The organism is Rhodospirillales bacterium (assembly GCA_028824295.1).
Lineage (GTDB): Bacteria > Pseudomonadota > Alphaproteobacteria > TMED109 > TMED109 > VXPW01.
This window is the reverse complement of the sequence record JAPPED010000003.1, coordinates 57,672-115,342: the sequence shown is the minus strand read 5'-3', so window position 1 is coordinate 115,342 and position 57,671 is coordinate 57,672. Positions and strand designations below refer to the sequence as shown.

Annotated in this window: 50 protein-coding genes, 1 tRNA gene and 2 pseudogenes (1 of these 53 only partly in view); 13 read left to right on the top strand and 40 right to left on the bottom strand. The window is 64.1% G+C overall.

Annotation, left to right across the window (positions count from 1 at the left end; translation table 11 throughout):
• Positions 1–2: 2 nt before the first annotated feature.
• The 27 genes and pseudogenes from rplR to OXH60_01765 form a co-directional block, all read right to left on the bottom strand.
• Positions 3–344 (bottom strand): 50S ribosomal protein L18, encoded by a 342-nt coding sequence (rplR, locus tag OXH60_01895; GenBank protein MDE0710868.1) that lies wholly within the window; start codon positions 342–344, stop codon positions 3–5.
• Positions 345–371: 27 nt separating this feature from the next.
• Positions 372–905 carry a 50S ribosomal protein L6 gene (gene rplF / locus OXH60_01890; GenBank protein MDE0710867.1) on the bottom strand — a complete coding sequence of 178 codons (534 nt, stop codon included), beginning with the start codon at positions 903–905 and terminating at the stop codon, positions 372–374.
• A 2-nt stretch (positions 906–907) separates the two neighbouring features.
• Positions 908–1,306: a 30S ribosomal protein S8 gene (rpsH, locus tag OXH60_01885; GenBank protein MDE0710866.1), complete on the bottom strand. Its 399-nt coding sequence runs from the start codon at positions 1,304–1,306 to the stop codon at positions 908–910.
• Between the two features lie 13 nt (positions 1,307–1,319).
• A complete protein-coding gene (rpsN, locus tag OXH60_01880) occupies positions 1,320–1,625 on the bottom strand; it encodes a 30S ribosomal protein S14 (GenBank protein MDE0710865.1) in 306 nt (101 codons plus the stop codon).
• A 5-nt stretch (positions 1,626–1,630) separates the two neighbouring features.
• Positions 1,631–2,212: a 50S ribosomal protein L5 gene (gene rplE / locus OXH60_01875; GenBank protein MDE0710864.1), complete on the bottom strand. Its 582-nt coding sequence runs from the start codon at positions 2,210–2,212 to the stop codon at positions 1,631–1,633.
• 7 nt (positions 2,213–2,219) lie between these two features.
• Positions 2,220–2,543, bottom strand: a complete 324-nt coding sequence (rplX, locus tag OXH60_01870; protein MDE0710863.1) for a 50S ribosomal protein L24 — start codon at positions 2,541–2,543, stop codon at positions 2,220–2,222.
• On the bottom strand, positions 2,543–2,911 hold the full coding sequence (rplN, locus tag OXH60_01865) for a 50S ribosomal protein L14 (GenBank protein MDE0710862.1): 369 nt from the start codon (positions 2,909–2,911) through the stop codon (positions 2,543–2,545). The genes rplX and rplN overlap by 1 nt, the downstream gene beginning before the upstream one ends.
• Positions 2,912–2,923: 12 nt before the next feature.
• A complete protein-coding gene (gene rpsQ, locus OXH60_01860; GenBank protein MDE0710861.1) occupies positions 2,924–3,163 on the bottom strand; it encodes a 30S ribosomal protein S17 in 240 nt (79 codons plus the stop codon).
• 3 nt (positions 3,164–3,166) lie between these two features.
• Complete coding sequence (gene rpmC, locus OXH60_01855; protein MDE0710860.1) at positions 3,167–3,367, bottom strand: 50S ribosomal protein L29; 201 nt, start codon at positions 3,365–3,367, stop codon at positions 3,167–3,169.
• Between the two features lie 2 nt (positions 3,368–3,369).
• Entirely contained in the window at positions 3,370–3,783 is a 414-nt protein-coding gene (gene rplP / locus OXH60_01850) for a 50S ribosomal protein L16 (GenBank protein ID MDE0710859.1), read from the bottom strand.
• A 509-nt stretch (positions 3,784–4,292) separates the two neighbouring features.
• Positions 4,293–4,925 (bottom strand): annotated as a pseudogene (gene rpsC, locus OXH60_01845) (30S ribosomal protein S3).
• Positions 4,926–4,931: 6 nt separating this feature from the next.
• On the bottom strand, positions 4,932–5,300 hold the full coding sequence (rplV, locus tag OXH60_01840; GenBank protein MDE0710858.1) for a 50S ribosomal protein L22: 369 nt from the start codon (positions 5,298–5,300) through the stop codon (positions 4,932–4,934).
• A 6-nt stretch (positions 5,301–5,306) separates the two neighbouring features.
• Positions 5,307–5,585 carry a 30S ribosomal protein S19 gene (gene rpsS, locus OXH60_01835; GenBank protein MDE0710857.1) on the bottom strand — a complete coding sequence of 93 codons (279 nt, stop codon included), beginning with the start codon at positions 5,583–5,585 and terminating at the stop codon, positions 5,307–5,309.
• Between the two features lie 11 nt (positions 5,586–5,596).
• Complete coding sequence (gene rplB / locus OXH60_01830; GenBank protein ID MDE0710856.1) at positions 5,597–6,424, bottom strand: 50S ribosomal protein L2; 828 nt, start codon at positions 6,422–6,424, stop codon at positions 5,597–5,599.
• A 2-nt stretch (positions 6,425–6,426) separates the two neighbouring features.
• Complete coding sequence (locus OXH60_01825; protein MDE0710855.1) at positions 6,427–6,720, bottom strand: 50S ribosomal protein L23; 294 nt, start codon at positions 6,718–6,720, stop codon at positions 6,427–6,429.
• The gene (gene rplD / locus OXH60_01820) at positions 6,717–7,337 is read right to left on the bottom strand and encodes a 50S ribosomal protein L4 (protein ID MDE0710854.1); all 621 of its coding nucleotides are present in this window, start codon (positions 7,335–7,337) and stop codon (positions 6,717–6,719) included. Before rplD ends, OXH60_01825 begins: the two co-directional genes overlap by 4 nt.
• A 115-nt stretch (positions 7,338–7,452) precedes the next feature.
• A pseudogene (rplC, locus tag OXH60_01815) lies at positions 7,453–8,121 on the bottom strand (50S ribosomal protein L3).
• Between the two features lie 4 nt (positions 8,122–8,125).
• Entirely contained in the window at positions 8,126–8,437 is a 312-nt protein-coding gene (rpsJ, locus tag OXH60_01810; GenBank protein ID MDE0710853.1) for a 30S ribosomal protein S10, read from the bottom strand.
• A 24-nt stretch (positions 8,438–8,461) separates the two neighbouring features.
• Positions 8,462–9,646, bottom strand: coding sequence for an elongation factor Tu (tuf, locus tag OXH60_01805; GenBank protein ID MDE0710852.1), 1,185 nt, complete (start codon positions 9,644–9,646; stop codon positions 8,462–8,464).
• Between the two features lie 26 nt (positions 9,647–9,672).
• A complete protein-coding gene (gene fusA / locus OXH60_01800) occupies positions 9,673–11,742 on the bottom strand; it encodes an elongation factor G (GenBank protein MDE0710851.1) in 2,070 nt (689 codons plus the stop codon).
• A gap of 22 nt (positions 11,743–11,764) precedes the next feature.
• Positions 11,765–12,235 (bottom strand): 30S ribosomal protein S7, encoded by a 471-nt coding sequence (rpsG, locus tag OXH60_01795; protein ID MDE0710850.1) that lies wholly within the window; start codon positions 12,233–12,235, stop codon positions 11,765–11,767.
• A gap of 18 nt (positions 12,236–12,253) precedes the next feature.
• On the bottom strand, positions 12,254–12,625 hold the full coding sequence (rpsL, locus tag OXH60_01790) for a 30S ribosomal protein S12 (protein MDE0710849.1): 372 nt from the start codon (positions 12,623–12,625) through the stop codon (positions 12,254–12,256).
• A 265-nt stretch (positions 12,626–12,890) separates the two neighbouring features.
• Positions 12,891–17,153 carry a DNA-directed RNA polymerase subunit beta' gene (rpoC, locus tag OXH60_01785; GenBank protein MDE0710848.1) on the bottom strand — a complete coding sequence of 1,421 codons (4,263 nt, stop codon included), beginning with the start codon at positions 17,151–17,153 and terminating at the stop codon, positions 12,891–12,893.
• Entirely contained in the window at positions 17,146–21,723 is a 4,578-nt protein-coding gene (gene rpoB, locus OXH60_01780) for a DNA-directed RNA polymerase subunit beta (GenBank protein ID MDE0710847.1), read from the bottom strand. Before rpoB ends, rpoC begins: the two co-directional genes overlap by 8 nt.
• A gap of 471 nt (positions 21,724–22,194) precedes the next feature.
• Positions 22,195–23,259, bottom strand: coding sequence for a tartrate dehydrogenase (locus OXH60_01775; GenBank protein ID MDE0710846.1), 1,065 nt, complete (start codon positions 23,257–23,259; stop codon positions 22,195–22,197).
• 46 nt (positions 23,260–23,305) lie between these two features.
• Entirely contained in the window at positions 23,306–23,455 is a 150-nt protein-coding gene (locus tag OXH60_01770) for a hypothetical protein (protein MDE0710845.1), read from the bottom strand.
• Positions 23,452–24,543 carry a gamma carbonic anhydrase family protein gene (locus OXH60_01765; protein MDE0710844.1) on the bottom strand — a complete coding sequence of 364 codons (1,092 nt, stop codon included), beginning with the start codon at positions 24,541–24,543 and terminating at the stop codon, positions 23,452–23,454. Before OXH60_01765 ends, OXH60_01770 begins: the two co-directional genes overlap by 4 nt.
• A gap of 129 nt (positions 24,544–24,672) precedes the next feature.
• Between OXH60_01765 and OXH60_01760 the strand changes: the two genes are divergently transcribed.
• The gene (locus OXH60_01760) at positions 24,673–25,221 is read left to right on the top strand and encodes a DUF3576 domain-containing protein (GenBank protein ID MDE0710843.1); all 549 of its coding nucleotides are present in this window, start codon (positions 24,673–24,675) and stop codon (positions 25,219–25,221) included.
• 127 nt (positions 25,222–25,348) lie between these two features.
• Positions 25,349–25,424 (top strand) — tRNA-His (locus OXH60_01755).
• Positions 25,425–25,563: 139 nt separating this feature from the next.
• On the opposite strand, the gene OXH60_01750 is transcribed toward OXH60_01755, so the two are convergent.
• Positions 25,564–26,748 (bottom strand): FAD-binding oxidoreductase, encoded by a 1,185-nt coding sequence (locus OXH60_01750; protein ID MDE0710842.1) that lies wholly within the window; start codon positions 26,746–26,748, stop codon positions 25,564–25,566.
• Between the two features lie 302 nt (positions 26,749–27,050).
• Between OXH60_01750 and OXH60_01745 the strand changes: the two genes are divergently transcribed.
• The 6 genes from OXH60_01745 to OXH60_01720 all read left to right on the top strand — a co-directional run bounded on the left by OXH60_01745 (position 27,051) and on the right by OXH60_01720 (position 35,181).
• A complete protein-coding gene (locus OXH60_01745) occupies positions 27,051–28,253 on the top strand; it encodes an acyl-CoA dehydrogenase family protein (GenBank protein ID MDE0710841.1) in 1,203 nt (400 codons plus the stop codon).
• A gap of 12 nt (positions 28,254–28,265) precedes the next feature.
• Positions 28,266–28,910 carry a hypothetical protein gene (locus OXH60_01740; protein ID MDE0710840.1) on the top strand — a complete coding sequence of 215 codons (645 nt, stop codon included), beginning with the start codon at positions 28,266–28,268 and terminating at the stop codon, positions 28,908–28,910.
• Positions 28,907–29,950, top strand: coding sequence for a phosphotransferase (locus OXH60_01735; GenBank protein ID MDE0710839.1), 1,044 nt, complete (start codon positions 28,907–28,909; stop codon positions 29,948–29,950). Before OXH60_01740 ends, OXH60_01735 begins: the two co-directional genes overlap by 4 nt.
• The gene (locus OXH60_01730; protein ID MDE0710838.1) at positions 29,947–31,566 is read left to right on the top strand and encodes a class I adenylate-forming enzyme family protein; all 1,620 of its coding nucleotides are present in this window, start codon (positions 29,947–29,949) and stop codon (positions 31,564–31,566) included. Before OXH60_01735 ends, OXH60_01730 begins: the two co-directional genes overlap by 4 nt.
• A gap of 87 nt (positions 31,567–31,653) precedes the next feature.
• Positions 31,654–32,751, top strand: coding sequence for an alpha/beta hydrolase (locus OXH60_01725; GenBank protein MDE0710837.1), 1,098 nt, complete (start codon positions 31,654–31,656; stop codon positions 32,749–32,751).
• A 393-nt stretch (positions 32,752–33,144) separates the two neighbouring features.
• Positions 33,145–35,181, top strand: a complete 2,037-nt coding sequence (locus tag OXH60_01720) for an elongation factor G (protein MDE0710836.1) — start codon at positions 33,145–33,147, stop codon at positions 35,179–35,181.
• A 176-nt stretch (positions 35,182–35,357) separates the two neighbouring features.
• On the opposite strand, the gene OXH60_01715 is transcribed toward OXH60_01720, so the two are convergent.
• Positions 35,358–36,452: a cysteine desulfurase family protein gene (locus tag OXH60_01715; GenBank protein ID MDE0710835.1), complete on the bottom strand. Its 1,095-nt coding sequence runs from the start codon at positions 36,450–36,452 to the stop codon at positions 35,358–35,360.
• A 46-nt stretch (positions 36,453–36,498) separates the two neighbouring features.
• On the bottom strand, positions 36,499–37,224 hold the full coding sequence (gene cysE, locus OXH60_01710) for a serine O-acetyltransferase (protein MDE0710834.1): 726 nt from the start codon (positions 37,222–37,224) through the stop codon (positions 36,499–36,501).
• A gap of 185 nt (positions 37,225–37,409) precedes the next feature.
• Here cysE and OXH60_01705 point away from each other — a divergent pair, with 185 nt between their 5' ends.
• Positions 37,410–38,057 (top strand): alpha/beta hydrolase, encoded by a 648-nt coding sequence (locus OXH60_01705; protein ID MDE0710833.1) that lies wholly within the window; start codon positions 37,410–37,412, stop codon positions 38,055–38,057.
• Here OXH60_01705 and OXH60_01700 read toward each other — a convergent pair whose 3' ends face one another.
• Complete coding sequence (locus tag OXH60_01700; GenBank protein MDE0710832.1) at positions 38,058–39,125, bottom strand: anhydro-N-acetylmuramic acid kinase; 1,068 nt, start codon at positions 39,123–39,125, stop codon at positions 38,058–38,060.
• 77 nt (positions 39,126–39,202) lie between these two features.
• Here OXH60_01700 and tyrS point away from each other — a divergent pair, with 77 nt between their 5' ends.
• Positions 39,203–40,492: a tyrosine--tRNA ligase gene (tyrS, locus tag OXH60_01695; GenBank protein MDE0710831.1), complete on the top strand. Its 1,290-nt coding sequence runs from the start codon at positions 39,203–39,205 to the stop codon at positions 40,490–40,492.
• Positions 40,493–40,526: 34 nt separating this feature from the next.
• Here tyrS and OXH60_01690 read toward each other — a convergent pair whose 3' ends face one another.
• Positions 40,527–43,805 carry a hypothetical protein gene (locus tag OXH60_01690; protein ID MDE0710830.1) on the bottom strand — a complete coding sequence of 1,093 codons (3,279 nt, stop codon included), beginning with the start codon at positions 43,803–43,805 and terminating at the stop codon, positions 40,527–40,529.
• A gap of 307 nt (positions 43,806–44,112) precedes the next feature.
• Here OXH60_01690 and OXH60_01685 point away from each other — a divergent pair, with 307 nt between their 5' ends.
• Together OXH60_01685 and OXH60_01680 are read left to right on the top strand one after the other, a co-directional pair.
• Positions 44,113–46,977: a bifunctional [glutamine synthetase] adenylyltransferase/[glutamine synthetase]-adenylyl-L-tyrosine phosphorylase gene (locus OXH60_01685; protein ID MDE0710829.1), complete on the top strand. Its 2,865-nt coding sequence runs from the start codon at positions 44,113–44,115 to the stop codon at positions 46,975–46,977.
• A 193-nt stretch (positions 46,978–47,170) separates the two neighbouring features.
• Positions 47,171–47,659 (top strand): peroxiredoxin, encoded by a 489-nt coding sequence (locus OXH60_01680; protein ID MDE0710828.1) that lies wholly within the window; start codon positions 47,171–47,173, stop codon positions 47,657–47,659.
• 138 nt (positions 47,660–47,797) lie between these two features.
• Here OXH60_01680 and prfB read toward each other — a convergent pair.
• Both prfB and OXH60_01670 read right to left on the bottom strand, forming a co-directional pair.
• Positions 47,798–48,917 (bottom strand): peptide chain release factor 2 gene (gene prfB, locus OXH60_01675; protein MDE0710827.1). Its coding sequence is split into 2 segments (ribosomal slippage): positions 47,798–48,847 and positions 48,849–48,917, totalling 1,119 coding nucleotides; the frame shifts between segments, so codons are not numbered across the junction.
• A gap of 582 nt (positions 48,918–49,499) precedes the next feature.
• Entirely contained in the window at positions 49,500–50,198 is a 699-nt protein-coding gene (locus OXH60_01670; GenBank protein ID MDE0710826.1) for a haloacid dehalogenase type II, read from the bottom strand.
• 391 nt (positions 50,199–50,589) lie between these two features.
• Between OXH60_01670 and OXH60_01665 the strand changes: the two genes are divergently transcribed.
• On the top strand, positions 50,590–51,300 hold the full coding sequence (locus tag OXH60_01665) for a pyridoxamine 5'-phosphate oxidase family protein (protein ID MDE0710825.1): 711 nt from the start codon (positions 50,590–50,592) through the stop codon (positions 51,298–51,300).
• 98 nt (positions 51,301–51,398) lie between these two features.
• On the opposite strand, the gene ftsZ is transcribed toward OXH60_01665, so the two are convergent.
• The 6 genes in view from ftsZ to murC are tightly spaced (at most 41 nt apart) and all read right to left on the bottom strand, a layout consistent with a single transcriptional unit that may run on beyond the window.
• Complete coding sequence (ftsZ, locus tag OXH60_01660; GenBank protein ID MDE0710824.1) at positions 51,399–53,432, bottom strand: cell division protein FtsZ; 2,034 nt, start codon at positions 53,430–53,432, stop codon at positions 51,399–51,401.
• Positions 53,433–53,473: 41 nt separating this feature from the next.
• Positions 53,474–54,691 carry a cell division protein FtsA gene (gene ftsA / locus OXH60_01655; protein ID MDE0710823.1) on the bottom strand — a complete coding sequence of 406 codons (1,218 nt, stop codon included), beginning with the start codon at positions 54,689–54,691 and terminating at the stop codon, positions 53,474–53,476.
• A 2-nt stretch (positions 54,692–54,693) separates the two neighbouring features.
• Positions 54,694–55,458 (bottom strand): cell division protein FtsQ/DivIB, encoded by a 765-nt coding sequence (locus OXH60_01650; protein MDE0710822.1) that lies wholly within the window; start codon positions 55,456–55,458, stop codon positions 54,694–54,696.
• Positions 55,446–56,363, bottom strand: a complete 918-nt coding sequence (locus OXH60_01645) for a D-alanine--D-alanine ligase (protein MDE0710821.1) — start codon at positions 56,361–56,363, stop codon at positions 55,446–55,448. The genes OXH60_01650 and OXH60_01645 overlap by 13 nt, the downstream gene beginning before the upstream one ends.
• A complete protein-coding gene (gene murB / locus OXH60_01640; GenBank protein ID MDE0710820.1) occupies positions 56,360–57,277 on the bottom strand; it encodes a UDP-N-acetylmuramate dehydrogenase in 918 nt (305 codons plus the stop codon). Before murB ends, OXH60_01645 begins: the two co-directional genes overlap by 4 nt.
• Positions 57,274–57,671, bottom strand: partial view of a UDP-N-acetylmuramate--L-alanine ligase gene (gene murC / locus OXH60_01635; GenBank protein MDE0710819.1) — the end only. Its footprint extends 1,045 nt past the window's final position; the window shows 398 of its 1,443 coding nt (coding positions 1,046–1,443); its start codon lies off the right edge, out of view; it ends in the stop codon at positions 57,274–57,276. Before murC ends, murB begins: the two co-directional genes overlap by 4 nt.

Genomic DNA, 57,671 nt, shown 5'->3' with positions numbered 1-57,671 from the left:
GCTCAGAACCCGAGACCGCCCTCCCGTGCCGCCTCGGCCAACGCCCGCACACGACCGTGATAAAGATAACTTCCGCGGTCAAAGACCACAGTGTCAACGCCAACTTCCTTCGAACGTTGGGCAACCAACGCGCCAACCGCGCGCGCGGCCTCGATCCCGCCACCACCTTTGCCTTCTGATCTCAGTGCGCGATCGAGTGTCGATGCGCTAGCCAGCGTCCGGCCCGCTTCGTCGTCAATGACCTGGGCATAAATGTGGCAATTCGAACGAAATACGGACAGTCGCGGCCGCCCATTGGCCGCGACGCGAACCCGGCGGCGATTGCGCCGCCGTCGCCGAAGCATGCGTTCCCGAGGAGAAACAGCCATGACCTACTTCCTCTTTCCTTCCTTGCGGCGGACGTACTCACCCCGATAACGGACACCCTTGCCCTTATAGGGTTCGGGCGGGCGAAATGCCCGGATTTCAGCCGCCAGCTGCCCCACACGCTGCCGGCTGGCCCCTGAAATCTCGATCTCCGTTGGCCTCGGGCAGGCTACCTGCAGATCGTCGGGCACGGCGATGTGGACGTCATGGCTGTAACCGAGCTGCAGGCTCAGAATGCCGTCCTTGAAGGCAGCACGGTAACCAACCCCTTCAATGTCGAGATATCTTCTGAATCCGGCGCTTACACCGGTCACCATGTTCGCGAGCAATGCCCGCGTCATGCCCCACGCAGCTTGCGAATTATCGCTCTTCGAACGCGGCGCCACTTCGATCAGCTGATCCGCCTGTCGAATCTCGACACTCGTCGGAAAGGACTGGCTAAGGACCCCGAGCTTTCCCTCGACCGTCACGCGAGGCCCCGCAATCGTGACGGTAACGCCATCCGGAACTGGAACGGGGTGCTTGCCGACTCGAGACACGGTCAGAACACCCGACACAGAACTTCGCCGCCAACATTGGCCTCGCGGGCGGCTCGATCAGACATGACCCCCGCTGGCGTCGACAACACGTGCACACCCAGGCCCCCATAGAAGCGCGGAATCTCGCGCGCCGGCGAATAGATACGCCGGCACGGACTGGAAACCCGTTTGATCTCCTTAATTGCAGGCGCGCCCTTGTGATACTTGAGCTCGATCACGAGCTCGCGTTTCGGGCCGCCGAGCTCCTCGACATTCCATGCGCGGATATAGCCCTCCTGCCGCAGCACCTCGAGAACGCTCCTTCGCAACCGCGAATCCGGGCAGCGAACCGTCTGCCGCTCAGCCATCAGGCCGTTGCGAATTCGAGTCAGCATGTCCGCCAGCGGGTCCGTCATGGTCATCGTCCGGAGTCTCCTACCAGCTCGCCTTGGTCATGCCGGGAATCTGGCCCATGGAAGCAAGCTCCCGGAGCGCGATCCGTGAAATCCGCATCTTCCGGTAGTACCCGCGCGGCCGCCCGGTCAGCTCGCAGCGGTTGCGGATCCGTACGGGCGAGGCGTTCCGCGGCAGCTTGGCCAGGGTCAGCACTGCCTGGAACCGCTCCTCAGGCGGAGCCTTGCGATCGCGCACTTTGGCTTTGAGAGCAAGTCGGACACCACGCCCACGCTCGGCCATCTGACGGCGTCGACGGTTCTTCATGATGGCGCTCACTTTGGCCATGGAAATCAGGCTCCCCGCCCACGGAAGGGCATATTGAATTTGAGCAGCAGCGCACGCGCCCAATCATCGTTGGTGGTGGTGGTGCCGATCACGACGTCGAGGCCCCGCACCTGGTCCACCGTGTCGTAATCGATTTCGGGAAAGACGATCTGCTCGCGCAGGCCAAGCGCAAAATTCCCGTTCCCGTCAAACGAGTTCGGATCGACCCCGCGGAAATCGCGTACGCGGGGAAGAGCGATGTTGATCAGCCGATCCAGGAACTCATACATCCGCGTGGATCGAAGCGTCACCTTGCAACCGATCTTCATGCCCTGGCGAATCTTGAAGCCGGCGATCGGCTTGCGCGCCTCCGTCGCTACGGGCTTCTGGCCGGCAATCGCCTCGAGGTCTCGAAGTGCGCCCTCGACCCCCTTGTCATCCTCCTTGGCCAAGCCACCTCGGATTGACGATTGGGTCGGTACCCCAACACCCATGTTGAGCACGATCTTCTCCAGCCGAGGCACGGCAAACAGGTTGGCGATTTCCAACTCCCGCTGCAGCTCCTCGCGGTAGCGGGTGTCGTACAATTCACGGAAACGTGCAGCCATGGTGACCTCAGTCGTCCAGTAGATCGCCAGATCGTTTCGCAATCCGCACCTTGCGGCCGTCATCCATCCGCCGGTAGCCGACCTTGGTAGGACGGCCATCGGAGGGGTCTCGCAGAGCAACATTCGAGACATGAATCGGTAGCTCCCGCTCCACGATTCCACCCGGATTGGCTGGCGAAGGTCGCATGTGGCGTCGCGCGATATTGACCCCGCGCACGACGACCCGCGACTGCTCGCGATCCACCCTGATCACCTCGCCGGTACGACCCCGGTCGCGACCGGTCCGCACCACGACCTCGTCACCCCGGCGGATGCGGAACTTGCCCGCCATCACAGAACCTCCGGCGCAAGACTGATGATCTTCATGAATCTCTTGGCGCGCAGCTCACGGGTCACAGGTCCGAAAATTCGGGTACCGATTGGCTCGTTTTCGCGGTCGATCAGTACTGCCGCATTGGAATCAAACCGGATCGAGGTACCGTCAGAACGGCGAATTTCCTTCGCGGTACGTACAATTACGGCGCGATGAATGTCACCCTTCTTCACGCGTCCGCGTGGAATGGCTTCCTTGACCGAGACCACAATCACATCGCCTACCCACGCATAGCGCCGCTTGGCGCCGCCCAACACCTTGATGCACTGGACACGCCGGGCACCGGAGTTGTCGGCAACCCCCAGATTCGTCTCGGCCTGTATCACTGTTCCAGCACCTCAGTTGGCGTCCGTGGGAAGGACTTCCCAGCACTTGAGCTTGGACATGGGTCGGCGCTCGCGGATACGCACCACGTCACCAGGCTGGCAGGCATTGTCCGGGTCATGAGCATGATACTTTGCCGACCGCCGGATGAACTTCTTGTACAGCGGGTGGCGGACCAGACGCTCCACCCGAACAACGACGGTCTGTTTCGGCGCAGCACTCACCACGACGCCACGCATCACGCGTTTCGGCATACCTCAGGAACCTTTCGCGCGTTCGTTCAGCACGGTCTTGATCCGCGCGATCTCGCGCCGCGCTTCGCGGGCCCGCGCCGTGTTTTCGAGCTCCCCGGTGGCCTGCCGGAATCGTAGGTTCAGGCGCTCACGGGCTCGTTCTTCCAACATGGTGGCGAGCTCATCGTCGGTTTTTTGCCGCACTTCCGCGATTCGTAATGCCACCGCTACTGCTCCAACCGAGTGACGAAACGCGTCCGCACCGGAAGTTTGGCGGATGCCAATTCAAATGCGCGTCGCGCCGTCTCAGCAGTGACGCCATCAAGCTCAAAGAGGACGCGGCCGGGTTTGACCCGACAAACCCAGTACTCGGGAGAACCCTTCCCCTTGCCCATTCGCACTTCCGTAGGTTTGGTCGAGACGGGAACGTCGGGAAAGATCCTGATCCAGACCCGTCCCTGTCGGCGGATGTGGCGCGTCACCGCACGCCGGGCCGCTTCGATCTGCCGCGCCGTGACTCGTTCAGCTTGCAGGCTCTTGATGCCGAAGGATCCGAAATTGAGCGTGGTTCCCCCCTTGGCGTTGCCGCGGATCCGCCCCTTGTGGGCTTTACGGAACTTGGTCCGCTTCGGGCTCATCATGACTGCGAATCTCCCTCTGCCTCGTCGGCCGCCGACTCTTCAGTTCCATCAGCAGGCGGAGATTCAGCATCGGCTGCAGGCTTGACGTCGGCTGCAGGTTCTGTGGTCACCTCCGCCTCCGATCCAGACTCCGGTTCCGGATCAGAAGCTGGCGCTGCGGCTACCTCGGACTCAGGCGCAGATGCCGGTTCCGGATCAGGCGCCGCGACTTCCTCGGATTCTGACGCAGATGCCGGCTTCGGATCGGGAGCAGGCGTCGCGACTTCCTCGGACTCAGGCGCAGATGCCGGTTCCGGATTGGGAGTAGCTGCCACGGCCGCATCCGATTCGACCGGAGGCGTGTCCGCAACCGCAGCAGCCGCGTCGGCGGGTGGGGTTTCAGCGGGCGCACGCTCCGCACCGGCCGCCCGTGATGAGCGGTTTCCACGTCCTGAACCGGAGCGGCCGCCCTGACCAGTGCCCGCGAGTGGTCGCTGCTGCTGCTCGCTCCGCGTGCGCTCCATCGCCGAAGGGTCGTGCGCCAAGATCTCGCCACGGAATACCCACACCTTGACGCCGCAGGTTCCGTAGGCGGTACGGGCGGTGGCGATGCCATAGTCGATGTCGGCGCGCAGCGTATGCAGCGGCACGCGGCCTTCGCGGTACCACTCCACCCGCGCAATCTCGGCCCCGCCCAACCGGCCACCAACCGTGATTCGAATTCCGAGCGCGCCAAGGCGCATTGACGCCTGGACCGCGCGTTTCATGGCACGACGGAAGGCAACCCGTCTTTCCAGCTGCTCGGCAACATTTTCGGCTACCAGCTGCGCCTCGATTTCCGGCTTGCGGATTTCGACGATGTTCAGCTGGATCTGGCTCTCGGTCATGGTGGCAAGCTTCTTGCGAATCCGCTCGATGTCGGCGCCCTTTTTGCCGATCACCATGCCTGGCCGGGCCGTATGGATGATGACCCGCGCCTTTTTGGGCGGGCGTTCGATCGTGATCCGGCTGATCCCGGCTCCCTTCAGGTCGGACTGGATGTAGCGGCGGATCTGCAGGTCTTCGTGCAGCAAGTCCGCGTAGTCGGCACTCGCATACCAGCGCGAGTCCCACGTTCGGTTGATGCCGAGTCGCAAACCGATCGGATTGACCTTGTGCCCCATGCCTGCCTATTCCTCTTCCCGCACGATTATCGTCAGGCGACTGAACGCTCGCCGGTAGCGCCCCATCCGGCCCCTGGCACGAGCCCGGAAGCGCCGCATCACCAGCGATTTCCCGACCGACGCGTCCGCGACGACCAGCTTGCCCGCATCCAACCGGTTGCCTTCCGCATTGGCCACAGCTGAAAGCAGGACCTTGCGAACGTCGTTCGCCACCCGCCTGCGGGAGAACTCGAGAGCCCGGGCCGCATCGCTGACGTTGAGCCCGCGAATGAGCCCGGCCACCAGATTCAGCTTCTGCGGGCTGACCCTGACAGCCCGTGCCATGGCCATCGCTTCATTGGGGCGAAGTCGGCTCGGAGCGGAACGTTTACCCATGGCCAATCAACGCCTGGTCGCCTTGCGGTCGCCGGCGTGCCCATAAAAGGTGCGGGTCGGAGCGAATTCGCCGAACTTGTGTCCGACCATATCCTCCGACACCAGCACTGGAATGAACTTTCGGCCGTTATGGACAGCAAAAGTGAGCCCGACAAACTGCGGCATGATCGTGGACCGACGCGACCACGTCCGGATCGGCGCGCGCGAACCGCTTTCGTTCGCTTGCTGCGCCTTACGAAGCAGGTAGCCATCCACGAATGGTCCCTTCCACACTGACCGCGCCATCGTATGGGCTCCTACTTTTTCCGCCGACGTCGGATGATCCAACGGTCGGTCGACTTGTTGCTACGGGTACGGTGACCTTTCGTGGAGACACCCCACGGAGTGACGGGATGCCGCCCCCCTGACGTACGACCCTCGCCGCCGCCATGCGGATGGTCCACCGGATTCATAACGACGCCGCGCACGTGAGGTCGCCGCCCCAACCAGCGACTTCTTCCCGCTTTCCCGAGCTTCGCATTCTGGTGGTCTGGGTTCGAAACCGACCCGACCGTCGCCCGGCAGTCGGCTCGCACCAGGCGTTGTTCCCCGGACACCAGTCGGATCACAACCCGGTCCGGGTCTTTGCCGAGCAGTTGCGCGTAACTCCCGGCCGACCGGGCCAATTGGCCACCTGCACCGGGCTTCAGCTCGATGTTGTGGATGATCGATCCGACCGGCATGTTGCGGAGCGGCATGCAGTTACCGGGCTTGATGTCGGTCCGGTCGCCGGAAACAACGGTGTCGCCCGGGGCCAGTCGCTGCGGCGCCAGGATGTAGGACAGTGTGCCGTCCGTGTACCGAATTAGCGCGATGAAGGCACTCCGGTTGGGGTCGTACTCGAGACGCTCGACGGTGGCAGGGTTGTCGTCGCGACGGCGCCGAAAGTCGATCAGTCGGTATCTCCGCTTGTGTCCGCCACCGCGGTGCCAAATCGTGATCCGGCCCTGGTTGTTGCGACCGCCAGTACTGGACAGTCCTTCCGTCAAGGCCTTCTCTGGTTTCCCGCGGTGCAGGGTCGACCGGTCGACCAGGACTAGCTGACGGCGACCAGGGGTCACGGGACGATGCTGCTTCAGAGCCATGGTCAGACCTCGCTCCCAAGATCGATTGACTGCCCTGCCTCCAGCGTCACAAACGCCTTCTTCACGTCGCTTCGTCGCCCCTTGATGCCCCGCAGCCGTTTGGTCTTGCCCTTGGCTACCAACGTGTTGACTGCGGTGACCTTGACCTTGAAAAGTCGCTCGACTGCTTCGCGAATTTGTGCCTTTGTCGCCTGTCGGCTAACCCGGAACACGACCTGATTGTGTTCCAGCGCGGCCGATGACTTCTCGGTCACCAGCGGGCGGAGCACGATCTCACAGGAGCGTTCGACGTTCATGACAGCCGTTCCTCCAGCGCGCGAATCGCCTCCGGAAGCAACACCAGCGTCTCATGGCGAAGAATGTCGTAGACGTTCGCTCCCTGCACCGGCAGGCAGTTGACGCCCGGGAGATTGGCGGCCGCCCGGCGGAAACCGGGATCCACTTCGCCACCTGCAACGAACAGGGCGCGCTTGACGTCCAGCACCCGGAGTTTTTCTGCCAGAACCTTGGTTTGCGGCGTGGGGAGCGACAACGATTCCAACACCACGACCTGCTGGTCCGCCACCTTTGCCGAAAGGGCGCAGCGAAGCGCCATGCGCCGTACTTTCTTCGGGAGCGAGTGAGCGTGGCTCCTCGGGCGTGGACCGTGCACCGCACCGCCGCCACGAAAGATCACTGCCTTCCGGGAGCTGTGGCGTGCCCGTCCAGTACCCTTCTGCCGCCAGATCTTCGCCGTCGAACCGGTCACCTCTCCACGCTCGCGGGCCTTGCGCGTGCCGCGACGACGGCGCGCCAACTGGTAGCTCACCATCCGGTGGAGGATGTCCTTCCGTACCTCCACCGCGAACACGGTATCCGCGAGCTCGGTCTCGCCAGTCTTCTCGTTGTCGAGCGTACGAACGTCGAGCTTCACCGGATCACTCCCCGTCCCCCGCCTCGACCGGGGCATCGTTGCCTTCTTCCGTCGATGCGGCGCTCTCCTCGATCTGATCCGGCGCATCGTCGGCAGCCGTCGGCGATAGCTTCTCTTCAATCCCTGCCGGGAATGGCACCCCGGGTGGCAGTGCCCGTTTTACTGCATCTGACAGGGCGAGCCAGCTCCCTGGCGCACCGGGAACGCCGCCCTTCACCAGAATCACGCCACGTTCCTCGTCGGTCGACACCACCTGAAGATTCTGGATGGTCCGTTGTCGGGCGCCCATTTGCCCTGCCATCTTCTTTCCCTTGAAGACGCGACCGGGATCTTGGCTGTTCCCCGTGGAACCATGACTTCGGTGCGAAATCGACACGCCGTGCGAGGCCCGGAGGCCGCCGAAGTTATGGCGCTTCATGGCGCCGGCAAAGCCTTTTCCAATGGTGACACCGCGGGCGTCAACGTACTGGCCAACCACAAAATGGCCGGGGCGGAAACGGCTTCCGGTCTCAAGCATGTTCTCCGGCGAAACCCGGAACTCCCGCACATGGCGCTTCAGCCCCACGCTGCTCTTCTCGGCGGCGGCTCGTTGCGGCTTGGCGACGTTCCGAGCCGCCACACTGCCCGAACCCACCTGGACGGCGCTGTACCCGTCACGTTCCGGAGTGCGCTGCCCGACCACTTCGCAACCTTCCAACGCGAGCACCGTGACGGGACAGTGCTGGCCGTCATCCAGGAAGAGGCGCGTCATGCCCAGCTTGCGTACGAGAACCCCGGATCGCATCCCGTCAGCCCAACTTGATCTCGACGTTGACGCCTGCCGCCAAGTCAAGCTTCATGAGTGCGTCCACGGTCTGCGGAGTCGGGTCCAAGATGTCCAACACACGCTTGTGTGTGCGAATCTCAAACTGCTCCCGCGACTTCTTGTCAATGTGCGGCGAGCGGTTGACCGTAAAGCGCTGTATCCGATTGGGAAGCGGGACGGGGCCACGAACCTGGGCTCCTGTGCGCATCGCGGTACCCACGATCTCGCGCGCGGATTCGTCGAGCAGCCGCCGATCAAACGCCTTGAGGCGGATCCGGATGCGCTGGTGTTCCATCGTCCACTCCGCCCCAGCTTCGCCTTAAGCGATGATCTTGGTAACGACGCCGGAGGCGACGGTTCGGCCGCCTTCACGGATCGCAAACCGGAGTCCCTCCTCCATCGCGATCGGCGCAATCAATTCGCCCTGGAGCTCCACGTTGTCGCCGGGCATGACCATTTCGGTCCCCTCCGGCAACGCGACGGTTCCAGTCACATCGGTAGTTCGGAAATAGAACTGCGGCCGATAATTCTTGAAGAACGGCGTGTGCCGTCCTCCCTCTTCCTTGGTCAGCACATAGGTCTCAGCGAGAAACTTGGTGTGCGGAGTGATCGACCCCGGTCTCGACAGCACCTGACCACGCTCCACGCCCGTGCGTTCGACACCCCGGAGGAGCACGCCGATGTTGTCGCCCGCCTGACCTTGGTCAAGCAGCTTGCGGAACATCTCGACGCCGGTGCATGTCGTCTTCTCGGTCTCTCTGACGCCAACAATTTCGACCTCGTCACCGACCTTGACGATGCCGCGTTCCACACGGCCCGTTACGACGGTCCCGCGGCCTGATATCGAGAACACATCCTCGATGGGCATCAGGAACGCACCGTCGATCGGACGATCAGGCTCCGGCACGTATTCGTCGACCGACTGCATCAACTCCAGGACCGACTCCTCGCCCGCCTGCTCCCCTTCCAACGCCTGAAGCGCCGAGCCTCGGAGTACAGGAATGTCATCACCGGGAAAGTCGTACTCGGAAAGGAGTTCGCGCACCTCGAGTTCAACCAGATCGAGGAGTTCCTCGTCATCCACCTGGTCGACCTTGTTGAGGTACACCACCAGCGCCGGCACGCCGACCTGCCTGGCAAGCAGAATGTGCTCGCGCGTCTGCGGCATCGGACCGTCGGCCGCGGACACGACGAGAATGGCCCCGTCCATCTGCGCCGCACCGGTGATCATGTTCTTCACGTAGTCGGCGTGTCCGGGACAGTCGACGTGGGCGTAGTGGCGAGCGTCGGTTTCATACTCAACGTGTGCCGTATTGATCGTGATGCCGCGCTCTTTTTCTTCCGGCGCCCGGTCGATTTCCTCGTATCCGACGAACTCCGCGCCGCCGCGCTCCGCCAGCACCCTTGTGATGGCCGCGGTCAGTGTGGTTTTGCCGTGGTCGACATGGCCGATGGTGCCCACGTTGACATGCGGCTTGGTCCGTTCGAATTTCTCTTTGGCCATTGCCTACTTCTCCTTCATTCGCGCACTCATGCGAGCTTGGAGCGCACTTCTTCGGCAACCATTTGCGGCACCTGATCGTACCGCTCAAAAAACATGGTGAACTGCGCCCGACCCTGCGAGAGAGAGCGGATTGCGTTGACATAGCCGAACATCGTTGCCAGTGGAACGTGAGCGCGGACCTGAGTGGCGTTGCCCTGTGGCTCCATGCCCTCAATCTGGCCGCGTCGGCCATTGAGATCACCAATGATGTCACCAACGAATTCTTCCGGCACGACGACCTCGACCCGCATCATCGGTTCGAGGAGGCGCGGCGCAGCCTTCTGCATGGCCTCGCGGAACGCGGCGCGGCCAGCGATCTCGAAAGCGACTGCACTCGAGTCCACCTCGTGGTAGGCGCCGTCCGTGAGCGTCACCCGCACGTCGATCACCGGGTAGCCAGCGACGATTCCGTTCTGCATGGCGCTGCTGATGCCCTTCTCGACCGCCGGTATGAACTCCTTGGGAACGTTTCCGCCCGCGACCTTGCTGACGAATTCGAGTCCCTCTCCGGACTCACCCGGCTCCACAGTCATGATCACGCGAGCAAACTGACCTGATCCGCCTGTCTGCTTCTTGTGCACGTAGTCGACCTCTGCCGCCCGCGTAATGGTTTCGCGATAAGCGACCTGCGGCGCGCCCACATTCGCGTCTACCTTGAACTCACGGCGCATTCGGTCAACCAGGATGTCGAGGTGCAACTCGCCCATGCCCTTAAGCACCGTCTGGCCCGTCTCTTCATCCACCGACACCTTGAAAGACGGGTCCTCGGCTGCCAACCGGCCCAGGGCCTGCCCCATGCGCTCCTGGTCGGTCTTGGTCTTGGGTTCGATCGCAAGCTCCATGACCGGATCGGGAAACTCCATCCGCTCGAGCACGACCGGGTGGTGAAGATCGCAGAGCGTATCGCCGGTGGTCACCGACTTGATTCCAGCCAGCGCCACGATGTCGCCCGCCGAGGCTTCCTTGATGTCCTCGCGCGAATTGGCGTGCATGAGCAGCATCCGGCCGATCCGTTCGCGCCGGTTCTTGGTCGAATTCTTGACGGTCGCGCCCGATTCCAGCACTCCCGAGTAGATTCGCACGAATGCCAGGGAACCGACAAACGGATCATTCATGATCTTGAAGACCAACCCTGCGAAGGGAGCATCTCGCGAACTGGCTCGCTCCGCTTCCGCGCCTGTATCCGGGTGGTGTCCGCGCGTTGCCGGCAAGTCTGCCGGCGCCGGAAGGTAGCTGATAACTCCATCAAGAAGCGGCTGGATACCTTTGTTCTTAAACGCAGATCCGCAAAAGACAGGGGTGAACGCCGACTTGACCGTACCTAGCCGGATACATCGGCGCAGCGTGTCATCGTCCGGAATCTCGCCGTCGAGGTAGCGTTCCAGAGCCGCATCGTCGTGCTCCACCGCCGTCTCGATCAGCGCGGTCCTGGCCGCTTCGGCTTTGCTAACCAGTTCCGCCGGTATGTCGCCGACCGCAAAGGTGGCGCCCAAGTCCTCTTCTTTCCAAACGATCGATGTCATCGAGACCAGGTCCACGACCCCCGCGAATTCGGCCTCGATGCCGATCGGCAATTGCAGAATCAGCGGCTCTGCCCCAAGGCGCTCACGGATCGACTCGACAGAGCCCTCAAAATTGGCGCCCACCCGATCGAGTTTGTTGATGAAGCAGATCCGGGGAACGCCGTAACGGTCCGCCTGGCGCCAGACTGTCTCTGACTGCGGCTCCACTCCCGCGACGCCGTCAAACACAGCCACGGCACCGTCCAGCACCCGAAGGCTGCGCTCCACCTCAATGGTGAAGTCGACGTGACCGGGCGTGTCGATGATGTTGACGCGGTGGTCGCGCCATGCGCAGGTCGTCGCCGCCGACGTGATGGTGATTCCGCGTTCCTGCTCCTGCTCCATCCAATCCATGGTGGCGGCCCCGTCATGGACCTCACCAATCTTGTGGGACCGACCGGTGTAGTAAAGAATCCGTTCGGTGGTCGTGGTCTTGCCGGCGTCAATATGCGCCATGATCCCGATATTGCGATATCGGTCGAGAGGAACGGTCATCGCCACGTTTCGACTCCGGGACCTACCAGCGGTAGTGCGAGAACGCGCGATTGGCGCGGGCCATGCTGTGGGTGTTCTCTCGCTTCTTGTAGGCCGCGCCTCTGGCGGAGGCGGCGTCGGTAAACTCTCCGGCCAAACGCTCGAGCATGGTTCGTTCTGACCGAGCCCGGGCCGCCTCGATCAGCCACCGTATGGCCAGCGCCTGCCGCCGTGCCGGGCGTACCTCGACCGGAATCTGGTAGGTCGAACCCCCGACCCGCCGCGAACGGGTCTCGACGTCCGGTTTAATGTTTTCAACCGCTTGACGAAACACCGTCAGCGGATCTTGATTGGTGCGTTCCGCGATTCGATCGAACGCACCATAAAGGACCCGCTCAGCCACAGACTTGGCTCCACCGCGCATGAGCGCGTGGGTGAACTTTGTGACCATTACGTCGCCGTAGCGCGGGTCTGCAAGAACCTCGCGTGGGTTCGCGCGATGCCGTCGTGACATGGAAAAGGCTCCGCTCGACTACTTCGGCCGTTTGGCGCCGTACTTGGAACGCCGCTGCCGGCGACCAGAGACGCCTTGGGTGTCATAGGTTCCGCGGATCACGTGATAGCGCACGCCCGGCAGGTCCTTGACCCGCCCGCCGCGAATCATGATGACCGAGTGCTCCTGCAGATTGTGGCTTTCGCCGGGGATGTAGCTGGTCACCTCGTAACCGTTGGTGAGACGCACACGCGCAACCTTGCGGAGAGCTGAGTTCGGCTTCTTCGGCGTGGTGGTGTAAACGCGCGTGCATACGCCCCGGCGCTGCGGGCACGACTGAAGAGCCGGGACCTTGCGCTGTTTCTCCGGCATCTTCCGCCCCTTGCGGACGAGCTGGCTGATCGTCGGCATAGACGCCTCAATTCCGAACCCCGGAGGAGTTCATGCGAAAACAGACCGATCCGGGTCACGCTGTCGGCGTGACGCGACGGTCCACCCAACGTTTGCTTCGACTGAACCACGGGACGTGGGCCGACGAAGGCATGCACCCCGCGTGGTGGGCCGCACCGTAAGCCGTTAGCCCCATCGCGTCAAGGGGTTTCTTGCAATGGGCGCCCGCGAAGGGAGCACCCTAGCGGCCCGGATTCGACCGCCAGGAAGTACTGTCTTGCTCCCCCTAGCTGGTGATCGGGAGCACCTCCGGCAACGCGACGCCGGACGCCGGTGACATCGCCCCGGCCGCCGCCAGACGACGGGCAGCCTGCTCGGACTGCCGCTCCTTCTGCTTCTCCAGCACGACGCGGTCTCGGGACGAAGCCCGCAAGGCGTACGTTGCCGTGCTGTTGCCCGTTCCAGCCGGAATCAGGCGCCCCACGATGACGTTCTCCTTGAGACCGCGGAGCTCGTCGGTCTTTCCGGCCAGCGCCGCGTCGGCGAGCGCCCGTGTCGTTTCCTGGAACGAAGCGGCCGAGATGAAGGACTGGGTCTCCCGGCTGGCCCGCGTAATGCCCTGCAGGACCGGCGTACCGGACGCGGGTTTGCCCCCGTCCGATCGGATCTCCTGATTGGTCTCGAGGAAGGTTCGCTTGTCCACCTCGTCGCCGCGCAGGAACTCGGAGTCGCCCGGGTCCTGCACCTGGACCTTCTGCAGCATCTGACCGACGATCACCTCAATGTGCTTGTCGTTGATGCGGACGCCCTCGAGCCGGTAAACATCCTGAATTTCTTCGACAAAATGGTGCGCGAGCGCATCGATCCCCTGGATCCTGAGAATGTCGTGCGGGACGGGATTGCCGTCTGTGAGCGGGTCCCCCTTGCGCACCTGGTCCCCTTCCTGCACCAAGATGTACCGGTCACGTGGGACCAAATGCGTCTCCACATCCCGCTTGGTCGCAATCGTGATCCGTGTTCGGCCCGCCGCTTCCTCGACGGACTGGATGGTCCCGTCCTTCTCGGCAAGGACTGCGGGCTTCTTCGGCTTGGGAGCGTCCAGCAAGGTAATCACCCGCGGAAGTCCACCGACGATGTCCCGGGACTTGCGGTCCTCTGTTTGGACGCGCGCAATCACGTCACCGGCTTCAATCGTGGCCTCATCCTTTACGACAAGAACGGTTCCCACCTGCAGCTCGTAACTGCGCTCTTCAGGTTCACCCGCTCCGTCCGCTGAACTGACCACGGTCACGCGGGGACGCAGGTTCTCCTGACTTTGCTTCACCCCCTGCCACTGCGCGACCTCGAGCGATGGCAGGCGGGTCGACTCGTCCATCCGCTCCACGAGCGAGACACCTATTCTCAGGTCGTCGAACCGAACCGTTCCGCTGATTTCGCTGAGAATTGGGCGGGTGTACGGATCCCATTCCGCAAGCCGCGCGCCGCGTGTCACAGCCATCCCGTCCTCGACCTTCAACTCCGCACCGTACGGAACGCGCGCCCGGCTCAACACTTGTGCTTTCGGACCCTCGACGACCAGTTCCAGGCCCCGCGTCATGACCATGCCTTTCGCCACCACGTTCTTCAGTTCGGATCCGTCGGTGGAACGGAAGTGCACAGTGCCGTCGGCGGTGCTGTCGACACCGAACTGGTCGGAGCCTGACTTCGCGACGCCACCGATATGGAAGGTGCGCATCGTCAGCTGCGTGCCCGGCTCACCGATCGACTGGGCAGCAATGACGCCAACGGCCTCGCCGACGTTCACGTCAGTGCCCCGGGCCAGATCCGTCCCGTAGCACTTCGCACACACGCCACTGATGGTCTCGCAGGTCAGTACGGAGCGCACCCGAACCACGGGGACACCCGCAGCATCGATTCGCCGACGCTCTTCTGGGCCGATGTGTCCGCCCGCCTTGACCAGAACCTCACCGGTTTCCGGATGTACGATCTTGCCGGCGGCATGCCGGCCCTCGATCCGATCGCCCAGCGTCTCAATGACCTCCGAACCACGCACCACAGCAGTCTTTTCGATGCCCTGCCGGGTTCCGCAGTCCAGGTCGGTGATGATCACGTCCTGGGCCACGTCCACCAGGCGGCGAGTGAAGTACCCCGAAATTGACGTCTTCCGGGCGGTATCCGCCAGCCCTTTTCGCGACCCGTGCGTGGAGTTAAAGAACTCCGCCGTCTCCAGTCCCTCGCGGAAGTTCGACGTAATGGGGGTCTCGATGATCTCGCCGGACGTATTGGTAATCAGCCCGCGCATACCGGCCAGCTGCTTCATCTGCATGACCGACCCGCGGGCGCCCGAGTCCACCATCATGTAGATTGAGTTCACGTGCCCGGCGCGCCCGGTTCCCTCCATCTTGTTCATCATGGCTTTTTCGACGCCGTCGGTGCACTTGCTCCAAGTGTCGATAATCCGGTTGTACCGGTCGAGCGCCGTCAGGGCCCCTGCCTGGTAACGCCGCTCCAGCAGCTTGACCCGATCGTGGGCCTCGTCGACCAAATGCTCCTTCTCGGCGGGCACGATCATGTCGTCCTTGCCGAATGAAATCCCCGCCGAGCAGGCCTCGGTAAAGCCAAGCTTCATCAGCCGGTCAGTGAAGATGACCGTCTCTTTCTGCCCGCAACAGCGGTATACCAGGCCGATCAGCTCACTGACCTCTCGCTTGGTGAGCTTGCGGTTGACCTGATCAAAACTGATCTCCGGATGCGACGGCAACAGCTCGCTGAGCAACGCGCGCCCGGGCGTGGTCTCTACCACCCGGCTCTCGCGGGAATGCGAGTCGACCAGCCGCACGCGCACCTTGGCGTGAAGGTCGACGACCCCCACCGCCAGCGCATGCCGAACCTCGCCCAGCCCGGCAAACGCCATGCCCTCGCCGAGCGCACTGTCCCGTTCCAGGCTGAGGTAGTAGATGCCCAACACGATGTCCTGCGTCGGCACGATCACCGGCTTGCCGTTGGCGGGACTGAGGATGTTGTTCGTGGACATCATCAGCACCCGGGCTTCCAGCTGCGCCTCGACCGACAGCGGGACGTGCACCGCCATCTGGTCGCCGTCGAAGTCCGCGTTGAACGCCGTGCAGACCAGCGGGTGAAGGTGGATGGCCTTGCCCTCCACCAGCACCGGCTCGAACGCCTGAATTCCCAGCCGGTGCAAGGTGGGTGCACGATTCAGCAGCACCGGATGCTCGCGAATCACCTGCTCCAGGATGTCCCACACCTCTGGCACCTCGAGTTCCACCATGCGCTTCGCGTTCTTGATCGCCGCCGCGTGGCCGTAGCGCTCAAGCTTCGAGTAAATGAATGGCTTGAACAGCTCGAGCGCCATCTTCTTGGGCAGGCCGCACTGGTGCAGGAGCAAGTCCGGCCCCACCACGATCACCGAACGGCCGGAGTAGTCGCACCGTTTGCCCAGCAAGTTCTGACGAAACCGGCCCTGTTTCCCAGTCACGATGTCGGACAGCGATTTCAGTTGTCGCTTGTTGGCGCCCTTGGCGGGACGACGTCGGCGGCTGTTGTCGAACAGCGCATCGACAGCCTCCTGCAGCATCCGCTTCTCATTGCGAATGATGATGTCGGGGGCCCGCAACTGCATCAGCCGCTTCAGCCGATTGTTCCGGTTGATCACTCGGCGGTAGAGATCATTCAGGTCGGAAGTTGCAAAACGACCTCCGTCGAGCGGCACCAGCGGGCGCAACTCGGGCGGGATCACAGGCACCACGGTCAGCACCATCCACTCCGGCCGGTTCTTCGACCGAATGAACGATTCGACGAGCCGCAGCCGCTTGGCCAGCTTCCGGCGCTTCATTTCCGACCGGGTTGCTTCCAGACTCTCGCGGATTTCGGCGCGCAAGGCATGCAGGTCGAGCTCGGCCAGGAGATCGCGCACCGCTTCGGCACCGATACTCACCGTGAACGTGTCAGCCCCATAGTCGGCCTGCAGCTGCTGGTACTGTTCCTCCGTCAGCAGCGCCCGCTTCGGCAGCGGTGTGATCCCGGGTTCCAGAACGACATACCGCTCGAAATAGAGGATCGACTCAATGTCCTTCAGCGTCATGTCCAGGAGGAGGCCCATGCGGGAGGACGGAGGCGCCTTCAGGAACCAAATGTGGGCAACCGGCGCGGCGAGCTCGATGTGCCCCATGCGTTCACGACGCACCTTCGACTGGATCACTTCGACCTGGCACTTCTCGCACAAAACACCTTTGTGCTTCATACGCTTGTACTTGCCGCACAAGCACTCGTAGTCCTTCACCGGGCCAAAGATGCGGGGGCAGAATAGGCCATCGCGCTCGGGCTTCAGAGTGCGGTAGTTGATGGTTTCGGGCTTGCGCACCTCGCCGTAGGACCACGACATCATCTTTTCCGGACTCGCGATGGAGATCCGGATTCCGGCAAACCGGACGGGTGTACCCGCGGAAGCCACTTCCGTGCGCGCGCCAGCCCCGGCGGGCACCAGATTTGCCATCGGGCCGTTCCTGCCGGCCAGCATCACTTCATTCATGGTGAACTTCCTGAACATCGAGGCCAAGCGCCTGCAGCTCCTTGACCAGCACATTGAATGACTCTGGCACGCCGGCTTCGAACGTGTCCTCGCCCCTGACGATCGCCTCGTACATCTTGGTCCGTCCGGACACATCGTCCGACTTGACGGTCAGGATCTCCTGCAAGGTGTACGCCGCCCCGTAGGCCTGCAGCGCCCATACCTCCATCTCGCCGAATCGCTGGCCCCCGAACCGCGCCTTACCGCCGAGCGGCTGCTGGGTCACGAGGCTGTACGGCCCGGTGGAACGGGCGTGCATCTTGTCGTCGACCAGATGGTGGAGCTTGAGCATGTAGATGTATCCGACGGTCACCGGCCGGGCGAAGCGTTCGCCGGTGCGGCCGTCGATCAGCGTTACCTGGCCTGATTCCGAACACCCGGCGGCCTTCAGCATCGCGCGGATGTCTGCCTCTGCCGCGCCGTCGAACACCGGAGTCGCCACCGGCACGCCTCCCACCAGATTGGTTCCAAGCTCGACCACGGCCGAATCGTCGAGCTCTCGGCGCACGTGCTTCCATGTGGACGCTCCGTAGATCTTCCGCATCACGGAAGCGGCCTTGCGCGCTCGTTCCGCGGCGCTCCGCGCGCCTTCCAGCGCGTCACCGATCTGGCGCCCCAAGCCCGCCGACGCCCAGCCCAGGTGAGTTTCCAGAATCTGGCCCACGTTCATGCGGGACGGCACGCCAAGCGGGTTGAGAACGATATCCACCGGGGTGCCGTCTTCGGTGTGCGGCATGTCCTCGATCGGGTTGATCTTGGAAATCACTCCCTTGTTGCCGTGACGGCCGGCCATCTTGTCGCCCGGCGACAACTTGCGCTTTACCGCGATGTAGACCTTCACAATCTTGAGTACACCTGGCAAAAGCTCGTCCCCTGCACGAACTTTCTCGACCTTGTCCAGGTAGCTCTGTTCAAGTTCCTTCTGCGCCCGCTTAAGGTCCCTGTGCAGCACCTCCACACGCTCGGTAACCTCGGAATTGTCGAGCCGGAAGCGCCACCAGCGCACCCGTGGCGTGCCGTCCAGATCTGCGGCCGCGATCACACCGGTCAACGGCCCGTCGTTCGCCGTCTGCCCGATGAGGAGGGTACGCAGGCGGTCATAGATGTTGCCCTCGATGATCGCCAGCTCGTCGTCGCGATCCTTGGTCAGGCGTGCGATCTCCTCGCGTTCCAGCGAGATGGCCCGCGCGTCCTTTTCCAATCCCCGGCGGGAGAAGATCCGGACATCCACTACCGTGCCGGATACCCCAGGCGGCACCCGCAGCGACGTGTCACGCACGTCGGCGGCCTTCTCACCGAACACCGCGCGCAGCAGCTTCTCCTCCGGCGTGGACGGCGTCTCCCCCTTCGGCGTCACCTTGCCCACCAGAATGTCACGCGGGCCCACTTCCGCCCCAATGTGAACGATGCCGGTCTCATCGAGGTGCCGGAGAGCTTCCTCTCCGACATTGAGAATGTCGCGGGTGATCTCCTCGGGCCACAGCTTGGTATCCCGGGCCATGACCTCGTATTCCTCGATGTGAATCGAGGTGAACACGTCGTCCCGTACCAATCGCTCGGACACCAGGATGGAGTCTTCGTAGTTGTAGCCCTGCCACGGCATGAACGCGACCAGCACGTTCCGCCCGAGGGCGAGTTCACCAAGGTCAGTACTCGACCCGTCGGCGATCACATCCCCTTCCTGAACCCGGTCGCCAACCTTGACCAGCGGGCGCTGATTGATGCACGTGCTCTGATTGGACCGTTCGAACTTTCTCAGGTTGTAAATGTCGACGCCGATTGTCCGTTCCTCGTCGCCGATCACCTGAATGGCCCGGACCACGATCCTGCGCGCATCAACCTGATCGACCACGCCGGTGCGACCGGCGGTCTGCACTGCCCTGGAATCACGGGCCACGTGGGCCTCCATACCGGTGCCCACGAGGGGCGCTTCCGCCTGCAGCAGCGGCACGGCCTGGCGCTGCATGTTCGAGCCCATGAGGGCCCGATTGGCGTCGTCGTTCTCCAGGAACGGGATCAGCGCTGCCGACACGGAAACCAGTTGCCGGGGCGAGACATCGACGTAGTCGATGGACTCGCGAGGGGCCAGAACGAAGTTGTCACCGCGCCGGCAGTTCACGATTTCCCGCTCGAACCGGCCATCCTTGGTAATCGGCGTGCTGGCCTGCGCAATCGTGTGCCCCTGCTCGTCCAGAGCGGTCATGTACTCGATTGCGTCCGTGACCCGTCCGCCCTCAACCTTCCGGTAAGGGGACTCGATGAACCCGTGCCGATTGATCCGGGCGAACGTGGCAAGCGAACTGATCAGGCCGATGTTCGGGCCTTCGGGCGTTTCCACGGGACAAAGACGGCCATAGTGCGTCGGATGCACATCCCGTGCCTCCAGGTTCGCCCATTCCCGTGTAAGTCCGCCCGGCCCCAGCGCCGACAGGCGGCGCTTGTGCGTGACCTCCGCCAGGGGATTGGTCTGGTCCATGAACTGGCTGAGTTGGGAACCGCCAAAGAACTCTCGGACCATCGCCGCGACAGGCCGGGCATTGATCAGATCGTTCGGCATCATCTTTTCGATGTCCGCCGACCCGATGCGTTCGCGCACCGCCCGCTCCATCCGCACCAGTCCCATGCGATACTGGTTTTCCATGAGCTCGCCGACAGAACGCACCCGCCGGTTGCCGAGATGATCGATGTCGTCAATGTGGCTTGCGCCCGGGCGGAACCCGACCAGCGTTCGCACCACTGACAGCACGTCACGGCGGCGCAGCGCACGGACCGAATCGTCGATGTCCAGACCAAGCCGCCCGTTAAGCTTGACTCGGCCCACGGCCGACAGGTCGTAGTTCTCGGACAGCCGCTCCTCGACGGCATTCGACTGCACCCAAATGGTGGCGGGTGCACCGGGAGGACGATGCGCCACTGACACCCCGAGGAACGTCCAGCCGTCCTGTTCATCGAGCACCCACGCACCGGCGTCACCCAGCGCAGTGCGGTCAAGGACGTAGGCTTGGCGGGCCGTCTCGCTTGGTGCCGAATACCCGGGAGTGAGTTCGTCAACCAGGGCTGCCGGCGCGAAGAACAGGTTATAGAAGAAGCGCTCTGCACCCTCCTCGCCCATCCAGACCCCACCTTCGCGGAGGGCACCCGAGGTGCGCTCCAAGATCCGGTCCCGGGACATGACGCCGCGATTACGGAGCGCGAACGTCATTCCGCTGGCGCGATGCGACGTCACACACGGGCTCTCTCGACGAAAGCCCCGACCGTCGCCCAGCACGCGGAGGACCCGTTCGCCCTCCTCCCACGACAGCATCCGCACCAGTGGTCCCTTGCCGCGGCTCAGCATTTCCTCTGCGCGGCGCGGCGTGATCTTGAGAATGCGGGCGACCGCTTCGGCGATCTCTTCCAAGCCTTCCCCGCTGCCGGGGTCGAGCACCATGAGGTCGACCGGACGGATTTTCCGGCATTCCTCTTCCAGTGCGTTGAGCACGAAAGGACCCTCGGTTTCCCGAACCGTTACCGCGGGAAGCTCCGTGATGCCGGCCTCGAGCAGGCGCGCCAGCGTGCCGGGCGCCATGTCCTCGACCTGACCGACGCATTCGCCGGCTTCGTAAAAGATCTCGCCGGTTGCCGTGTCCACGACATCGCGAGCCAGCCGGATGTCGAAGAGCTCTTCGGTCCCGATCCAGCGGCGGCGTTCCCCCTTGGCCGCAACCTCCTCCCACTCACCGGCAGAGAGATTTCGGTCCTTGGGCACAATGACCTTGCCGTCTGCGGCGTCCACCAAGTCCCATCGCGGCGCCCGGCCACGAAATTCGTCAACGTTCAGTAGGGTTGACCAACCCGATTCAGTGGATCCGTCTGGGGTTCCGACGGGGCCGTAGGTGTAAGTAGCCACGTCACAAAATTCGGTCAGCATGTCCTCCGACGTCATGCCCAAGATCCTCAGCAGGACCGTGACCGGGATCCTCTCAAGCGCCCGGCCGAACTGGACGCTCATCCGGTAGCCATCCTTCTTGCGGCCATCGATCTTGAACGCGAGCCACGAACCGCGCGCCGGGATCACCTGTGCCTGCGGCAGCAGTTCTTCGCCGCTCTGCGTGGTCTTCTTGTAATTGTCGAAGAACACGCCGTGGGCGCGGTGAATCTGGCTGACCACCACGCGCTCAGTACCGTTGATGATGAACGTGCCCTTGTCGGTCATGAGCGGCATGTCGCCCATGAACACATCCTGCTCCTTGATCTCCTTCGGCGCCCGCGCGGTTCCTCCGCGATCCTCGTCATAAATGATCAGCGACAGGGTCACCTTGAGTGGCGCCGCGTAGGTTTTGCCGCGACGGAGGCACTCGTCAACCTGGAACTTTGGCGGGTCAAATTCGTAGTGTTTGAACTCCAGCTTGGCCCGGCCGGAGGCATCAGTAATCGGAAAAACGGAGGTGAATGCGCGCTGCAGGCCGTCTTCCAGACGGGTGTCGGGGGCAATATTCCGCTGCAGGAACGCGTCGTAGCTGACTTTTTGGATCCCGATCAAATCGGGCATTTGCATCGGGTCGGAAGCTTGTCGGCCGAAACGGTGACGAAGGCGCTTGCGGCCAGTGAAGGAAAGGTCGTTGGAGTTCGTCAGCATCAAGGTCCCCTGGGCCCACACGCAAATGCCCGGACGAGGTGCACGGCGAACTCAACGCCCGTGCGCCGCCTAACGCGGTGACGCAGGCGCAAGCAACCACGCCGCGTCCTCAGGGGAAGACGGCGTGATCGTAGTTTCAATCCGTAGTTGCCCAGCGCGTCCGGGACCATCGCCTAGCGCGTAACCTAGCGCAATAGCACGCGATAAGCAAGCTCTGGAAGGGTCGCTTGGGGATTGACGCAGCCTATCGAACTCGCGATCCGTTGAGCGATTCGTCCATGCGTACGGCGTGGGCATCGTGCTGCTTCAAGGGGCACGAAATCGGCAGTCACCGTTGCCGCGAAGACAGCCTCCATTTGGACGGGACACTGCCGCGTTAGCGAGTCAGGCGACAGCCGCTGCTACGGCCTTGCCGACGTCCCTGGTGGTGGCATTACCTCCCATGTCCGGAGTTCTCGGTCCGTCCGCAACCACGGCCTCGATCGCGCGCACCACCGCCGTCGCAGCGGCCGACTGCCCAAGATGGTCCAGCATCATGGCGCCCGACCAGATCTGGCCGATTGGGTTGGCGATGCCGCGTCCCGCGATGTCGGGAGCAGAGCCATGCACCGGCTCGAACATGGAGGGCCATTCCTGTCGGGGGTTGAGATTCGCCGACGGTGCAATGCCGATGGTACCGGCCACTGCAGGCCCCAGATCGGAAAGGATGTCTCCGAAGAGGTTGGAGCCCACCACAACATCGAACCAGTCAGGATGCAGCACGAAATGGGCAGTGAGGATGTCGATGTGGAATTGCGCGGTACGGATGTCGGGGTGACGCCCCTTCGCGGCTGCGAACCGTTCGTCCCAATAGGGCATCGTGTGCACGATGCCATTGGACTTCGTGGCGGACGTGATGTGCCGGGCGGGGCGGGTCGCGGCAAGCTCGAAGGCCCAATCGAGCACCCGATCCACACCGCGTCGAGTGAATATGCTCTCCTGCATCGCCATCTCGTCGTCGGTACCCGCGTAGAGCCGTCCCCCGACTTCCGAGTACTCTCCTTCGACATTCTCCCGCACCACGACGAAATCGATGTCGTCGGGCCCGCGATCCCGCAACGGCGACTCCATCCCGTCCAGGACGCGTACCGGGCGCACGTTGACGTACTGGTCGAAGCGTCGGCGAATGGGGATGAGCAACCCCCACAGAGAGACGTGGTCGGGGACCCCCGGATAACCCACTGCTCCCAGGAAGATGGCGTCGTGATCAGCGATCTGATCCAAGCCGTCTTCCGGCATCATCCGGCCGGTCGCGTGGTAGGTCTCACAGCTCCAGGAGAACGAGTCCCACTCGAACGCGAACCCGTGTCGGCTCGCGGCGGCGTCCATCACGCGCATGCCTTCCGGCACCACCTCCTGCCCGATCCCGTCGCCGGGAATGACTGCGACCCGATATCGCTTCGACGTCATGTGGCTCTCCCATCGACAAACGGCCCGCAGCGAACCGAGCGGCACATTACCCGGCAGTGAGCCACACCACCGCCCCGAAGACCACGACGGCAATGGCCATTACCAGGAGGGTCCGGCGCACGCCCCGCACCAGCGCGGGAAATATGAGCCGCAACAGCAGCACCGCCAAGATCGCGACCGCGAACTTGAGGATCACTCTTCACATCCACCGGCCTGATAGTCGCGCGCGTACCCCTCGTAGACCTCCTTGCCCTGCCTGAAGTATTCCACCTCTTCGGGGCGAACTTCCCGGAACGGCTTGGCGGGCCGGCCGGCCCAAATCCAGCCTGCGCGCACGACCGTGCCCGGCGCCACCCACGCCCGGGCGCCAACCAGTGCATCATCTTCGATGGTCACGCCGGTGCAGACCGTGGCCCCCATGCCGACCAAGCACCGGTCGCCGATCCGGCAGGCTTCAAGCCGCACGTTGTGGCCGATCGTCACGTCGTTCCCGATCTCGGCCGACGCGCCGATCTCGGCTACGTCGACAAAGGAATTGTCCTGCACGTTGGTCCGGTCGCCAACCACAATGCGCCCCCGACCAGCACGCATGGCAGTGGAAAACCACACGCTCGCACTCTCGCCGAGACGCACGTCGCCCCACACCGCCGCCGTGGGCGCAACGTAGGCGCTGGCAGGAATCACCGGCGATGACCCGTTACTTCCATGCAATGGTCCGCTTGCCCTAGGTGGCCGAAATGCCGTGTCTTCCAGCGGCGGCAGCGGGTCATCGTCGGTGGCCGTCGCCGGCGAGGGCTCTGAGCGCCGCACCGCCACAGCCATCCGATCGACCTCACCGCTGGCCAGTGTCCGGACGGGACGGGCCGGACTCCCCGCGTACAGCCAACTGCCCGCCAGCTTCTTTCCAGGCGGCACCAAGGCACCGGCCGCAATGACCGCGCCGGTGCCGACCTCCGCCCGGTCCATCACCACCGCAGCGTCGCCGACCACGACGTGATCGGCCAGTGTGCAGCCGTGCACCAATGCATAGCGGCCCACGACGACGTCGGCTCCCACCACGCTGCCGTGTTCGTCATCGGCGATATGCACCGTGGCCCTGGCGCCCAACCAGCATCTGGGACCGATGGAGATTCGTTCGCCGTCGCCGCGCAACACAGCGAGCCGCCCGAGATCCACGGAGTCACCCACCTCGGTCCGACCAATGACGACAGCCCCCGGGCCGCATCGAAGCAGCGGCCTGACGGCGGGCCGGTACTCGCGATAGGGCAACATCATGGGATCCATGCGGCGACCTCCTTCGGACGAACTGACCCGCGAGCATACGGCTGACAGGTCGCAGTGTGCGGTCGTGTGATATAAGCGGATGACGATCTTGCCCTTCCGGGCCACCCATGCCGTGGAGCGCCGACCAACGTGTCCTGTCCCTCCTTCCGCGCCCTCGCCGCCACGCTTGTCCTGCCGCTGTTGTGTGCCGGGTTGGGCCCCATCGCGTTCACCGCCTGCAGTGGCCCGGTCGAAATCACTCCCCCTCCAGAGACGCCGGCCGATCGTGCGAGGCGTGAACAGCTGGAGGCACAGGGAATCACTCCCGGGTTCTCCCTTTCCGAACTCTTCGGTGGCGACGGCGAGTCGGCAGCGGGCGTGCAGATGGCGATCAATCCCCAGCTCTGGCAGGCCGCGCTCGAGATTCTCGATTTCGCGCCGCTGGATTCCGTCGATTCGGTTGGCGGGGTCATCATCACCGAATGGACGGAGCTAGCCGACGCCCCGAGTGAAGAGATGAAATTCGTGGCCCGGATTACCGGTCGCGAATTGGCAGTCAGCAATTTGCGCGTCCGCGTGTACCGGCGGTTGCGCGCCGACGACGGCACGACGCAAGCGGCGACTGTGGCCGCCGAGACCGAAACGGCGCTCGAAGACCGAATCTTCACCCGCGCCCGCGCGTTGCTGGTCGCCCAGTAGCGACGCGGCGGCGGCACGGGACCGTCGCCGCGCGAAGTCCGTGCCGCGGGGCCGGGTCGGGCTCCGACCGGTCGGAATCGCTTGACCTCGGGCCCCAGTCTTGCTTACACATCTGCCCAGCGCTCTGGCGAGTGTAGCTCAGTGGTTAGAGCACCGGTTTGTGGTACCGGGGGTCGTGGGTTCAAGTCCCATCACTCGCCCCAAGGCCGAGGCGCACCGGCTAGGACCCTCCCCTTTCGTCACGCTTGCCCGGCAGGAGCCGACGGGCACCAAGCGGGCGATGGTTGCATCACCCTGCGGTCGACCGTTGGGGGGGGCGGCGAAAGGCCCGACGGCCCGCGTCTACCAGATGTTTGCTTCTACGATCGGCATGTCCCGATAGATCCGGGCGACGCCGAATCGCGACAGGTCAAGGGTTCGGTATTCGCCGAACGTGACGAGTTCAGCGATGGCCCGGCCGGCAGCCGGCGCCTGCTGCAGGCCGTGGCCGCTGAAACCGTTGCAGAACAGCAAACCTTGTACCTCGGGATGCGGCCCCAGGATGGCGTTCTGATCGAAGACGTTGAAGTCATAGTGACCGGCCCACGAACCGGCTAGCTTGACCGCCTCAAACGCCGGAACCCGGGCCGCCAGCACTGGCCAGATGACCTCTTCCCACTCGGTGTATTCCATTTCGAAGTCGAGCGGGTCGCTGTCCGGGTCCAGTTCTCGTGCCGGCGACACGGTGGCGATGTACCGGCCGCTCTCCGGCCGAAATGTAACCCCTGACGGGTCGATGGTCAGGGGCGCGTGCTGTAGGTCGTCGCGGCAATCGAATACGTAGACGTAGCGCTTCTTCGGAAAGACGGGGAGATCGACCTCAATGGTCGCCGCCAGCGCACCAGCCCGGGAGCCAGCTGCCAGAATCGTGGTGCCCCCCCGAATCAATCCATGCGCAGCGGTCGCAACGCCAGTGACGCGATTCCCCTTCCGGACCAAGCGAGTGACTTCGCCGTGCAGGAAACGGACCCCGAGCGACTGTGCCTTGTGGCGGAACCCCATCAGCAGGGAATACGGATCAACCCAGCCTTCGTTGGCCGACCCGAAGACGGCCGCGTCGACACCTCGCCAACTGACCCAGGGGAAGCGCTCCGCGAGCGCGTTGCCGGCCAGCCACTCGACCGCAGCCTGGTGGCCGCGCTGCACCTCCCAGTTCCGCCGCAACTGGTCGACATCGCTTCCCGACGCCATCAGCAGGTAGCCTTGCTCCCTAAATGTCACATCACACGCGGTGCCATCGACTGCCAGCTTCCTGGCCGCCATCTTGGCGAACTCGGCGCCGAACATCGACATGCGGATGTTCTCAGGAGTGGTGAACTGCTGGCGAATGCCGCCCAACGAACGCGTCGCTGCCCCGGTCTGGTAGGTCGGATCACGCTCGATGACCACCACCGATCCGTCAAAGTCGTCGGCGGCAGCCAGGAAATAGGCTGCGGCACAGCCCATGATGCCGCCACCGGCAATGACCACGTCGTGGAACTTCGTCATTCCGCGCATCTCGGACAGCTGCCCTGCTCGGTCCTCGGCCGGAGCCAACCCGTTTGTCGCCGCAACCGGCTCCCCCGGGCGCCTTGCCGCCCCTGCCAGTCTAGCTATACGGCCCGTTGGGCTCTGCCCGCGCCAGGCCGCGCGACCGCCCCGCATCCGGTACCCGCGCTCGACCCCAGGGTGTCGTGATCCGGTGACGCTTCCGCGCCACTGGGTTACGATGGAAAATTCATCTCCATCGCTTGTCGCCATCCACGATCCAGCGTTCCGGCGACCACCAAATGCACAGGAAGTCCGACCCCATGCTGCAATTCTCCGACCGTACCAACGTACTGCTTGAACGCCTGAACATGTTCATGGATGCCAATGTCTATCCGAACGAAGAAGAGATCGACGCGCAGATCGCCGGGGGTGACCGGTGGGCCCATCCACCCTTGATGGAAAAACTCAAAGAGAAGGCCCGGTCGGAGGGCCTTTGGAACCTGTTTCTCCCCGAATCGGAACACGGAGCCGGTCTGTCGAACTTCGAATACGCGCCGCTGTGTGAAGTCATGGGGCGCTCCGAATACGCCCCGGAAGTCTTCAACTGCTCGGCGCCCGATACCGGCAACATGGAGGTGCTCGCCCGTTACGGCACCAAGGCCCAGAAAGACCAATGGCTTACGCCCCTGCTGGCAGGCGAGATCCGGTCAGCCTTCGCGATGACCGAACCCGAGGTGGCTTCCTCGGACGCCACGAACATCGAATGCCGGATCGAACGCACCGGGGACGAATACGTCATCAACGGCCGCAAATGGTGGACGTCGGGCGCAATGTCGCCACGATGCAAGATCCTCATCGTCATGGGCAAGACCGATCCGGCGAATCCGGACCGCCACAAGCAACAGTCGATGGTGCTGGTTCCCCTCGACACACCCGGCGTCGAAGTCGTCCGACACCTGCCGGTATTCGGATTCGACGATGCGCCGCACGGGCATGCCGAAGTCATCTTCAAGGACGTACGTGTGCCTGCCGACAACATGCTGCTGGGTGAAGGGCGCGGTTTCGAAATCGCGCAGGGGCGTCTCGGACCAGGCCGGATCCATCACTGCATGCGGCTGATCGGCCTGGCCGAGCGGGCGCTCGAAAAGATGTGCAAACGGGTGAAGTCCCGTGTCACCTTTGGCCGGCCGATCTCGGAACAGACCGTCACCCAGGAACGCATCGCCGAATCGCGGATTGCGATTGACCAGGCCCGACTGCTCGTGCTGCATGCGGCGTGGCGGATGGACACCGTGGGCAACAAGGAAGCCCGCAAGGACATCGCCATGATCAAGGTTGCCACGCCGCTCATGGCATGCAAGGTGGTCGATTGGGCGATCCAGGCGCACGGGGGCGGCGGTGTTACGACCGACTTCGGGCTCGCTGCAGCGTACGCCAATGCAAGGACCCTGCGGCTCGCCGACGGGCCGGACGAGGTGCACCGCAACCAGATCGCGAAGCTTGAACTGCGAAGCTACAACTGACGGCACCTGACCATGTGGCAACGTGTCGGCGCCCATCATCTTGCAGCTCTGGCGATCCTGACCCTGCTCGCCGCATTGGGGATCGCCAGCAATTCACTGACGCAGCTAGCCAAGGATGCTGCGCCCCAAAGCGAGGCGCGGCTCGGCCTGCTCAGCCGCGTCCATGGACTGTCGCTCGAGCGCGCCGACAGGGACGCCGCCTTCCATCGCGTTGCGAACCGGTTGCTGATGACGAATTCACGCGTCGATACGGGGGCGGCGCGTGAGATCGTCGACGGGGCTCGCGCCCTCGAACGGAAGAACCGAGCCATGAGCACCTACCTTGCGGAAGTAAGTCCGATCCTCCCCGAAGAGGAGCGGGAGTCCTTTGCTGGCGACTTCCAACTGGTAACGCAGGCCGTCGGCGAAGTCGTGGTCAGCGCCGAGGCGTTGGCCGAAGAGCCCGGCGACTCGGCTCGGCTGGAATCAGTCGGCGCATCGACACGTGCCCTCGACGAGGTCCTGCTGCAGGCCAAGTCGCGCGTGGAGGGAGCGCTCAGCCGCGGCCAACACCGGGCTGAAACTATCGCGGAACGAACCCGGATTTGGACCGGCTCACTGGGCGCGGCGGCATTGGTGCTTGCCGCATTTGCCGCGCGGAAACGGGCCTTGTCATGACGGTCGAGGGCTTGATCGAGGTGCGTGCGACACACCGGTTCGACGAAGACGCACTAGCCGGATACCTGGCGGGCCGGCTACCTGGGTTCACCGCGCTTGATCGAATACGACAGTTCCATGGCGGACAGTCCAACCCGACATTCGCGGTTGAGGCCGACGGGGCGATCTGGGTACTTCGGAAGAAGCCGCCGGGCGACCTGCTTCCGTCTGCGCACGCGGTCGACCGCGAATACCGTGTGCAAGCCGCACTCCGGGATCAGGGCGTGCCGGTGCCCGAGATGTACTTGTTCTGTGACGACGACTCCGTCATCGGTACCCCGTTCTATGTGATGGAATGCCTGCGCGGCCGGGTCTTCGATGACCCGTTGCTCCCGGATGTGGGGCCGGCGGACCGGACGGCGCTCTATGACGCGATGAATCGGACACTCGCAGCCATTCACCTGGTCGATCACGAGGTTGCTGGACTCGCTGACTTCGGCCGCCCGGGAAACTACTTCGCCAGACAGATCGCACGGTGGACCCGCCAGTGGGAGCTCAGCCGGACACGCGAGGTCCCGGAAATGGATCGGTTGATCGAGTGGCTCCCCGCCAACATTCCGCCGGGCGATGAGACCGGCGTGGTGCATGGTGATTACCGCCTGGGAAACCTGATCTTTGCGCCCGACCGGCCCGAGGTGATCGGGGTACTGGACTGGGAACTCTCAACCCTCGGCCATCCACTGGGCGATCTCGGCTACAACATCTCCGGCTTCCAGATTCCGCAGTCGATCCGCCACGGCATCATGGGGCTTCCAGCCGAGTACGGCATCCCCGATCAGGCAAGCTACGTCGCCGACTATTGCCGACGAACCAATCGGAAGCCCATCGATACCCATTTCTACGTGGCCTTCTCGATGTTTCGGTTCGCGGCCATCGCGGAAGGTGTCCTGGCCCGCGGGCTCAGCGGCAACGCTAGTTCTTCCAACGCCACGGAAGTGGGCGCCCAGACGGTTCCGTACGCGCGGACGGCCTGGTCGCTGGTTTGCGGCGAGACTTCGTGAACCGGCCGGGCTGGCGTACCCAGGATCCAGGTGGTCTGATCACCGAAACCCACTTCGGCCGCACGCTCACCTGTTTCGCCGACCGCCCGAGAAATATTGGCGCGATGCTCCGTGCCACGGCGACGCGGCATCCCGACGGTGACGCCGTCGTCGATGGCGTGCGGCGGCTCACTTACGCCGGGCTGCTGCGGTGCGCCGAAGGGATGGTCGTTGCCATGCACCGCATCGGTCTGGCGCGGGGTGACCGGGTCGGCATCTGGTCCGGCAATCGATGGGAGGCGATTGCCGCGGTCGTCGCCTGCCTCCGCGCCGATTTCGTCGCGGTCCCGCTCGGCCATCGGCTGCAGACCGACGAAGTCGACTACATGCTGAACGATAGCGGCGCTCGGGCGCTCATGGTGGATGACGCGCTCGCAGCACGGGTCCCCGGCAAACGGCGGCTGCCGGACCTGCGCCACGTATTTTCCTTGACCGACGAAGGCGATGATAGGACGTTCGCCACCACCACCAGTCAGCCGGTGCCGCCGCCGGCCGGCGACGAGGAAGCCCTTGCCTTCCTGATGTACACCTCGGGCACAACCGGTCGCCCCAAGGGCGCCATGATCACCCATTTCAACCTTGCGCACAGCGTACTCCACTACATCCGCGCAATGCGCCTCAGCGACCAGCGCGAACGCACGCTTCTGGCGGTCCCGTTTACCCACATTACGGGGCTCGTCGCCCAGATCCTGACCATGTTTACCTGTGCGGGCGCGGTCGTCGTGCAACGGGAATTCAAGGCAGACGCTGCCGTCTGCCTGCTCCGCGATGAACACGTGACCCACGCCGTCATGGTGCCCGCGATGTACAGCCTGATGCTGCGTTCCGGTGGACTGGATGCGACCCCGCTCCCCCATCTTCGGATCGGCGCCTATGGAGGTGCCCCCATGCCGCCCGCGCTGATCAAGGAGATCCACCGCCGGCTTCCGGGCCTGGAGTTGATGAACGCATACGGGTCTACCGAGACCACCTCCCCGGCAACGTTGCTGCCTGCCGCCGACGCGGTGCGCCGACGCGACAGCGTCGGGCTCCCGATGCATTGTGCCGAGATCCGCGTTTGCGACGACGAAGGCCGGGAACTGCCGCGGGGCAGCGTGGGCGAACTTCGGATCGGCGGTCCGATGGTAGTCCCGGGCTACTGGAATCTTCCTGAAGTCAACGAGGATACGTTCGGCGACGGCAGCTGGAGGTCGGGCGATATCGGCAGAATCGATGCCGACGGCTACGTCGAGGTGCTGGATCGCAGCAAGGACATGATCAACCGGGCCGGTTACAAGGTGTACTCGGCGGAGGTGGAGGGCCTGCTGGTCCAGCACTCCGGCGTGGTGGAGGCGGCGGTCGTCGCCCGCCCCTGCCCGGTTCTCGGCGAGCGGGTACATGCCTTCGTTACGGTCTCTTCGGACCAACCCACTGCCCGGGAACTGACGCGTTTCGTCGCGGCGCGGATTGCCGACTACAAGGTCCCGGAGACGTTCACGCTGCAAGCCGAACCGCTCCCGCGCAATGCGAACGGAAAGATCGTCAAGTCTTCCCTCCGCGCGCGCGCCATGGCCGAAATCCCGGAACCCGTGCGGTAATCGGCCCGGCATGCCGTACGGGCCCCGGCCGAGCGATCGCCAGGCGCCCCGCGACCGCGAATAGCCCGCAACCACGAAGGAATCCTCGTGACGTACCTCCACGCATCGCTTCCGGCGACGATCCGAGCCCGGGTCGTAGATAACGGCAACGATCTACAGATGCACTTCCTGGAAGCTGGAAAGGCCGGCAATCCCAGCCTGCTGCTGCTGCATGGTTTTCCGGAGCTTGCCTACAGCTGGCGGAAGGCGATGGTCCTGCTGGCCGATGCCGGCTATCACATCCTGGCGCCTGACCAGCGTGGCTACGGCCCTACCGCAGCCGCGCCGGCCCCCTACGACGACGACCTTGTCCCCTATCGCTTCCTGAACCTAGTCAGGGATGTCGTGGGGCTCCGCTCGGCGGTCGGAATCGAATCGTTCGAGGCCGTGATCGGCCACGATTTCGGAGCGATGGTGGCGTACTACAGCGCGCTCGCCCGCCCCGACCTGTTCCGCCGCCTGATCCTGATGAGCGCGCCCGTTGGGGGTCCTCCGGCGAGCCGGGAACCGCCTGCCGTGCTGGCGGTGGAACCTGCGCTCGAAGCGCTGGCTCGTCCGCGCAAGCATTACCAGTACTACTACACCACGCCTGCGGCCGACCGGGACATGCGGGAGGCACCGGCCGGCATTCACGCGTTCCTCCGCGCCTATTCGCACCACAAGAGCGCCGACTGGTTGGACAACCGTCCGCATCCCCTGCAGGAGTGGACGGCCGGGGAGCTGGCCAAGCTTCCCACCTACTACGTGATGGACTACCACGAAACCATGGCGACTACCGTCGCCCGCCACGCACCGCCTCGGGAAGCTGCCTGGCTCACCGACGATGAGCTTGCCGTGTATGCAGCCGAGTTCGCCCGAACCGGGTTTCAGGGGGGCCTGAACTGGTACCGGGTCATGCTGGACCCCGTTCATCTCGATGAGTTGAGGCTCTATGCCGGCGCCGCCGTGCAGGTGCCGGCCGCCTTCATCGCGGGCGCTGCGGACTGGGGCGTGCATCAGGCGCCGGGAGCGTTTGACCGGATGCAGACGACGGCGTGCGCTGACATGCGCGCCGTCCACCTCATCGAGGGCGCGGGCCACTGGGTCCAGCAGGAACGGCCCGACGCCACGGTGACAGCCCTGCAGCGATTCTTGGAAACTACTTGAAGGAAGCCCCGTGAGGCCCGCTCGGGGAGGATTTCGACTTCCCTCCCGCCTACGAGCACCACTGGATCAACGTGACGATGCTCTTCGGATACCAACGCGGGAGCACGCGCAGCGCACCGGCATCGCAGTGCCGGGATGCCACGAACGCGGTGACGTCGGCAACGCGCGCACCAGAGCCCGCCGACCTCCGGGAGTGCCTCTTCTGCAAGACCGGACCCTGAGGCGCGGCCCTTCCCGCCGAGGGGCCGCCGCTCCGACGTTTCGCAATCCATTGATTGCCAGTACCTATGCGGCAACAATGACCGAATTCGCGAAGCGCTGTCGGGCTGATCCTTGGGGCACCCACCAATGCCGCCGCGACAAAGGATGCAACCGCAGCACTGGAGAAACTGTATGGCGTCTGATCGAGCCCGTTGTGCCGCATTGGTCGGCCCTTATCTCAGCGGCAAAACGACCCTTCTCGAGAGCTTTCTCTTCGCAACGGGAGCGATCGACCGTCGGGGGTCAGTGAAGGACGGAACCTCGGTCGGCGATTCTTCTGAGGAGGCGCGGGCACGGAACATGAGTACCGAACTCACCCCGGCGCGCATGACCTACCTGGGCGACGACTGGACCGTGCTCGATTGCCCCGGTTCGATCGAGTTGGTGCAGGAGACCCTGAACGCTCTCCACGTTGCGGACGTCGCGGTGCTGGTAATCGAACCCTCGGTCAGTCGGGTCCTCACGCTGACACCCGTCATTCAAGCTCTGCGGGCTCGTGGAGTTCCTTACATGGTGTTCATCAACAAGGTCGACACCTTGACCGAATCGATTCCCGACGTGGTCGCCGCACTGAAAGATGCAGCGGGCACGCCAATGTTCCTTCGGGAGTACCCGATTGCGGACGGCGATACGGTTGTCGGTTACGTCGATCTCGCCAGTCGGCGGGCCTATTCGTATGTCGACGGGAAAGAGTCCGAAGAGATCGAGTTCCCGGAAGCGCTATCCGACGAGATCACGATTGCTCGCGAGGAAATGCTGGAGGTACTGGTCGATTTCGATGACGCCATACTTGAGAAAATGCTGGAGGAAGAGATCCCGGAAGCCGAAGAGGTTTACGAAAAGGCTGCCAAGATCATGCAGGACGGAGACATCGTTCCGGTGTTCTTCGGGTCTGCTGAACGGAGCCACGGCGTACGCAGGATGCTGAAGGCACTTCGCCACGACGCTCCCCCACCCGAAAAACGTGCCGCCGATCTCGGCTTTGAAGCTGACGGCGAAGCCGCGGTGCAGGTCTTCAAGACTTTTCATGCCCAGCACAGTGGAAAAATCTCGTTGGCGCGGGTGTGGAGCGGCGAGGTCTCTGACGGCCAGACCCTGGGCGGGACCAGGATCGGAAGCCTGCAGGTAATGGTTGGCAGTCAAGCAGAAAAGATCTCGCAGGCCTCCTTCGGCGATGTCGTCGGTCTCGGTCGCATGGAGACCGTGCGCACCGGACACGTCTTGAGCGCTGACGCCGACTCGGCCGACGCGTCGAATTGGCCCGAGCCGTTGTCGGCTGTTTACGGCCTCGCCATCACGCCGGAAAATCGAAGTGATGAAGTCAAGCTGACCGGTGGACTGCAACGCCTCAACGAAGAGGACCCCTCACTCACCTACCTGCAGAACGAAGACACCCACGAGCTGGTGCTCCTGGGTCAAGGGGACATTCATCTGCAAATCGCCCTAGACAAACTCCGGTCCAAGTACAACGTCACGGCAACGTCGAACCGACCGAGCGTTCCGTACAAGGAAACGATTCGGAAACCAGTGACCCAGCATGGTCGCTTCAAGCGCCAGACGGGCGGCCACGGCATGTTTGGCGATGTTGTCGTCGATATTGCTCCACGCCCCCGTGGAAGCGGATTCGAATTTGCGGACAAGATCGTTGGCGGCTCGGTACCCCGTCAGTACATCCCGGCCGTGGAAACCGGCATCAGGGAATTTGCAACCGAGGGGCCGCTGGGCTTCCCCGTGGTCGATTTCGCGGTGACGCTGACCGATGGCCAGTTCCACTCCGTTGACAGCAACGAAATGTCATTCAAGTTGGCTGCCCGTGTAGCGATGACCGAGGGCATGCCGAAGTGTGCGCCGGTGCTGCTAGAGCCCATTGCCAAGGTGACGATCGACGTCCCGTCGGAGTACACCAACAAGGTCCATGCATTGATCAGTGTCCGTCGCGGCCAGATTCTTGGATTCGAACCCAAGGAAGGTTGGAACGGCTGGGATTCGCTGCAGGCTCACATGCCCCAGTCGGAACTGCATGACCTGATCATCGAGCTTCGCTCGCTCAGCCAGGGAGTCGGGACCTACCGCGCGGACTTCGACCACCTGAACGAGCTGACCGGGAAAGTTGCGAACGACATTGTGCAGGCGCGCGCCGAGTCCCGTAAGGAGGAGCGGGAGCGCTGACTGCCGACTAATCGCGATCACCGTGCCAGCGCACTGGTCCGAATGCGGGCGCGGACTGTCTCGCACGCAGTGACAACAGCCCCATCCGCAGGCTTGGCGCTGTCCCGCATCATTTGCCGCGACCCAGGGTGCCGTCCCGACGCAGTGGGCCGGTCACTGCGGCTGCCGGGGGTCGATCAGCCGGCCGGCCGGCGCCCACAAACGGCCGCAGCCCGCCCCCAGGCAGACACAAATGCGTCCACGCCGGCGTCGGTCACCTCAGGTCCGAAACTGACCCGGATCGCGCCATGCAGGAGTTCCGGTGCGAGACCCATTGCCGCCAGCACGTGGCTCGGCCCGACCTTGCCCGAGGAACAAGCCGAGCCAGCGCTCACGGCGATTCCTTCGAGGTCCAGCCGGATCACGATGGCTTCGGCGTCGCAGCCGGGCAGCGCGAGCATGGAGGTATTTGGAAGCCGGGCACTATCCCGTGCGATGACGCAAGTCTTTGGCACGGCCTGGCAGACCGCGTACTCAAGTTTGTCGCGCATTGCCTGAAGTGCCGTCCACGCCGGCGGACGGGCAGCGGCCACGGCGCCAAACCCGGCTGCCGCCGCAATGTTTTCGGTCCCTGCACGCCAGCCACGTTCCTGTCCACCGCCACGCAGCAATGCCTGGCGGAGTAGCCCATTGCGGACGACTAGCGCCCCCGCTCCCTTGGGCCCGCCGGCCTTGTGTGCCGACAGGGCCAACGAATCGACTCCCAGGCCGTCCATGGAGAAGGGCATACGGCGCCACCCCTGCACCGCGTCACAGTGGACCGATACCCCGGCTGCATGCGCAAGTGATGCCGCTTCCGCCACGGGCTGGATCACCCCGGTCTCGTTGTTGGCCAGCATCACGGCCACCAGCTCCGGACGGGGTTCCTCCTCCAGCAGTACCTTCAGCCGGGCCAGATCGACCGTGCCATCAGCGAGTACCGGGATGCGCCGGCCGGGGGCGACCGCCGCGAGGACCGAGTCGTGCTCAATGGCGGTCGCCGCGATCCGGTGTGGAGCACGCCCAGCGCATGCCAGCGCGTTTGCCTCAGTCGCACCTGAGGTGAACACAACGTCCTGCGGGGCGGCCGCCACCGAGCTTGCGACTGCGGCGCGCGCATCTTCGAGCAGGCGGCGGGCAGCGCGTCCGCAGCCGTGAACCGATGAGGCATTGCCCGTGTACCCCATCGCCTCAATCGCTGCATCCCGGGCAATGTCCAGGAGGGGCGCCGAAGCGTTGTAGTCGAAATACACTCCCCTTCTAGGTGCTGCAGGGGGCATGACGATCGCCGGTCCGGGTTCAGTTCCCGGAGCGGGTCCCGTGACCGGACCCTTGGTCGGCAGCCCCCGTGTCGCCGGGTTCGTCGCTGTCGGACGGCGCCCGCTCTTCAAGGGCGGCCAACCGATCGCCCAGCGCCGATATCTCGGCCGCCATGCGCTCCATTGCGACCGCATTCGGATCCCGAGCGTCGAGAGGCGTGCCGTACGCCGTCAGTTGCCCCCGGTCTCGGTCCGACCTGCTGGTCTCGCGGGCCGGTATGCCAACAACCGTTGCCCCGGCGGGAACATCGCGCACCACCACTGCATTGGCTCCGACGCGAGCGTTCTTGCCGAGCGTAATCGGCCCGAGCACTTTTGCGCCCGCGCCGACGATCACGCCGTCATCAAGCGTCGGGTGGCGCTTGCCGGGTTTGAGAGACGTGCCGCCGAGCGTGACTCCCTGGTAGAGAAAGCAATCGTCCCCAATCTCCGCGGTTTCGCCAATAACGACGCCCATGCCGTGATCGACAAAGAACCGCCTGCCGATGGAGGCTCCCGGGTGAATCTCGATGCCCGTGACCCACCGCGCGAGATGCATCAACCATCGAGCAAGCAGCTTTAGTCCGCGCCGCCACATCCAGTGTGCCAGGCGGTACCCGGCGACCGCGTGAAAACCCGGATAGCAAAGGACGATTTCCAGCGCGCCCCGCGCCGCCGGGTCCCGGGTACGTATCGCCCTGAACTCGTCGCGCAGTGCCGTGAACATGGTTGCTCCGGAGGCGGGATCACAGAAGCGACGCACGGCGGCAAGGCTTCCGGCCAAGCCTGAGAGACTGAACATATTGGAACGCCAGCCGAATTTATATAGAATCGTAACAACCCACCGGATATCGCGAACTCGTCGTGGAGACGCTCTCCGCGCGTGAGACCTCATTCGCCACAAGAGCCGCTATGCCCGAAGTAATCATCAATGGGCCCGCCGGGCGTTTGGAAGGTCGGTACCACGCCGGGGTCGGGTCAAATCCCCCACTTGCCCTGGTATTGCATCCGGATCCGCAGGGTGGCGGAACCATGAACAACAAGGTCGTCTATGCCTTGTTTCACTCTTTTGCACATTTGGGCTTCTCGGTACTCCGCTTCAACTTCCGGGGGGTTGGTCGAAGTGAGGGAACCTACGACAACGGGGAAGGCGAACTCGTGGATTCCGCCGCGGCCTTGGATTGGCTGCAGGCGGCCCATGAGGACAGCCGCATCGTTTGGGTAAGCGGCTTTTCGTTCGGGGCGTGGCTCGCCTTCCACTTGCTGATGCGGCGACCCGAATTGGGCGGATTTGTTTCCGTCGCGCCGCCGGTGGATCAGTACGACTTCAACTTTCTGGCTCCGTGCCCGAGTTCGGGCATCGTCCTCCAGGGAGACCAAGACACCATCGTCCAAGAAGCGGCAGTGGCCAAGCTGGCGAAGGAGATGGAGGTTCAGAAGAACGTCTCAATTACCTACCAGATGATCCCCGGTGCCGATCATTTCTTCGAAGGCCGCCTAGACGTGCTTGCGCAGAGCGTGGTGCGTTATGTGTCCGGGCAGGTTCGGCCCACCAATTAGTCACGGACGTCCGGGATGCACCAGAATCCCGCCGCTCATGGGCCGTGCGACCCCAGTGGTCGCCGGAACAGCCAGCGGTAGCCCTTGCAGCGAACGTACCGCGAGCCAACCGAACGCCTGCGCTTCCAGGGCGTCGCCATCCAAACCAACACTTTCCACGGCTTCGACGGTGGTCGAGAGCCTTTGCCTGAGTTCACGCATCAGCACCGGATTGCGTCGGCCACCGCCAGTCACCAGCCACGTCGCCGGCCGCTCGGGCATCCACACCTGAGCGCGGACCACGGACGCTGCACAGAAAGCGGTCAGCAGCGCTGCCGCATCCGCGGGTGAATGAGCCTGGCTGATCCGCGCACAACGGTCAACGAAGTGATCGCGATCAAGCGATTTCGGAGGCGGTAAGCGAAAGTACGGGTCGGTCAACAGTTGTTCCAAGGTCTCTTCCGGCACCGTTCCCGGCGCAGCCAGTCGACCATCGCGATCGTACGCGGTTCCAAGCGCACGCCGTGCGTGATCGTCGATGGGGGCGCAACCGGGTCCGGTATCGAAGGCAGAAAGGGCTCCGTCACGGCCGAGCCAAGTGACATTGGCTACGCCGCCCAGATTGAGCATCGCCAGCGGCCGGGCCATCGAATGGGTCAGTGCCTCATGAAACAGCGGGACGAGCGGCGCTCCCTGGCCCCCATGCGCCACGTCGCGACTTCGAAAATCGGTCACCACGCGGATTCCCGTCGCCGTGGCCAGCCGCCAGGCGTCACCGACCTGCCAGGTCCAGCCCTCGCCCGGAGCATGGGCGACCGTTTGCCCGGGGAACCCGATGACGTGCACGTCAGCGGGGCTCAGGTCTGTTCGCCGCAGCAGCTCCTGCACGGCGGCAACATGGCGGTCGGTAAGCCGGCGAACGTTCGGTGGTTCCGCCAGGTTCCTCGCGGCCAGGCCCTGGAAAGCATCTCCGTACGACTGCGTGAACGCCGGCCCAAGCGTCACTCTGCTTCGGCCGTCCGTCCGAATGAGGGCCGCATCCACCCCGTCGAGCGAAGTACCGCTCATCAACCCGATCGCGGTCTGCATCGCCACAATTGCCCCGATCTCAACGCGTCCATGGTACTTTCCCCGGTCCCCAATGCAGCACCCGCCATAGTCGCCTCATGACCAACTTTCGCTCCCCCTTCCTGCAACTAGCGACCGAGCGGGGCTACGTGCACCAGTGCACCGACTTCGAGGGGCTAGACCGTCTGCTTGCCGATCACCCGCCGGTCAGCGCCTACATCGGGTTCGATTGCACTGCACCGGGCCTGCATGTCGGCAGCCTGCTGCAAATCATGCTGCTCCGGCATCTCCAACGATCAGGTCATCGACCGATCGTGCTGATTGGCGGCGGCACAACCCGCGTCGGCGATCCTTCGGGAAAGGATGAGTCCAGAAAACTTCTCGATGACGAGACCATTGCAGCGAACGCGGCCGGGATTCGGAGTGTCTTCGAACGTTTCCTCACCTTCGGGGATGGTCCTACGGACGCCATCATGGTCGACAATCAGGACTGGCTCGGCGATCTCAGGTATGTCGACTTCCTTCGGACCGTCGGACGACACTTCTCCGTGAACCGCATGCTGACCTTCGATTCGGTGCGTCTCCGACTCGAGCGCGAGCAGCCTCTGAGCTTTCTGGAATTCAACTACATGATCCTGCAGGCGTTCGACTTTACGGAGCTGGCGCACCGGGAGGGATGCGTCCTGCAGATGGGCGGATCGGACCAGTGGGGAAATATCGTGAACGGTGTGGAGCTGGCCCGCCGTCTGGACAGTGCGGGCTACACGCTGCCCCCGCTGTTCGGCCTGACATCCCCCCTCGTCACAACGGCGAGCGGGGAAAAAATGGGGAAGACGGCTCGCGGCGCCGTGTGGCTCAATGCCGCAATGCGAAGTCCCTACGACTACTGGCAGTTCTGGCGCAATGCTGCCGATGCCGACATCGGCCGCTTCCTCAGCCTCTTTACCGAACTTCCGCTCGACGAGATTCGTCGGCTGGAAGCACTTCGCGGCCAGGAGGCCAACATTGCCAAGATCCGACTGGCCAATGAAGCTACCCGGCTCGCCCATGGTGACCGGGAAACCGAGCGGGCGGAAGCGACCGCCCAAGCCACGTTCGAGCAGGGCGGCACCGGCGAAGCGCTACCCACGATCCTGGTGCCTGCGGAGGAATTCGACGCCGGGATGTCAGTCGTCAAGGTCTTCGCGCGCGGTTCGGTACTGGCCTCGACAAATGGCGAGGCGCGGCGGCTGATCCGGGGCGGCGGTGCGCGCGTCAACGATGTGAAGGTGATCGACGAACACCGGACACTGGGTCCGGCTGATCTGGTCAATGGAGAGGTGCGCTTGTCGGCCGGGCGAAAACGGCATGCCGTGCTGCGGCCCGTCCGAACCCCCAATGCGGATTGAGCGCCAGGGCGGGAAGTCGCTGAGATCCCGACGCCTACTCGTCCGGTGACGGCGGCGAGGCCGGGGCGCCCCCAAACCCTTGCAGCACATTGCGCAGAACCCCTGGCATCAGGAATTGCAGCGGGCTCGCAGCAATCTCTGGCTCGGCAGCCGGGCCGGACACGGCATAGTCAGCCGCCAGTACGCCCATGGAGTCCGTACCCGTTATCAGTTGATCAATGACCGGCACTCGCGTGAGAAGAAGGTTGATGGCGTAGGCCGGAATCAGCGAGCCTCGGAGGTCAACAAGCTGGTTCCGGGTATTAATGACGCCTTCAACTGTGACTCCTAGGGACAGGCCCTGGGCGATGCCGTTGCGAATATCGATCACGCCGTCCGAAAACGTGAAGTCCGCATCAAAACTGGAGAACGCTACGCCGCCGCCGCCGGCGATTTGTTCGAGCAGGCCGAGCACCGTGACAGTCTGCAGCAGCTGCAGGAACACCGGCGCATTCACCATGGTGAAATCGCCGACCTGGACCGTGCCGGTGATCCGGCCCTCTTTCCGGATGGCCTCGATCCGCACCGCCCCGTCGTTTGCGGCCACACCCAATCCGAGGGCATCAGCCATCGATCGCGCGTTTGTACCGGTGAGCTCCAATTCCAGGGCGCCCTCGGCTCCGACACCCCGCAGCTCCATCCGTTCCTCATCCGGAAGCCCGAGCGTCAGATGCAGATCCTGAACGCCGCGCTCATCGGCCTCCAGCGTGAACGCCAGCGGGCCCGCAAGTGCAGGCGCCATGGTGCGGGCAGACCGGGTGTCCACGCTGACCCGCAGCGGTCCTTGCCTGGCCAATGTTTCGGAATCGGCCGAGAGGAACGGGCGGACATCAACCTGGTCGCCCTGCAGCACCGCCCCGAGGTTCCCGTCCGTATGTTGTGTGACGGTGCCGCTCAGTCGATGTTCGCCTATCTGCAGCCGCGCGAACACAAGCCGGTCCAGAGCTCCGTCCGCGAACCATACGCGGCCATCCACGTCCGTCCCGCCGCCCACCAGTTGGAGCCGCAAAGGCTCTTCCTCGGCCAGCAGGCCTCGGACCTTGGCATGCAAAGGCGCATGCGCCGGCTTGGTCCATTCGAGGGCTGGGATTGTCACCTCGGCAGCGGACAATCCGGCCTCGATATCCACTTCCCACCCCCCTGATTCCGGGCGGCGCAGCGCACTTCCGGCGAGATCGAGGGGCCCGTCCATGTCAACGAACTGAATTCCGAGGGCGTTGCGGGCCTCAGGCCACAGCAAACCCCGAACGGCCAGCTCCTGATCGCCGGGAACATCAGGAAGGGGAGACCGCCAAGCAAATGACAGTTCCGAGTCAACCAGAGCGGCAGTGCCGGAGACAGTGACGGTCTCACCCTGCAGCGCCACGGCTCCTGTCACGTCCCGAAACTCGTGGCCCTCCCAGGGTCCGGACCCAAAGCCTCCGGCCGTGAACGACGGAACAGCGAAAACGCCCTCCAGCCGCCGGATACCTGAACCGACGCCTTCCTGACGTGGGACGTCCATGACGACACGAATTCGCGCCGTTCCGGCCAGCGTGTCGATGCGAGGTGGCGGGCGGCCTGTACCTTGCACCTTCACCCCAAGTCCGATGAGATCGGCGAGCGGTCCGTGCAGGGTCGCCGCAATCCGAAACGACGACGCTTCCGGGCCCGAGGCCGTGAGCACCGCGTCGTCGATCAGGATGGACTTGCCGAGTGTTCCCGCGAACTGGACGTCGATGCCGCCGGAACCGTAAGTCCAGGTTCCCGCAAGCCCGTGAAGGTCGAACTCCGAGTACCCGGCCGGAAAAGACTTCGGATCGACACGGATGTCCTGAAACTCTCCGCGTAGCGCGACTTCCGCCTCCCGGTCGTTCGCGAACGGGATCCGCACACGCAACTCGGCATCCCGGAGAGGGCCCCGCAACATGGGCTCTGCGGCGGAACCTCGATCCAGCCCGATCTGCTGCAGGAGCGAGCCGGAGTCACCCGACAACCGTGCGGTCAACTCCGCTGCACCGGCTTCGGTGAACAGGTCGGCGCTGTGCAGCCGTAGGTCGTCGAGCGTCGCGGCCCCGACCGTCGCGGTAGGTGCAACCACGGTCAGCTCAGATCCCGCCAGATCCAGGTCCACGACAGCCAGGTCGAGCGTTGGCTCTCCTTCCTCCCAGTGGATGGCGGTCTCCCGCACCACACCGCTGATGTCAAGGCGGCTCCCCGCGGCAAACCCGTCGGGAAGGTCCGCGGTCAACGTGAGGTTCGTCAGGCTTCCGCCGTCGATGCGCCTCCTTACCCAGGATTCGGTCGAAGGATCGAGCGTCGGTCCAAGCCAGACCGCAAGGTCGTCGATCGACAAGCTGCCGGCAAAGCTGGCATGGATTTCCGAAGGCCCCACTGGAGGGTCCTGAAAGCTCCCCTCGATGCGCAGGTCGCCGACCGGACCCGTCAAGGTCAATTCCTTGAGGTCGAGCGCGCTGCTCTCGACGGCATATTCGAGACTTACCTCCATTGAACCGATCGGGACGGAGGCTCTCCCCGCGTCGGTTCGGGCGTCAGGGACCTGCAGATGCCCGCCCCTTCCCGTAGCAGTCAGCGTCAGGACCACCGCTTCAAGCGGTCCGGTTACGGCAACGGAGCCGCTCAAGGGCACCTGCAGTACGGCCTGCGGCGCACTGAGGCCGATCAGTTCGGCGAGGGCCTTCGGTTCGACCCCGCGGAAGGCGAGTTCGGCCGAGATTTCTCCTTGGTCGGGCAAGAGCTGCGCCGCCAGCTTCAACGGCACTGCGGGATGCGCCGGAAGGGATGCCGCACCGGTTCCGTCGAACACGACCTGCCCGTCGACCTCCGCCACGCTCGCTTGGATATCGACAACCTGGATCATGGCCGGGGAGCGCTGCAGCTCCAACGAGATCGCCCCGTCCAACACCTCAATCATGGTTCCCGAAGCGATCGCAGCCAACGGATATTGGGAACCAGATTGAGCCACACCGTCGCCCAGGCTGAAGCCGTCGCCCTCACCCTGCTTCAACACAACGGTGGGGGCATAGAGCACCACACCGGCCACCGATGTTTGGCCTCTTACCAGATCGCGCAGGGGAACCCGGATGCCAATTCCCTCCGCCGTGAGTACATCGCTGGCACGGAAATCGGAGAAACGCACGTACAACCAAGGAGCCATGAATGGCCAGTGGACTGCCGCGGCATCCCAGCGTGCCTCAACCGGCAGGTCGGCGTGGTCCAGCTGGCCGGCGAGATATGCTGAAAGGAAGGGCACGGCCACCGGCCCCAGGGTCAACCGCCAGATCCCTGCAGCCGACAGACAAACCACTATAGTTCCGATCACTAGTGCCGATCGAATCAGCCGGTTCCGGTGGCGCCGATCCCGGTAACCGACCCCTGGCCCTAGACTAGAAGCCGTCACGCTAGAGTTCTCCGGTCCACGACCATCCACACAAGACCGAACACGGTGACGCAATCTCTCGCAGTGTACGAATTGCCTGTATCCGCCATGGCCGCTATGCCACGGTCCATGATTCCATCCGTCCGCAGACCCCGCACGGGCTGCCGCGTCCAGGGCTAGTCTAATGCAGAGCCGATCTCGAATGGCGACGGGATTTTGGAGCGGGGATCAGCACCAGCAGGATTTGTACTGGAAGAAGTGGTCTGAAGCCGGCCATCCGACACGGGCAGAACTGGGCAGTGAGGGAACGGACCTGCTCAACCGAGTGTTTGGTCATAGTCCGTTCCTAAGTGACAGTGCCGTTGCTGAACCGCGAATCATCCAAGCCTTTGTCGCCGACGGAGCCGATGGAGCGGTTGCCGCCGCCCGTAACGATCTCCCCGATCCGCAAACCGTCATCGCCATGGAGGCTCCCGATGCCGCCAAGCACTTGCGGATCGTGCGACGCCGCATGGCACTTGCGGTCGCGCTGGCCGACATCAGCGGCGCATGGAGCGTCCCGCGTGTGCTGGAAGAATGGAGCGCGTTCGCCGGCGACTTGTTGCAACTCGCGTCGTTCCATTTGCTCGGGCCCGAAGCCGCTCAATCCGGATACGCGATCATCGCGCTCGGAAAGCTCGGGGCCAGGGAGCTGAACTACTCCAGCGATGTCGATCTGGCGATCTTCTACGACCAGCAGAGTCCTGCCTTTCCGGCCGCCGCCCGCGACGGCCGCGCTTCCCGGCACTTCACGCGTATCACGCAACGCCTCGTGAACCTGTTTCAGGAGCGTACCGCTGATGGTTATCTCTTTCGGATGGACCTTCGACTACGCCCCGATCCAGGCTCGACGCCCCTTGCCGTCTCCATGGAGTCAGCAGAGCTCTACTACTCCGGGCTTGCCCAAAACTGGGAGCGCGCGGTGTTTATTCGTGCTCGACCCATCGCCGGAGACTGTGAGGCCGGCGAACGGTTCCTTCGTTGCATCGCGCCATTCGTCTGGCGACGGAGTCTTGACTTCAGCGCCGTCAGGGACATCCAAGCGATGCTGCGCCAGACCAGCCGCGGCGACAGTGACTTCAGCCCCGCCGGGTTTCACCTGAAGTTCGGCGGCGGCGGCATTCGCACCATCGAATTCCACCTGCAGACCGAGCAACTGGTATGGGGCGGGCGCAACCGGGCGCTCCGCTGCGGCGGTACCGCCGAAGGCCTGCGGGCGCTCGCCGCAGCAGGCCGCATGAAAGACACAGTCGCAGACGAGCTCATTGTCCACTACCGGTACCTGCGCAAGGTCGAAAACCGACTGCAGATGATCCGTGATGAGCAAACCCATGTGGTGCCCGAAGATGAAACCGATCGATCGCGCCTCGCATCGTTCCTAGGCCACGCCACTCTGGCCGAATTCGATGACGAGCTGACCGGACATGTCATGGCGGTCCAGACCCTCACGGCAGCAAGCGACGCGGCGGACGAAAGCCTCGTCCATCCGTTCGGAAGCCTCGTATTCACCGGTGTCGACCCGGACCCCGCAACCGTCGCCACGTTGACCCGCATGGGTTTCCGGAATCCCAAGCGCGTGATCGCACAAGTTGCCGACTGGCATCGCGGCCGGATACCCGCGACTCGCTCGGAACGCGGGCGCGCCCTGTTGACCGAGGTCACGCCACGAATGCTTGGCGCGATCGGCGAAGCACCGGACCCCGAGGTGGCGTTTGCCGGGTTCGCCCGGTTTCTCGAAAGCCTCAATGCGGGCGTAGAACTGCTGTCCATGTTTGCCAACTACCCGTCGCTGATGGCGGTGGTCGTGGAAATCATGGGCTCAGCGCCAGAATTGGGACAATCCCTCACAGCCAATCCGAGGCTGCTGGATCAACTGCTGGAGACCCCGCTCGAGGCGCCACTCCCGGGACCGGCGGTGATCGAAGCTGCTCTGGACGCCGAGCTCGGCTTGGGGCTCGGGGACTACCAGGATGACCTTGATGCATTCCGCCGCTGGGCCGGTGAACTGCGCTTCGCCGTTGCTCTGAAGCTCCTTTGTGGCGTCGAGACGTCCGGAGACGCAGCAGTCGCACTGACGCACGTTGCCGACATCGCCATTCGGCGCCTGATGGACCGGGTCGCCCGAGAATTCGAGCCCAAGCACGGGCGCGTGCCTGGCGGCGGAGCCGCGTTCCTGGCCCTGGGAAAGCTGGGCGGGCGCACGTTGTTACCGGGATCCGACCTCGACGGCATCTTCTTTTACGACGCTTCCGGTGTCAGCGCCCAGTCCGATGGTGCGGCCCCTCTGGCGGCCTCGGTGTACTTCACACGCTTTGCCAATCGCCTCATCACCGGCTTCACCGCGCATACAGTCGCTGGACGACTCTGGGAGTTCGATCTCCTGTTGCGACCGCACGGCCGTGCCGGTCCCCTTGCATCGGCGCTCAGCGGATATGAAACGTATCTGGCAAAGGACGCCTGGCCGGTCGAGAAGCTGGCGCTCGTCCGTAGTCGAGTCATTGCCGGTGCGCAGGAAACCGTCGATACGCTCAACGCCATCATTGACCGGACGCTTACCGCTGAAGGCGAGTTCGACGCCCTGGCCGCTGACCTTCTGACACTCCGTACCAAGATCAAGGACACCCATCGGCCGTCGGGCCCATTCGACGTGAAGCACTCGCCCGGCGGCCTGCTCGACCTTGAGTTGCTGGTGCAATTCCTCGCGGTGACGTCGGCTCAGCGGCTCGGTCGGGCTATCCGGGGGTCAACCGAGGAAGTGATCCGAACCCTCGGGACGGTCGGAGTACTGCCGGCAGCAGACCAACGTCGGCTGTCCGAAACCGCGAATTTGTACCAGGCTGTCCAGACCATGCTCCGGATCATGGTGGGCAGTCGCACGGATCCGGCGGCTCTGCAACCGGCCCTGGTTGAAAGGATCAGTCAGGCGACCGGCTTCGACCGTGGTGACGACTTGATGGACGCGCTCCTCGGAGCCCGGGCAAACGTCAGCGCCATGACCCAGGCGCACATCAGCAACGCGACAGCCTGAGGGGGCGGGTCGGCTGTGGGCATCTTCGGCCCGTCGCCACCGCATCTGGCGGGATACCCACACGCCGACGGGATCCCGATCCAGCGTGCCGCACGCCGGACCACGTCGCTATAATTTGCTGCGCCCATCCTGCATGCCGCGGGATCCCGCTCTCCGGCCCCAGGATTCCCACCAGGATCGTGACCAAAGCCGCATGCCAAACCGTTCGCCCAGCACCGGAGACCCGGTCCCCGCCTTCGATCTTCCGACGCTCGATGATCGCGTGTCGGATTCCACCCTCGCTGGCCGCGCCTACGTCGTCTACTTCTACCCGAAGGACGATACGCCCGGATGTACGAAGGAAGCCATTTCGTTCACCCAGCATGGATCGGCGTTCGACGCCCTTGGCGTCACTGTGATCGGGGTGTCAAAGGATTCGCTGGCAAAGCACGCAAAGTTTCGTGACAAGCATGAACTTGGCGTCGTCCTGGCCTCCGACGAGGATGGGGCCGCTTGCGAGGCGTTCGGAGTCTGGGTCGAGAAAAGCATGTACGGGCGGAAGTATATGGGGATCGAGCGCTCGACGTTTCTCGTCGATCAGGCCGGTCGAATTGCAGAGGCCTGGCGAAAGGTCAAGGTTCCCGGTCACGTCGAAGCTGTTCTTGCCGCCGCCGGCGAGCGATTGGGGAAAGCCGGCTCCTGAGCAAACCTCACTGCTTCTCCCGTGCCGGAACAGCGGAGCCCGCCCTGCGGCACGCTTCCATGTCGCCGCGTCCAAGGCCGCCCTGGTCGAAGGCCGCGCGCTCGTTCGTTGCGGGCTTCGGCCCCAGCCTGATAGGGCCTACGTCTCTGCCGCGCCCTGTCCACCCAAGCGGCCGGCAAGAGCGGCGGACAGGAACGCGTCCAGGTCTCCGTCGAGCACCGCCTGCGGATCGCTGGTCTGGACCCCGGTCCGGAGGTCCTTGACCATCTGGTGAGGCTGCAGCACGTATGAACGGATCTGGTGCCCCCACCCGATCTCTGTTTTCTCCGCTTCCATGGCCTGGCGTTCTTCTTCACGCTTTTGCAATTCCAGTTCGAAGAGGCGCGCCTTGAGCATCCGCAGCGCGGTTGCCCGGTTCTGGTGCTGTGATCGCTGGCTTTGGCACTGCACCACGATGCCGGTCGGCTTGTGCGTGATCCGCACCGCGGAATCTGACTTGTTGACGTGCTGGCCGCCAGCGCCGGACGCACGATAGGTATCGACCTTCAAGTCCTTGTCTTCCACTTCGACTTCGATGTCTTCATCGACCACCGGATAGATCCAGACGCTCGCAAAGCTTGTGTGGCGGCGCCCCTGAGCGTCAAACGGCGAAATCCTGACCAGGCGATGGACCCCGCTCTCCGTCTTCAGCCAGCCGTATGCATCCGCACCGCTAACCCGGACCGTCACTGATTTCAGGCCGGCTTCCTCGCCGTCGGTCCTAGACAGCTCCTCGGTTCCACACTCGTGGCGCACTGCCCAGCGCAGGTACATCCTGAGCATCATCTCGGCCCAATCCTGGCTCTCCGTGCCACCTGCTCCGGCGTGGATCTCCAAGAAGCAGTCGTTGCTGTCCGCTTCGCCGGACAGCAACGCTTCGGTGGCACGACGCTGGGCCTCGGCGGCGAGGTTCCGGAGGTCCTGTTCCGCGTCGGATACCGCGTTCTCGTCCTCCTCGGACTCGGCGAGTTCCAGCAGTTCGACGGTATCCGACAACTCTTGCTCAAGGCCGGTCAACGCCTTCAGCTGTGCTTCCAAGCTGGCCCGCTGCCGCATCACGCGACGGGCGTAGTCGGGATCGTCCCACAGTGTCCCGGCCTCGGCGGCGGCGTTCAGCTCTGCCAGGCGCGCCTCAGCTTCATCCTTGTCAAAGATGCCTCCCGAGCAGCGCTAGGGAGGTATGAATTTCATGCACAAGATCCTCGAACTCTGCTCGCATCGCCACGCTCCCATCTGGTAGTCAAACGGTCGTTACACGGAACCGCACCTTGCACACTCGCCCGGGGGTCAGCGGATTCGACGCTAGCGTGTGGAGGTGCCATTGCAAGAGGCTGTACCCGGAGGCCGACGGGCCGCCCCCGGATACGGCTGATCGTTGGACGGGACCACTGGCCGGCTGCAGCAGATTCTTCCGGCACCGGGGGGGGGGAGCCAAGAGCGCCAGTGGTGTCCGTGGACCAACCGGGAGCGGTCGCGGACCACGGCGGTTCAGACGTTCAGCCCGTGCGGCCGACGACGATCAAGGAATGGACACCGTGACGCGACGCCTGTTCGCCCGGATCCCGCCGGCAAAGATGTCCGGCCGTGGCGGCGGGGTTCCTGCTTCGGCGGTCCGTTTCCCCGCGATTTGAAGAAAATCACCAGCCGAAACGAAGCTCGGGAATCCGTCAGCCAGATTCTCGCGTCTGATCCCGCCCCTGGCACACCGGGATCTGCCGATGAGCACTCGTCAGCCAATCCAGCCCGATACGAGAAGAGCGACTCTCGCCACAACGCGCCGGACAGCGGCCGTCCCATCGGCTCAATGCTGTCGTGATGAAAACTTCCCGGGCAGCTCCGCGAGGCTGGCAATCGCAAGATGCGGCCCGAAACCCAGCAGCTCCGGCTGCGTTTCTTCCGTCCGGTTGACCCAGAGCGTCTGGAACCGGGCGAGCGTCGCTCCTGCCAAGTCCCACGGATGTGCCGAGATGAAGACGATCTCGTGCGGCTCCACCCCGAGGGCCTTTGGCGCCATCGCATACATCGCCGGATCGGGTTTGAACGTGCGTACATCGTCAGCACACATGACCTCCTCGATCCGGTCTCCCAAGCCGGATGAGGCCAGCGCGCTTTCGGTCATGTCGCGACTCCCATTGGTAAGGACCGTCGCGCGCACGCCCTGTTCCCCGAGGGCAGTCAGCGCCGGCTCCGAGTCCGGATACGGCTCAATGCGCAAGTACGCATCCAGCAGCCGTTCACGAAGCTCCAGGTCCGCTGCCCGATCGAACTCCTGGAGGGTCACGTCCAGTGCGTCCCGCGTCAGCTGCCAGAACGGCACGTAGCGCTTCATCCCTGCCCGCAGCCAGGAGTACTCCAACTGTCGTTGCCGCCATCGAGCGCTGAAGTCGGTTCCCTCCGGCCCGAAGTTTTCCTGACACGCAGCCACGCAGGAATGGACATCAAACAAAGTTCCGAACATATCGAATACGCATGCTTTCGCCGTTTCAGGCTTAAAGATCACGGCAACCTCCCAGGCGCTGCACGGCAAATCACCAACCGGCGCGGCCCACATTGAACAAACTCTTAGGAAACACAAGTCAGGCGCTGCTCCTCAGCCCTAGACCGGCCGGCGCCCTCGCGCCTGAGGCCACCACCCCTAACAGCCATCGGGGAAGACGCGCACCTGCAGCCATCGATCGCGGCAATGCCGCGGGGCTACCCGCTGCAGGAGTTCCTTCGGATCCATTGGTGGTATCGTTCACGCCCGCCGGCGGCATCCATGCGAAAACCCGTCGGGCCGACTGCGGCGGCCTCGTGCATGCCATGGTCGCGAGACCCTTCGCCAGGCAGGCGGCCCGTCGAAGTTGCCGCCGACCGCGTCTCCTCCTAGCCCCCTCCTGCGGAATTCGGCCATGCGGCCATCGACAGAACCCCAAGCCCGTACACCTGGACGACTCGCTCGACGCCTTGTGCGGTCAGGTTCGAAGGTAGCGTTGGCGACGTCGCTGACGGCGGATCAGAAGCGACCGCATAGTTCGCTCGCCCTCGCTGCCAGCACCATGGAGGGAGAGCCACTCCTGCTCCTGTCCGATCTCGCGGTCCACACGCAGAACCTTGCCGCCGACCCCAGGATCGCTGTGTTGTACGATGCCGACGACGGCGGCGACGAGCCGCTGTCGGGAAACCGTGTAAGCGTGATGGGAACGGCGATCGCGGAATCGGAGCGAACCGTCGGCGAACGGTTTCTGCGGCGTTACCCGCACGCACGCCGCTACGCGGAACTAGCGGACTTCAAGCTCTATCGCGTTCGGGTCGAGGCGGCGCATCTGATCGGCGGTTTCGGCGCCATCCACTGGTTAAGTGCTAAAGACATGGTGGTTCCCGACCATGCCGGATACGGCGAGGACGAGCCGCAGCTGCTGGAAGCGCTCAATGCCGATCATCAGCCCTGGACCCTGCCCGGGTCACCGGGTTCGCTAGCCGAATGGACGCTGATCGGAATCGATGCCGAAGGAGCGGATTTCCTGTGTGAAGGCCGACTGGAGCGGTTCTCGTTCGCGAATCCCCTCGAGAACCTCCAGCAGGCAGGTGTCTATTTGCGGCACCTTGGTCGTCCGGAGTGACTTCGTGCCGGTGGCAATACCACCGGCACGGTCACCAAGCCCTGTTTTACCTCGGCCGCGGACGGTATCCGTCCGTGCTCAGCCCCGACGTCCGGGCCCTACTTCCGAAAACTGGGAATCTGCCGCGGATCGATTCCCAGTACGGCACGTGCGCTGACGGTTTTCCCCCCTGTCCAAGCCGCCCCCGAGCTAACGCTCGAGTCACGCCCGGACGTCACGTCGGAAACAGACGAACGTGCGTTGCCGGACGCGCCCTCTCGCACTCCCGGCGAATGCAGCTGCAGCGAAGGTTCCTGACGACCTTTTCCGGACTTCCGGCGAACCGGGAGCAGGCCGAACAGCTTCGTCCACGACGACGCCTGGCCCGTCTCCGAGTCAACGTGCACTGCCGGACGCAATTGTGGCGTGGCGACGGAACCGCGGGCTACGGCGGCACCCGCCATCCGGTCGGGAGCTGGCGTGCTGCCCAAACCCAGACCGTTGGTTTCCGAATCCCGCGCAGTGCGCGTCCGCTCTCGTCCGACAGCGGCCCGTCGCAAGTCTCCTGGAAGCGGGTCCTGAATCGGACCGTCGCGATCGACGACACGCGGCGTCGGACGGATGGGCTCGGCCGAGGAGCCGCCCAGTCCGCCACCGAGCTCACTCTGCGGCTTCCGGGCGCGGTGGGCGGACATCGGACGCACCGGCCCTAACTCCGCCGCTGGGACGGCCCGGCGACCGGCGCCGTTTCCCATGGAAGCGGCAGACGGTTCCGAGCGCGACGCGCGGGTTTCACTCCCGGAGACTCGCGTCTCCGGCGGACCGCTCCGGCCTTGGTCGGCGGCCTGTACGACGTCGCCGCCGTGGTCCGTCGATCGCTGCTCCATCGTCTCCCTGCGGCTGGAACCATTGCCAACCGACTCCGAACACGGCGTCATCGACGGCCCCGCCGGATCCAGGCCGTTCGAGGCCGTTCTCGAGCCCGCCGAATCGTCGAAAGTCGGACGTGACCGTGGGCTGTCGGCGAGCGCCGACGGATGACCGAACACTCCCGGGACCTCGAGATGTCCCTGACGTGCCGGGGCCTCCTGGCCACCGGGTGGCTCCGACCTGGATGGCTTCGATGATTTCTCGGGGTGACCCAGGATCCGTGGCGGGGTCGCTTCGAGGCCCGATCCGTGCTCCCGGTCGAGCCCGGCCATGACGACGGATACCCGGATCGTATCGCCCATATTGTCATCGATGGCCACGCCTACCTTGAGGTTGACGCGCTCATGGGTCCGTCCGCGAATAATCTCCATGATCCGTTCAGTCTGCGTGAGGCTCACGTTGGCGCTGCTCGTGATGTTCACCAGCAGGTTTGTCGCCTGGTCCATCTCCAGACCCTGGTAGCTCAGAAGCGGGTTGCTGATGGCCGCGTTGGTTGCCTCTTCGATTCTGTCTTCGCCTGTGGCCTCGCCGGTACCCATGAGGGCCGCGCCCGCGTCCTTCATGGCCGACCGGACGTCCGCGAAATCCAGATTGATCAGGCCGGGACACATGAGAAGGTCGGTGATTCCCCTGACCCCGTCATAGAGAACGTTGTCAACCAGTCTGAACGAGTCCAAGAGACTCATCCCGTCGGTTTGCACGTCAAACAGTTTCTGGTTGGCAATCACCACAAACGTGTCGATGGCATTGCGCAGGTCTTGCAAGCCTGCCTGGGCCACTTCCGTCCGGTTGACCGCCTCAAACGTGAATGGGGTCGTCACGACGGCGACCGTCAGGATGCCCCGCTCGTGGGCGGCCCGGGCGATCACGGGGACAGCCCCGGTACCGGTGCCGCCGCCGAAGCCGGCCACGATGAACAGCATGTGCGTGTCGCCGATGGCATCCATCACCTCGTCCAAGGACTCTTCAGCCGCTTCACGGCCGATGACCGGATTGGACCCGGCCCCGAGACCCTGCGTGCTGTCCAATCCAAGACGGACTCGGACCGGGCAGGTGGAACGCCGGAGGGCCTGAAGATCGGTGTTACACGCCACGAACGACACACCTTCAAGCTTGCTTTCGATCATGTGATCGACGGCGTTGCATCCGCCGCCGCCTACACCGACGACCGTGATCCTCGGCTTAAAGTCAAGGTCCTCGGGGACACTGAGGCTGATTGGCATGGTGATCTCCGTATGCACTCGGACACTACGTCCGCGCTTGGTTAGAAATTCTCTCGGAGCCAGCGGAACGCGGCGCGAAGACCGCCGGCCCTAGGTGGCAATGCTCGGGAAAGAAACTCGCGGGGAGGATCCTCGGCGTATCGAAGGAGACCCACGAGCACAGCGAATTCAGGCTTGCGAAGCGCATCCGGCAGACCCGGAACGCCCTCCGGCTGACCAAGGCGCACCCGCCGCGCGAGAACCTTGCTGGCGGCGTCGGCGAGCCCACGGATCTGACTGCCGCCGCCAGTCAGCACGACCACACCGCCCATTTCTTGCGGGAAGCCGCTGCCGGCAAGCACGTCGGCGAGCTCCTCGAACATGGCCTTGGCTCGAGACGCGACGATCTGGTTCACGGCCTCAGCCGGGATCTCCACCCGCTCATCCTCGGTGTCCGCTTCGTGCGGCTGGACCGACACGGGGCCAAGCCCGTCTCCCAGAACCGTCGACGCGTGGAACTTCTTGATCCGCGTCGCTTCCTGAAGCGACACGCCAAGTCCACGCGCCAGGTCACGAGTGAAATAGTCGCCCCCGCCAGCGCAGGCCCACGTGTAGACCAGCGCGTTCTCATGGAAAATTCCGAGCGAAGTACGGCTGGCGCCGATGTCGACCACCACGGAGCCGATGCAGCGTTCCTCCTCGGTCATGACCGCCAGACCAGCGGCCAGCGCTGGAAACACCAAAGCTTTGACCTCAATCTGGGCGTCTGCCAGACAGGTTTCCAAGTTCCAGCCGACGGATCGTTCGGCGTGCACCAGATGGACGTTTATCCGCAGGAGGTTGCCGACCATATCGACTGGATCCGCCACCCTGCTGCCGTCAAGTTCGTAGCTGATCGGCAGTGCGTGGACGATCTTGTTGGCACCGGAATCGTCGTCATTGGGATCGTCCAGCCGCATCTCGCTGAAACTCTGCTCGGAAATCCGCCCCCCGTTGACCTGGAACGGCGGTAGTTCCTGGTGCGAAGACGTCGGCCGCGCACAGGGCAGGGTTGCGATGACCTGGGTGATCCGACCGTCGGCCATTTCCTCGGCCCGGCGAACTGCTTGACGAATGGCCGTGGGCAACGCGTACATGTCGGTCACGACCCCGTTGTCGAAGCCTTCGGAACGGGTGTGCCCGCTGCCGATCACGGTCAACGTGCGACCGGGCTCCCGCGCGGCAATCAAGCAGCAGATTTTCTCTGCGCCGACATCCAGCACCGAATAGACGTCCGTCACGATCAGACCCCGTCCGGCAATGAAGGGGGCACGGCGTCAGCCCGCATCCGCACCACAATGCGCTGAGGTATCCGCAGATCGACCGCACCGACGCTGGGGCTGAGCGACTCAATCCCGCCAACCGACCCCGTCAGCTTGGCCATCGCGGCGGACGGATCAGTTTCTGGTAGATGAACCAACAACCCGGTATCCATCTGCAGGGTCCAGCGGCGCCGTGACACCCGGATCGCCGCGTCCACCCGAGAGGCGAACTCGGGTTGAGCAGCAAACAGGTCCGCAAGATCGCCGAGCATCGTGTTGGCGCCTTCCCCAACCACCAGGGGCAGCTCCGGGAAGTCCCGGAACAGGACGGCGTCAATGACACGGCCTGACGCTTCAATCGCGTACAGCGTGCCACCGGTTTGCCACAGCGCGACCGCCGTACGCTCCTGCAACGACACCTGCAGGCGTCCCGGAAGCTGAACCCGTGCCTGGGCGTCCGCAACCCAGTCGAGTTCTCGTACCTCCTCGACAATTGCATCAACGTCGACGAACAAACTGGGCTGCCCCACTGGAGCTGCGAGTACACGGATGAGCGCGTTTCGCTCAGTCCGACTGCGGCCCTCGACCCACACCTCCGCAATTGTCAGCCCGGCACTTGTGCTCACGTCCTTGGCAGCAGCCGTCAGCCGCGCGAACGCGTCGCTCCAGACCAACAGGGCCGCCATTCCGCCGACCACGGCCGGCGCCATCAGCACCCAGCGCCAACGCCACCTCATCGCGGACATGAGGCGTCCTCCACCATCCACCGGCAAAGCTCCTCGAAGCTCATCCCGGCTTGTCGGGCAAGCTTTGGAACTAGCGACGTCCGGGTCAGTCCTGGCTGGGTGTTGACCTCCAGCAGGACCAGGCGGTACCCACCCGACGTATCGTCGAGACGGAAGTCCGACCGCGTGACTCCGCGACAGCCCAGCAGTTCATGGGCGCGCAGCGCAGCATGCAGTACCGCTTCCCGCACATCGTCAGGCAGATCGTCCGGCTCGAGGTATTCAGTGCGGTCGGATTTGTACTTGCTGTCGTAACTGTAGAATGATCCGTGAGCGCGGATTTCGAGCAACGACAGCGGTCGTCCGTCGAGAACCGCCGCCGTAATCTCGCGACCCGGCACGTACTCCTCCACCAAGACCGGGTCGCGTTCGCTCCCCGCCGACGGTTCCGGTGGGGCGTCTCCATCCCGCAGGATCTTGACCCCGATGCTGGATCCGCCCGCCAGAGGCTTCACCACATAGGGCCTAGGCATCGGGTCGCGCGCCGCCAGCTTGTCTCGACAGACGACGAGACCGTGGGCGACGTTCAGTCCGTGAGCAGCGAAGATGTCACGTGACGCAGGCTTGTACATCGCCAGCGCCGAGGCCCGTACCCCCGAATGCGTGTAGGGCACCTCCATCACCTCCAGCAGACCCTGAACGGAGCCGTTCTCGCCCGTACCACCGTGAAGGGCGTTGAATACGATGGTCCCTGACGGCTCGACAGCGCGCGCCAGCGCCTGCACACCGAAGCGCGGATCAAAGGTGTCGACCTGCAGACCGCTCGCATCCAGCGCGTCGACGACGGCAGCGCCGCTGCGGAGCGAAATCTCCCGCTCGTCCGAGGTCCCGCCATGGAGCACCACCACGCGCTTGCTGGCCATCATCCGACGGAGCCTCCAAGCGGACGGCCGATCCGGTGAATCTCCCACTCGAGCAGGATCCCGGTTTGCGCCTGCACCCGGCGACGAACATCCTCTGCAAGGGCTTCCAGGTCGGCAGCGCTCGCGGTCCCGTCGTTCACAAGAAAGTTCGCGTGCTTCTCGGAAACACTTGCGCCGTTCCGACGAAGGCCCCGGCATCCGGCCCGTTCGATCAGCTTCCAGGCCTTCAGGTCCGGTGGGTTTCGGAACGTGCTGCCGCCGGTGGCAACGCGCATGGGTTGCGTACGTTCGCGCTGATCGCGGAACTGCCGCATGCATGTCGCGATCACGGCCGGGTCGCCGTCGGCACCGGCAAATCGCCCGGACACGAAGATCCAGTCGGCAGGCACTGCGCAGCGGCGGTACTGGAGACCCAGATCAGCGAGCGTCAGGTCGTGCACGCGGCCAGCCCGATCGACGGCGCGAGCGGCCACCGTGACGTGACGCGTCTCTTTCCCGTGGCATCCTGCGTTCATCCGCAACGCGCCGCCGATGCTTCCCGGAATACCCTCAAGGAAACCGAAGCCGGCAATGCCCGCCGCCTGGGCTGCGCGCGCAACGTCCGCACTGGCGGTGGCTGCGCCCGCTTCCACGATCTTCCCCTCCACACGCGTAGTGGCAAAGGCCCGGCCCAATCGAATGACCACTCCCGGGACACCACCGTCACGGATCAGAACGTTTGAGGCGCGCCCCACGACCGTCACCGGGATATCCGGGTCGAGCGCGGCCAGGAATTCGGTGAGGTCCTCGAGGTCTGCCGGACTGAACAGTGCCTCCGCAGCCCCGCCTACGCGAAACCAGCTGGTCTTCGCCAACAGGGCGCCGGACCGCAGGCGGCCACGAACGGACGGCAGGCGCTGCGCCAGCGACGCGGTCACGATGCCGCCCTACCGGCACCGGCGAGCGCGTCGTCGAGCGCGACCGGCAGCTCGGCCGCCCAGTTGGTGATGTCGCCCGCGCCCAGACAAAGCACCGTGTCACCAGCCGACACCAGGGGGGCCAACACCGCCGGAAGGGCTGACGGCGCGGGCAGGGCGTGCACGCAAGGGTGACCGTGCGCTCGGATGCCGCTGACCAAAGCGTCCCGGTCGATGTTCTCGATGGGAAGCTCGCCGGCCGGATATACGTCGGCAACGATCACCGCACTGGCGTCGTCAAAGGCCTGGCAGAAGTCGTCAAACAGCGATTTCAGCCGCGAATACCGGTGCGGCTGAACGACCGCTACCACATTCCCCTGCGTGATCGCCCGGGCCGCGGACAGAACTGCACGGA

What these genes read in the sequence shown, in the direction of transcription:
- rpsG (MDE0710850.1), bottom strand. Translation starts at nt 12,235, where the DNA reads ATGTCACGACGGCATCGCGCGAACCCACGCGAGGTTCTTGCAGACCCG.
- rpsQ (MDE0710861.1), bottom strand. Translation starts at nt 3,163, where the DNA reads ATGCCGAAACGCGTGATGCGTGGCGTCGTGGTGAGTGCTGCGCCGAAA.
- OXH60_01645 (MDE0710821.1), bottom strand. Translation starts at nt 56,363, where the DNA reads ATGATGGCCAGCAAGCGCGTGGTGGTGCTCCATGGCGGGACCTCGGAC.
- rpoB (MDE0710847.1), bottom strand. Translation starts at nt 21,723, where the DNA reads ATGCCCGATTTGATCGGGATCCAAAAAGTCAGCTACGACGCGTTCCTG.
- rpsS (MDE0710857.1), bottom strand. Translation starts at nt 5,585, where the DNA reads ATGGCGCGGTCAGTGTGGAAGGGACCATTCGTGGATGGCTACCTGCTT.
- fusA (MDE0710851.1), bottom strand. Translation starts at nt 11,742, where the DNA reads ATGACCGTTCCTCTCGACCGATATCGCAATATCGGGATCATGGCGCAT.
- tyrS (MDE0710831.1), top strand. Translation starts at nt 39,203, where the DNA reads ATGACCAACTTTCGCTCCCCCTTCCTGCAACTAGCGACCGAGCGGGGC.
- OXH60_01700 (MDE0710832.1), bottom strand. Translation starts at nt 39,125, where the DNA reads ATGCAGACCGCGATCGGGTTGATGAGCGGTACTTCGCTCGACGGGGTG.
- tuf (MDE0710852.1), bottom strand. Translation starts at nt 9,646, where the DNA reads ATGGCCAAAGAGAAATTCGAACGGACCAAGCCGCATGTCAACGTGGGC.
- rplX (MDE0710863.1), bottom strand. Translation starts at nt 2,543, where the DNA reads ATGGCGGGCAAGTTCCGCATCCGCCGGGGTGACGAGGTCGTGGTGCGG.
- rplR (MDE0710868.1), bottom strand. Translation starts at nt 344, where the DNA reads ATGCTTCGGCGACGGCGGCGCAATCGCCGCCGGGTTCGCGTCGCGGCC.
- OXH60_01745 (MDE0710841.1), top strand. Translation starts at nt 27,051, where the DNA reads ATGCTGCAATTCTCCGACCGTACCAACGTACTGCTTGAACGCCTGAAC.
- OXH60_01765 (MDE0710844.1), bottom strand. Translation starts at nt 24,543, where the DNA reads ATGGATCCCATGATGTTGCCCTATCGCGAGTACCGGCCCGCCGTCAGG.
- rpsN (MDE0710865.1), bottom strand. Translation starts at nt 1,625, where the DNA reads ATGGCCAAAGTGAGCGCCATCATGAAGAACCGTCGACGCCGTCAGATG.
- OXH60_01750 (MDE0710842.1), bottom strand. Translation starts at nt 26,748, where the DNA reads ATGACGAAGTTCCACGACGTGGTCATTGCCGGTGGCGGCATCATGGGC.
- rplP (MDE0710859.1), bottom strand. Translation starts at nt 3,783, where the DNA reads ATGATGAGCCCGAAGCGGACCAAGTTCCGTAAAGCCCACAAGGGGCGG.
- ftsZ (MDE0710824.1), bottom strand. Translation starts at nt 53,432, where the DNA reads ATGCCAATCAGCCTCAGTGTCCCCGAGGACCTTGACTTTAAGCCGAGG.
- OXH60_01775 (MDE0710846.1), bottom strand. Translation starts at nt 23,259, where the DNA reads ATGACGTCGAAGCGATATCGGGTCGCAGTCATTCCCGGCGACGGGATC.
- OXH60_01665 (MDE0710825.1), top strand. Translation starts at nt 50,590, where the DNA reads ATGCGGCCATCGACAGAACCCCAAGCCCGTACACCTGGACGACTCGCT.
- cysE (MDE0710834.1), bottom strand. Translation starts at nt 37,224, where the DNA reads ATGTTCACGGCACTGCGCGACGAGTTCAGGGCGATACGTACCCGGGAC.
- rplB (MDE0710856.1), bottom strand. Translation starts at nt 6,424, where the DNA reads ATGGCTCTGAAGCAGCATCGTCCCGTGACCCCTGGTCGCCGTCAGCTA.
- OXH60_01650 (MDE0710822.1), bottom strand. Translation starts at nt 55,458, where the DNA reads ATGTCCGCGATGAGGTGGCGTTGGCGCTGGGTGCTGATGGCGCCGGCC.
- rplE (MDE0710864.1), bottom strand. Translation starts at nt 2,212, where the DNA reads ATGGCTGCACGTTTCCGTGAATTGTACGACACCCGCTACCGCGAGGAG.
- rpsJ (MDE0710853.1), bottom strand. Translation starts at nt 8,437, where the DNA reads ATGGAACACCAGCGCATCCGGATCCGCCTCAAGGCGTTTGATCGGCGG.
- OXH60_01680 (MDE0710828.1), top strand. Translation starts at nt 47,171, where the DNA reads ATGCCAAACCGTTCGCCCAGCACCGGAGACCCGGTCCCCGCCTTCGAT.
- OXH60_01735 (MDE0710839.1), top strand. Translation starts at nt 28,907, where the DNA reads ATGACGGTCGAGGGCTTGATCGAGGTGCGTGCGACACACCGGTTCGAC.
- OXH60_01705 (MDE0710833.1), top strand. Translation starts at nt 37,410, where the DNA reads ATGCCCGAAGTAATCATCAATGGGCCCGCCGGGCGTTTGGAAGGTCGG.
- rpoC (MDE0710848.1), bottom strand. Translation starts at nt 17,153, where the DNA reads ATGAATGAAGTGATGCTGGCCGGCAGGAACGGCCCGATGGCAAATCTG.
- rpsL (MDE0710849.1), bottom strand. Translation starts at nt 12,625, where the DNA reads ATGCCGACGATCAGCCAGCTCGTCCGCAAGGGGCGGAAGATGCCGGAG.
- rpsH (MDE0710866.1), bottom strand. Translation starts at nt 1,306, where the DNA reads ATGACCATGACGGACCCGCTGGCGGACATGCTGACTCGAATTCGCAAC.
- OXH60_01720 (MDE0710836.1), top strand. Translation starts at nt 33,145, where the DNA reads ATGGCGTCTGATCGAGCCCGTTGTGCCGCATTGGTCGGCCCTTATCTC.
- OXH60_01740 (MDE0710840.1), top strand. Translation starts at nt 28,266, where the DNA reads ATGTGGCAACGTGTCGGCGCCCATCATCTTGCAGCTCTGGCGATCCTG.
- OXH60_01685 (MDE0710829.1), top strand. Translation starts at nt 44,113, where the DNA reads ATGGCGACGGGATTTTGGAGCGGGGATCAGCACCAGCAGGATTTGTAC.
- rplV (MDE0710858.1), bottom strand. Translation starts at nt 5,300, where the DNA reads ATGGGTAAACGTTCCGCTCCGAGCCGACTTCGCCCCAATGAAGCGATG.
- OXH60_01825 (MDE0710855.1), bottom strand. Translation starts at nt 6,720, where the DNA reads ATGAACGTCGAACGCTCCTGTGAGATCGTGCTCCGCCCGCTGGTGACC.